The sequence below is a fragment of the Venatorbacter sp. C2-1 genome (assembly GCF_022832715.1).
Lineage (GTDB): Bacteria > Pseudomonadota > Gammaproteobacteria > Pseudomonadales > Oceanobacteraceae > Venatoribacter > Venatoribacter alkanivorans.
Genome location: NZ_CP094879.1, coordinates 2877134 through 2934804 on the forward strand (window position 1 = coordinate 2877134; position 57671 = coordinate 2934804).

General features: G+C 52.5%; 57 protein-coding genes and 1 riboswitch (2 of these 58 running past the window's edge). Of the genes, 22 read left to right on the plus strand and 35 right to left on the minus strand.

All coding sequences use genetic code 11. The features are described from left to right. Nucleotides 1-3918, minus strand: the 5' portion of a protein-coding gene (locus tag MT343_RS12855) for an alpha-2-macroglobulin family protein (protein WP_186435987.1). It extends 1113 nt beyond the left edge of the window; the window shows 3918 of its 5031 coding nt (coding positions 1-3918); the start codon lies at nt 3916-3918; its stop codon lies off the left edge, out of view. 180 nt (nt 3919-4098) lie between these two features. Next, nucleotides 4099-4491, minus strand: coding sequence for a thioesterase family protein (locus MT343_RS12860; RefSeq protein WP_145470046.1), 393 nt, complete (start codon nt 4489-4491; stop codon nt 4099-4101). Between the two features lie 115 nt (nt 4492-4606). Here MT343_RS12860 and MT343_RS12865 point away from each other — a divergent pair, with 115 nt between their 5' ends. From MT343_RS12865 to gloA, 3 genes are read left to right on the plus strand one after another with little or no spacing between them, the layout of a single operon-like run. Beyond that, on the plus strand, nt 4607-5848 hold the full coding sequence (locus MT343_RS12865; protein ID WP_145470045.1) for a GGDEF domain-containing protein: 1242 nt from the start codon (nt 4607-4609) through the stop codon (nt 5846-5848). 50 nt (nt 5849-5898) lie between these two features. Then, entirely contained in the window at nt 5899-6534 is a 636-nt protein-coding gene (gene nth / locus MT343_RS12870) for an endonuclease III (RefSeq protein ID WP_145470044.1), read from the plus strand. Nucleotides 6535-6543: 9 nt separating this feature from the next. Beyond that, a complete protein-coding gene (gene gloA, locus MT343_RS12875) occupies nt 6544-6945 on the plus strand; it encodes a lactoylglutathione lyase (RefSeq protein ID WP_145470043.1) in 402 nt (133 codons plus the stop codon). A 19-nt stretch (nt 6946-6964) separates the two neighbouring features. Here the strand turns inward: gloA and MT343_RS12880 are convergent, their stop codons facing one another. Beyond that, nucleotides 6965-7873, minus strand: coding sequence for a class I SAM-dependent methyltransferase (locus tag MT343_RS12880; RefSeq protein ID WP_243989397.1), 909 nt, complete (start codon nt 7871-7873; stop codon nt 6965-6967). 317 nt (nt 7874-8190) lie between these two features. Here MT343_RS12880 and MT343_RS12885 point away from each other — a divergent pair, with 317 nt between their 5' ends. Further along, nucleotides 8191-8400, plus strand: coding sequence for a cold-shock protein (locus tag MT343_RS12885; protein WP_145470041.1), 210 nt, complete (start codon nt 8191-8193; stop codon nt 8398-8400). Between the two features lie 166 nt (nt 8401-8566). Next, nucleotides 8567-9241 (plus strand): DUF1289 domain-containing protein, encoded by a 675-nt coding sequence (locus MT343_RS12890; protein ID WP_243989398.1) that lies wholly within the window; start codon nt 8567-8569, stop codon nt 9239-9241. Between the two features lie 22 nt (nt 9242-9263). On the opposite strand, the gene MT343_RS12895 is transcribed toward MT343_RS12890, so the two are convergent. After that, nucleotides 9264-10058 (minus strand): hydroxypyruvate isomerase family protein, encoded by a 795-nt coding sequence (locus MT343_RS12895; RefSeq protein ID WP_145470040.1) that lies wholly within the window; start codon nt 10056-10058, stop codon nt 9264-9266. Continuing rightward, the gene (locus tag MT343_RS12900) at nt 10055-10939 is read right to left on the minus strand and encodes an NAD(P)-dependent oxidoreductase (RefSeq protein ID WP_145470039.1); all 885 of its coding nucleotides are present in this window, start codon (nt 10937-10939) and stop codon (nt 10055-10057) included. Before MT343_RS12900 ends, MT343_RS12895 begins: the two co-directional genes overlap by 4 nt. 225 nt (nt 10940-11164) lie before the next feature. Here MT343_RS12900 and MT343_RS12905 point away from each other — a divergent pair, with 225 nt between their 5' ends. Next, entirely contained in the window at nt 11165-11992 is an 828-nt protein-coding gene (locus tag MT343_RS12905) for an HDOD domain-containing protein (RefSeq protein WP_145470038.1), read from the plus strand. 60 nt (nt 11993-12052) lie between these two features. Here the strand turns inward: MT343_RS12905 and MT343_RS12910 are convergent, their stop codons facing one another. The 10 genes from MT343_RS12910 to MT343_RS12955 all read right to left on the minus strand — a co-directional run bounded on the left by MT343_RS12910 (nt 12053) and on the right by MT343_RS12955 (nt 21365). Next, nucleotides 12053-13042, minus strand: coding sequence for an alpha-L-glutamate ligase-like protein (locus tag MT343_RS12910; protein WP_225690925.1), 990 nt, complete (start codon nt 13040-13042; stop codon nt 12053-12055). Nucleotide 13043: 1 nt separating this feature from the next. Next, nucleotides 13044-14588, minus strand: coding sequence for an inactive transglutaminase family protein (locus MT343_RS12915; protein WP_145470036.1), 1545 nt, complete (start codon nt 14586-14588; stop codon nt 13044-13046). 17 nt (nt 14589-14605) lie between these two features. Then, on the minus strand, nt 14606-15634 hold the full coding sequence (locus MT343_RS12920; RefSeq protein WP_145470035.1) for an ATP-dependent zinc protease family protein: 1029 nt from the start codon (nt 15632-15634) through the stop codon (nt 14606-14608). Nucleotides 15635-15863: 229 nt separating this feature from the next. After that, nucleotides 15864-16334, minus strand: a complete 471-nt coding sequence (gene bfr / locus MT343_RS12925) for a bacterioferritin (protein ID WP_145470034.1) — start codon at nt 16332-16334, stop codon at nt 15864-15866. A gap of 13 nt (nt 16335-16347) precedes the next feature. Beyond that, nucleotides 16348-16812, minus strand: coding sequence for a bacterioferritin (gene bfr / locus MT343_RS12930; protein WP_145470033.1), 465 nt, complete (start codon nt 16810-16812; stop codon nt 16348-16350). A gap of 167 nt (nt 16813-16979) precedes the next feature. Next, nucleotides 16980-17462 carry a DUF2947 domain-containing protein gene (locus MT343_RS12935; protein WP_145470032.1) on the minus strand — a complete coding sequence of 161 codons (483 nt, stop codon included), beginning with the start codon at nt 17460-17462 and terminating at the stop codon, nt 16980-16982. 99 nt (nt 17463-17561) lie between these two features. Beyond that, on the minus strand, nt 17562-18836 hold the full coding sequence (locus tag MT343_RS12940; RefSeq protein WP_145470031.1) for a sensor domain-containing diguanylate cyclase: 1275 nt from the start codon (nt 18834-18836) through the stop codon (nt 17562-17564). Nucleotides 18837-18978: 142 nt separating this feature from the next. Then, nucleotides 18979-20382 carry a threonine synthase gene (thrC, locus tag MT343_RS12945; protein WP_145470546.1) on the minus strand — a complete coding sequence of 468 codons (1404 nt, stop codon included), beginning with the start codon at nt 20380-20382 and terminating at the stop codon, nt 18979-18981. 123 nt (nt 20383-20505) lie between these two features. Beyond that, nucleotides 20506-21009, minus strand: a complete 504-nt coding sequence (locus MT343_RS12950) for a DUF3087 family protein (protein ID WP_145470030.1) — start codon at nt 21007-21009, stop codon at nt 20506-20508. 2 nt (nt 21010-21011) lie between these two features. Next, a complete protein-coding gene (locus MT343_RS12955; protein WP_145470029.1) occupies nt 21012-21365 on the minus strand; it encodes an ArsR/SmtB family transcription factor in 354 nt (117 codons plus the stop codon). Nucleotides 21366-21550: 185 nt separating this feature from the next. Here MT343_RS12955 and MT343_RS12960 point away from each other — a divergent pair, with 185 nt between their 5' ends. Further along, nucleotides 21551-22333 carry an SDR family NAD(P)-dependent oxidoreductase gene (locus MT343_RS12960; protein WP_145470028.1) on the plus strand — a complete coding sequence of 261 codons (783 nt, stop codon included), beginning with the start codon at nt 21551-21553 and terminating at the stop codon, nt 22331-22333. Here the strand turns inward: MT343_RS12960 and MT343_RS12965 are convergent. Beyond that, nucleotides 22330-22839, minus strand: a complete 510-nt coding sequence (locus MT343_RS12965; protein ID WP_145470027.1) for an NUDIX domain-containing protein — start codon at nt 22837-22839, stop codon at nt 22330-22332. The genes MT343_RS12960 and MT343_RS12965 overlap by 4 nt on opposite strands. Nucleotides 22840-23085: 246 nt before the next feature. Here MT343_RS12965 and MT343_RS12970 point away from each other — a divergent pair, with 246 nt between their 5' ends. The 5 genes from MT343_RS12970 to MT343_RS12990 all read left to right on the plus strand — a co-directional run bounded on the left by MT343_RS12970 (nt 23086) and on the right by MT343_RS12990 (nt 26576). Then, a complete protein-coding gene (locus tag MT343_RS12970; RefSeq protein WP_145470026.1) occupies nt 23086-23709 on the plus strand; it encodes a TetR/AcrR family transcriptional regulator in 624 nt (207 codons plus the stop codon). Between the two features lie 41 nt (nt 23710-23750). Beyond that, complete coding sequence (locus MT343_RS12975; RefSeq protein WP_145470025.1) at nt 23751-24878, plus strand: NADH:flavin oxidoreductase; 1128 nt, start codon at nt 23751-23753, stop codon at nt 24876-24878. A gap of 165 nt (nt 24879-25043) precedes the next feature. Further along, nucleotides 25044-25460, plus strand: coding sequence for a GFA family protein (locus tag MT343_RS12980; protein WP_145470024.1), 417 nt, complete (start codon nt 25044-25046; stop codon nt 25458-25460). Nucleotides 25461-25614: 154 nt separating this feature from the next. Beyond that, nucleotides 25615-26319 (plus strand): glycine-rich domain-containing protein, encoded by a 705-nt coding sequence (locus MT343_RS12985; RefSeq protein ID WP_145470023.1) that lies wholly within the window; start codon nt 25615-25617, stop codon nt 26317-26319. Nucleotides 26320-26363: 44 nt separating this feature from the next. Next, nucleotides 26364-26576, plus strand: coding sequence for a hypothetical protein (locus MT343_RS12990; protein WP_145470022.1), 213 nt, complete (start codon nt 26364-26366; stop codon nt 26574-26576). Here MT343_RS12990 and MT343_RS12995 read toward each other — a convergent pair. Further along, nucleotides 26527-27480, minus strand: a complete 954-nt coding sequence (locus MT343_RS12995) for a DMT family transporter (RefSeq protein WP_145470021.1) — start codon at nt 27478-27480, stop codon at nt 26527-26529. The genes MT343_RS12990 and MT343_RS12995 overlap by 50 nt on opposite strands. A 249-nt stretch (nt 27481-27729) precedes the next feature. After that, nucleotides 27730-27842: riboswitch (guanidine-I (ykkC/yxkD leader) on the plus strand. 76 nt (nt 27843-27918) lie between these two features. Here MT343_RS12995 and MT343_RS13000 point away from each other — a divergent pair. The 5 genes from MT343_RS13000 (at nt 27919) to uca (ending at nt 34872) form a co-directional block, all read left to right on the plus strand. Continuing rightward, the gene (locus MT343_RS13000) at nt 27919-28731 is read left to right on the plus strand and encodes an ABC transporter permease (RefSeq protein WP_145470020.1); all 813 of its coding nucleotides are present in this window, start codon (nt 27919-27921) and stop codon (nt 28729-28731) included. Nucleotides 28732-28777: 46 nt separating this feature from the next. Further along, nucleotides 28778-29629 carry an ABC transporter ATP-binding protein gene (locus tag MT343_RS13005; protein ID WP_145470019.1) on the plus strand — a complete coding sequence of 284 codons (852 nt, stop codon included), beginning with the start codon at nt 28778-28780 and terminating at the stop codon, nt 29627-29629. A 10-nt stretch (nt 29630-29639) separates the two neighbouring features. Further along, on the plus strand, nt 29640-30395 hold the full coding sequence (locus MT343_RS13010) for an urea amidolyase associated protein UAAP1 (protein ID WP_145470018.1): 756 nt from the start codon (nt 29640-29642) through the stop codon (nt 30393-30395). A gap of 11 nt (nt 30396-30406) precedes the next feature. Further along, nucleotides 30407-31042 carry an urea amidolyase associated protein UAAP2 gene (locus MT343_RS13015; protein ID WP_145470017.1) on the plus strand — a complete coding sequence of 212 codons (636 nt, stop codon included), beginning with the start codon at nt 30407-30409 and terminating at the stop codon, nt 31040-31042. A gap of 137 nt (nt 31043-31179) precedes the next feature. Next, on the plus strand, nt 31180-34872 hold the full coding sequence (gene uca / locus MT343_RS13020; protein ID WP_145470016.1) for an urea carboxylase: 3693 nt from the start codon (nt 31180-31182) through the stop codon (nt 34870-34872). A 222-nt stretch (nt 34873-35094) separates the two neighbouring features. Here uca and MT343_RS13025 read toward each other — a convergent pair whose 3' ends face one another. Continuing rightward, nucleotides 35095-35733, minus strand: a complete 639-nt coding sequence (locus tag MT343_RS13025) for a DUF1287 domain-containing protein (RefSeq protein ID WP_243989400.1) — start codon at nt 35731-35733, stop codon at nt 35095-35097. Nucleotides 35734-35954: 221 nt separating this feature from the next. On the opposite strand from MT343_RS13025, the gene MT343_RS13030 reads away from it, so the two are divergent. Further along, on the plus strand, nt 35955-36710 hold the full coding sequence (locus MT343_RS13030; protein WP_145470014.1) for an enoyl-CoA hydratase/isomerase family protein: 756 nt from the start codon (nt 35955-35957) through the stop codon (nt 36708-36710). A 167-nt stretch (nt 36711-36877) separates the two neighbouring features. Here MT343_RS13030 and MT343_RS13035 read toward each other — a convergent pair whose 3' ends face one another. From MT343_RS13035 to MT343_RS13045, 3 genes are read right to left on the minus strand one after another with little or no spacing between them, the layout of a single operon-like run. After that, entirely contained in the window at nt 36878-37249 is a 372-nt protein-coding gene (locus MT343_RS13035; RefSeq protein WP_145470013.1) for a DoxX-like family protein, read from the minus strand. Further along, nucleotides 37246-37713, minus strand: coding sequence for a DUF2269 family protein (locus tag MT343_RS13040; protein WP_145470012.1), 468 nt, complete (start codon nt 37711-37713; stop codon nt 37246-37248). Before MT343_RS13040 ends, MT343_RS13035 begins: the two co-directional genes overlap by 4 nt. Beyond that, complete coding sequence (locus MT343_RS13045; protein WP_145470011.1) at nt 37706-38824, minus strand: saccharopine dehydrogenase NADP-binding domain-containing protein; 1119 nt, start codon at nt 38822-38824, stop codon at nt 37706-37708. Before MT343_RS13045 ends, MT343_RS13040 begins: the two co-directional genes overlap by 8 nt. Before the next feature lie 307 nt (nt 38825-39131). Between MT343_RS13045 and MT343_RS13050 the strand changes: the two genes are divergently transcribed. Continuing rightward, on the plus strand, nt 39132-39614 hold the full coding sequence (locus MT343_RS13050) for a hypothetical protein (protein WP_145470010.1): 483 nt from the start codon (nt 39132-39134) through the stop codon (nt 39612-39614). Between the two features lie 478 nt (nt 39615-40092). Here MT343_RS13050 and MT343_RS13055 read toward each other — a convergent pair whose 3' ends face one another. Beyond that, on the minus strand, nt 40093-40893 hold the full coding sequence (locus tag MT343_RS13055) for a helix-turn-helix transcriptional regulator (protein WP_222428591.1): 801 nt from the start codon (nt 40891-40893) through the stop codon (nt 40093-40095). Nucleotides 40894-41092: 199 nt separating this feature from the next. On the opposite strand from MT343_RS13055, the gene MT343_RS13060 reads away from it, so the two are divergent. Both MT343_RS13060 and MT343_RS13065 read left to right on the plus strand, forming a co-directional pair. Next, nucleotides 41093-41554: a carboxymuconolactone decarboxylase family protein gene (locus MT343_RS13060; RefSeq protein WP_145470008.1), complete on the plus strand. Its 462-nt coding sequence runs from the start codon at nt 41093-41095 to the stop codon at nt 41552-41554. A gap of 407 nt (nt 41555-41961) precedes the next feature. Then, nucleotides 41962-42480 carry a DUF2867 domain-containing protein gene (locus MT343_RS13065; protein ID WP_145470007.1) on the plus strand — a complete coding sequence of 173 codons (519 nt, stop codon included), beginning with the start codon at nt 41962-41964 and terminating at the stop codon, nt 42478-42480. A 131-nt stretch (nt 42481-42611) separates the two neighbouring features. Here the strand turns inward: MT343_RS13065 and MT343_RS13070 are convergent, their stop codons facing one another. The 10 genes from MT343_RS13070 to MT343_RS13115 all read right to left on the minus strand — a co-directional run bounded on the left by MT343_RS13070 (nt 42612) and on the right by MT343_RS13115 (nt 54942). Continuing rightward, nucleotides 42612-43667, minus strand: a complete 1056-nt coding sequence (locus MT343_RS13070; RefSeq protein WP_145470006.1) for an adenosine deaminase — start codon at nt 43665-43667, stop codon at nt 42612-42614. Between the two features lie 14 nt (nt 43668-43681). Next, nucleotides 43682-44662 (minus strand): isopenicillin N synthase family dioxygenase, encoded by a 981-nt coding sequence (locus MT343_RS13075; protein WP_230330403.1) that lies wholly within the window; start codon nt 44660-44662, stop codon nt 43682-43684. Nucleotides 44663-44965: 303 nt separating this feature from the next. Beyond that, on the minus strand, nt 44966-46048 hold the full coding sequence (locus MT343_RS13080) for a BMP family ABC transporter substrate-binding protein (RefSeq protein ID WP_145470541.1): 1083 nt from the start codon (nt 46046-46048) through the stop codon (nt 44966-44968). Nucleotides 46049-46336: 288 nt separating this feature from the next. Then, the gene (locus tag MT343_RS13085) at nt 46337-47437 is read right to left on the minus strand and encodes a fatty acid desaturase family protein (protein WP_145470005.1); all 1101 of its coding nucleotides are present in this window, start codon (nt 47435-47437) and stop codon (nt 46337-46339) included. Nucleotides 47438-47445: 8 nt separating this feature from the next. Next, nucleotides 47446-48603, minus strand: a complete 1158-nt coding sequence (locus MT343_RS13090) for a ferredoxin reductase (RefSeq protein ID WP_145470004.1) — start codon at nt 48601-48603, stop codon at nt 47446-47448. 313 nt (nt 48604-48916) lie between these two features. Further along, nucleotides 48917-49996 carry a GGDEF domain-containing protein gene (locus MT343_RS13095; RefSeq protein ID WP_145470003.1) on the minus strand — a complete coding sequence of 360 codons (1080 nt, stop codon included), beginning with the start codon at nt 49994-49996 and terminating at the stop codon, nt 48917-48919. A gap of 315 nt (nt 49997-50311) precedes the next feature. Beyond that, on the minus strand, nt 50312-51910 hold the full coding sequence (locus MT343_RS13100) for an isocitrate lyase (RefSeq protein ID WP_145470002.1): 1599 nt from the start codon (nt 51908-51910) through the stop codon (nt 50312-50314). A 206-nt stretch (nt 51911-52116) separates the two neighbouring features. Then, nucleotides 52117-53064, minus strand: coding sequence for a sensor histidine kinase (locus MT343_RS13105; protein WP_145470001.1), 948 nt, complete (start codon nt 53062-53064; stop codon nt 52117-52119). After that, on the minus strand, nt 53064-53603 hold the full coding sequence (locus tag MT343_RS13110; protein WP_145470000.1) for a heme NO-binding domain-containing protein: 540 nt from the start codon (nt 53601-53603) through the stop codon (nt 53064-53066). Before MT343_RS13110 ends, MT343_RS13105 begins: the two co-directional genes overlap by 1 nt. Nucleotides 53604-53739: 136 nt before the next feature. Continuing rightward, nucleotides 53740-54942 (minus strand): NAD(P)/FAD-dependent oxidoreductase, encoded by a 1203-nt coding sequence (locus MT343_RS13115; protein ID WP_368666048.1) that lies wholly within the window; start codon nt 54940-54942, stop codon nt 53740-53742. 78 nt (nt 54943-55020) lie between these two features. On the opposite strand from MT343_RS13115, the gene MT343_RS13120 reads away from it, so the two are divergent. After that, nucleotides 55021-55827: a lysophospholipid acyltransferase family protein gene (locus tag MT343_RS13120; protein WP_186435986.1), complete on the plus strand. Its 807-nt coding sequence runs from the start codon at nt 55021-55023 to the stop codon at nt 55825-55827. A 21-nt stretch (nt 55828-55848) separates the two neighbouring features. On the opposite strand, the gene rnhB is transcribed toward MT343_RS13120, so the two are convergent. The 3 genes in view from rnhB to lpxA are tightly spaced (at most 2 nt apart) and all read right to left on the minus strand, a layout consistent with a single transcriptional unit that may run on beyond the window. Continuing rightward, nucleotides 55849-56487 (minus strand): ribonuclease HII, encoded by a 639-nt coding sequence (gene rnhB / locus MT343_RS13125; protein ID WP_145469998.1) that lies wholly within the window; start codon nt 56485-56487, stop codon nt 55849-55851. Beyond that, a complete protein-coding gene (lpxB, locus tag MT343_RS13130; protein WP_145469997.1) occupies nt 56487-57620 on the minus strand; it encodes a lipid-A-disaccharide synthase in 1134 nt (377 codons plus the stop codon). The genes rnhB and lpxB overlap by 1 nt, the downstream gene beginning before the upstream one ends. 2 nt (nt 57621-57622) lie before the next feature. Continuing rightward, a protein-coding gene (gene lpxA / locus MT343_RS13135) for an acyl-ACP--UDP-N-acetylglucosamine O-acyltransferase (RefSeq protein WP_145469996.1) crosses the window boundary here: on the minus strand, nt 57623-57671 show its 3' end. It continues 722 nt past the right edge of the window; 49 of the gene's 771 nt are visible here — the last part of the coding sequence; the start codon falls outside the window, past its right edge — the gene reads right to left on this strand; its stop codon occupies nt 57623-57625.

A 57671-nucleotide genomic window follows, 5' to 3' on the forward strand; every position in this document is an offset into this window, starting at 1 on the left:
GCCACGCAGATATTCCTGCAGACGGCTCAGGGTTTTACGCAGTACATCGGCATCAACACGTACACCTTCATCCTGTGCATCGGTGAGGAAATCACCGGCATAGGCGGTCAGCCAGTGCTGTTCATAATCATCATGGTTTGACCATAAGCCATAGCCGCCATGATTCATCTGGCGCTTAACAATACGATCCATACCACTATCCAGCGCGCTTTCACGCTTACGACCGCTACTGTTTTTCAGACCCAGATCCGACAGCTGGTCAGGCGTTGCATAAATCCACGGATAGGTGGAACTTAACGATTGCTCCAGACAGCCATACGGATAGCGCAGCAGATATTCGAGCTGGCTGCGCGGGTTTAAATTCACGCGGTTATTCACACTGAGCAATGCTTCCAGCGACTGCGGAATCCAGCCATCCATCTCGCTGCCGTCCAGCACCAGACGTTCGCCCGGCTGCAGTACCATCTGTTTCTTTTTGGTCAGCGCCGGATGGGCGGCACGGCTGTTGAGTTTCCAGCTCTGGGTCAGTGAGTAATCACCGGCACCGGTTAACTGCAGACCAATTTCAATCTGGCCGGCCGGAAATTCTGCACGCAGAGGTAATAACAGGGTTTGTTTTTCACCATCGGCCAGCGTCAGCTGCTGGGTTAATGGTGTATTATCACGCACAACTGCCGGGCCACTGAGGCTGAATTGCAGAGTCAGTGCCTGCTGTTCACCACTTAAATTGGTAACGTCCAGCGCTACGCTGGTTTCATCACCCACGGCGACAAAACGCGGCAACGACAGTTGTGTAACCACCGGCGCTGCGACCGTGACTTCCTGTTCCAGACTGCCGAAGCGTTCCTCATCAAAGGCCAGCGCCATTAAACGCAAACGGCCATTAAAATCGGGTAATTGCAGCGGAATGCGGGCAACGCCATTTTTCACCGCTACCTGACCGGAAAACAGCGATACGATCTGTACTTCGGCGCGGGCTTTTTTACCGCCACGGCTTAATTCCGGGGCATCACCACCAAAACGCTGAGTCGCCATGCGGTTGTTATTCAGACCAATTAAATGGCTGTACATATCGTACATATCCACCAGATAACGGCGTGGGCTGAAGAACCAGGTAAAAGGATCGGGGGTTTTAAAATCGGTGATCGACAGTACACCAACATCCACCGCCGCCAGGGTTACCCAGGCATTGTTTACCGCTGCGCCATTGCTGTCACTGATCTTCACTTCGGTGACTACACGCTGGTTCGGCGTCCACTTTTTCGGGGCATCGAGGGCAATATTCAGACGGCGTGGTTCACGATCCAGTTTCAGATGCATCAGCCCCACGGAACGGGTCGGGGTAATGCGCTGTTTGTTGTCGGCCGGCTGTAAATGCAGCGCGCTGATATAAATATCGTGACGGTTCCAGGATTCATCGACCGGAATATCCAGCGTGGCTCCCTCAGCCGGCGTCGTAACCCGGGCACTCCACAACAGCTGATTACTTTCAATCAGCACCAGGGTTTCACCGGCCGCTGGCGGTACAATTTTCAGTTGTGCGACATCACCGGCGGCATAAGCAGCTTTATCCAGCGCCAGTACAACTTTATCCGGGCGTGCGCCCTGTTCGGCATCCTGAGCATCTTCCCAATACCAGTACCAGTCTTCACCGGCATCAAAGGTCATGCTGCTGATTAAACCGGTGCTTTTATCGGTAATTTCCAGACGATAGCTGCCGAAGCTGACCGGCACTGATACTTTTTCGGTATTACCGGCAGTGATGCTGCGTGTCAGTGTCAGTTCATTAAATTCACGCTCGCTGGTTTCCACATACCAGCCGCGGTTGCTGGAATAGCGCCAGTGGTAACGGCGATTCTGATTTATTAACCGTACCTGCAGATTATCGGCCGCCAGTTTTTCACCTTTGGCGTTGGTTTTAACCAATTCAAATTCGGCCTGTGAATTACGTGCCGCACGGTCACCAAACAGCGGACGGATACCGACCAGCTCATTACCTGGCAATACGCGGGCAACATGGCGGCGCACCACCGGGCGACCGCCGGACTCGAACAGGCTGCCGGTAACGGTAACGGCCAGCGGCGATCTGGCACCGTCCCAGCGGGAATCGATTTGCAGAGTGATTTTGCCGTCTTTATCCAGAACCGCACCGTTTTCAATAAACTGCTGATTCCAGTCGGTTTCACGTACATTGCCAAAATGGAAATCCGGCCATTGTTCAAAAGGATGCGCCAGTGACGATACACGGATGCTGGCATCAAAACGGTTACCCGCCGCTGGTGCACCGTATAAATATTCACCCAGTACCGGAATATTCAGACGCTCACGGCTGGTGAAGTAACGGGTTGTGTTCTGCCCCGGATTAAAGGTCAGTTTCAGACGCTCAGGCATGAAGTCTTCGACTTTAAACTGATATACCACGCGGTTTTTACTCACGCCTTCAACTTCTAAACGCCAGTTACCGGTCTGGGCATCGGCCGATAACGGATATTCATACTGATAATAACCACCGGCAGCCGGCTGCCAGTTAATATCTTTTACTTTCTGACCATCCGGGCGGATGATGCGGCCTTTTAATGGCCGTGAATTAATACTCTTACCATCATCGTCACGCAACAAAGCGCTGAAGGTGGCAGTCTCGCCGCCACGGTAAATATCGCGCGGTGCATAAATAAAGAGTTCGGCACTGTTATACGGACGATCAGCCAGACGGAAATCGGACAGGTCGAGCGCCGGAGTATTTAAATGTACCAGACTGACGGATTCATCTTTACGCACCACCAGCACCTGGCCGTAATCAATTTTACGGCGTACGCTGACACGTCCTGCAGCACTGCTGCTTGCTTCGAAGGCAACACTGCCGTTGCTGTTTAACAGCTGAACCTGCGCGCCTTCGACCGGCTCCGGGCTGCCCAGGGTATTCAGATAAACATCAAAGCCGTTGCCGTAATTGCGGATATGCACACCGATATCGGTAACCATGAAATAGGTGACGGCAAGTTGGTTATCGTACTGTCCGGGACGGGCCATCACGGCCAGATAAACACCCGGTTCACGCAGCGCCGGAATATCCTGCAGCGGTAAATTAATCTGGCGGCGTTTGTTACGCTCGGCCGGCAGGGTGAAGCGGCCTTCGTGCACTAAATCGGAGAACTGTGGCAATTCATCCAAACGGTAATAACTTTCGCTCTGGCCACGGTTTTTCCAGTTAACCAGACGTACCAGCTTATCCGGATTAACCCGGTGAAAAGCCACATTGGCTTCGCTGACGTTTAAGGCATACAGCGGCAGACCGGTATGCAGATTTAACGGCAAGAAATGGCCATTACTGGCAAAAGCGAGGCTGGCACTCAGCGAACCGAATTTCACATCACCACGGCTGGGTTTGTGCAGGGTTTCACCATTAATCGCGCGGATACCGGCATCAACGGTTACCCAATAGCGGCTGTCCGGCTCAACACTTTCAAAATACGCGGTACGGCCATCATCGGATAACACCCAACCACCATTCACCGGCTCGCGTTTGCTGTTATCCAGTTCGCGTTCAACCAATAAATAGCCCTGAAAGTTTTTACTGCCATCCAGCGGCACAGAAAAGGTAATTCCTATGGCACTGCCATCGTCATAATTCTGCTCGCTGATATCTGCTACCTGTAAAGGTACGCCAGCGTACAGTTCGGCCGTTGTCAGCTTTTCGCCGGGAGCTTTAGCACCGGCCTGGGCTTTTGTCCCTGCCGGAGCGACAGATTCAGCCGGAATGGCGCTCGACGCCGGAGCCTCGGCTACCTGATCAAGTGACGGCTCACTGACTGCCGGAGCAGAACTGGCTGACGAGCTGCCGGAATCATTATCGCTGCACCCGGCAAGCAATAAAGCGGAGGAAATAATGGCGACAAGCGCCAGACGTGGGCTGATCATGATGTAGTCCTTAGAAGTACCCTTAACCGGGCCTGTAGTCCATTGTGCATTCGCTGCTGACAGCAGAGCCGCCATCCTGAAAACGACAGAAGCCGCTTTATTGATAAGCCGCGAAGTATATCCGAGGGGGAAGCCACCTTCACCTGAAAATTCTGCCGCAAAAGCGGTCTATGTCACACATTAACGTCGCCGTGCAGCTCCTTGCAGCAAGCGCTCTTCGGCTACGATGGCACGGCCATGGGTGCCCGCCCCGGCTATTCCTGCCGCATCTTCAAGGCGGACTTCGAATTCGTAAAAGTCGGCCGGTTTGCCCAGATACTCAGCGCTGACTTTCACACTCGCTCCGACTGGCGTCGGCGCTATATGGGTGACATTCACATGCACTCCGACCGAAAGTTCACCCGCAGCCAATAATGGCGTCATCAGCCGTGCCGCAGCCAGCTCCATTAGGGCAATCATTTTGGCTGTTGCCAGTACCTCAGGAAAACGGTCTTCTATTGTTGTGCACAATCCCTGCGCCGTATACGTCGCGGTAATATCCACTTCCAGCTCGTAACGGTCACCAATCTGCATAGGGGCTGCTCCGGAGGAAATAGGCGTTTTATCGCAGATTCGTTGCCATTCTCCAACACAATGTTGCAATTGCGGCCAGCACAGACGTCTATAGTTAGGGTCTGTCTTACTATTAATGACTTTGAGATTAACTTTGCCTTACCTCAGCTCTCTGCGTCCGGCAGCCCTGCCGTTTATTGTTCTGCTGGCAGCCTGGTTTTCTCTGCCTTATATGCCTCGCTGGCATGCCGACTACGCTCTGCTGCTGCAGGCACTGCCATATGGCTTGGGTGTATTGCTGCTTTTATTAACCCAGCTGTTTAATCAGGGCCGTATCGGCCAGATGGCCATCCTGACGCTGGTGACCTACGCACTGGTACAGCAACGCTTACAGGTTCAGCTGAGTGACGCTAACACTTACTGGGTATTTTTCTGGCTGTGCCTGCTGTGGCCAGTCAATGTGGCGCTGATCCGCTATTTACCCGAGCGGCGGCCACTGTCTCTTGGCGGTATGATATTCCCCGCTATCCTTGGCCTGCAGTTTCTGGTGCTGGCGGCACTGAGCATCAGCGACTGGTATAGCGCCAGCCTGAACTGGACGGCTGGCTTCCGTGAACAGGCCAGTGCCGGGCTGTTGCCACTGCCTGCGTGGATCAGTTTTACCCTTAGCGCCGCGCTGATTATCAACCGTCTGCCACAACAGAGCGATACACCACTGGCCCTGCTGGCGCTTTTGCTGTTGCATGGCTGGTTATTTTACCGGCTGGATGCGAGCCAGATTTCTGTGCTGGTCAGCAGCCTGTCGCTGCTTTTATTGTTTGCCACTTTGCTGATCAACAATCACCACCTGGCCTTTATTGACGAGCTCACCGGTCTGCCCGGTCGCCGGGCCCTGATGAATGACCTGAAACACCGTCATGGCCGCTACCTGCTGGTGATGGCGGATATCGATCATTTCAAACAATTCAATGATACCCATGGCCATGATGTCGGCGATGACGTACTGCGCCTGGTTGCCGCCCAACTGAATAAAACCAGCGGTGGCGGACGCGCTTACCGTTATGGCGGCGAAGAATTTACCCTGATATTTCCGTCATCTGAGCTGAGCGAATGCCTGCCTTTTATTGAGGCAACCCGCGAGCGCATCGCCAGCTATCCGCTGATTGTACGCAACCGTCAGCAACGCCCCGAGACCCAGCGTCAGGGCAAAAAACAGCGCGGCCAAAGCAATAACAGCAAAACCCTGAATGTCACCATGAGCTTTGGTGCCGCGCGGCGTAACAGCGGCGAAAGCATCGAGGAGTTAATGAAGCGCGCCGACAAAGCGCTGTACAAAGCCAAAGAAAATGGCCGCAACCGGGTGGAAAAGGCGAAATAGAACAGAATCAGCGTTATCATAGGCGCAGATTCTTTCTACCTGTTATCTGCATGAATAAAGAAAAACGCATCGAAATATTTTCCCGCCTGAAGGCCGAAAATCCGCACCCGGAAACGGAGCTGGAATACAGCACGCCCTTCGAACTGCTGATTGCCGTACTGCTGTCGGCTCAGGCAACCGACGTCAGCGTCAACAAGGCAACACGTAAACTCTACCCGGTAGCCAATACCCCTGAAAGTATCCGCGCGCTGGGGGAAGAAGGTTTAAAGCAATACATCAAGACCATCGGCCTGTTTAACAGCAAAGCCAAAAACGTCATCAGATTGTGCGAGATTCTGCTTGAACAACATGGCGGTGAAGTGCCGCAAACCCGTGAAGCACTGGAAGCCCTGCCCGGTGTCGGGCGCAAAACCGCCAATGTTGTGCTGAACACGGCCTTTGGTCAGCCAACCATTGCCGTCGATACCCATATTTTCCGCGTCTCTAATCGCACGAAAATTGCGCCGGGTAAAAATGTTGATGAAGTGGAACAGCGTCTTATGCGGGTCGTGCCAAAAGAGTTTCAGCTTGATGCCCACCACTGGCTGATTCTGCATGGCCGCTATGTCTGCGTGGCGCGCAAACCCAAATGCGGCGCCTGTATCATCGAAGACCTGTGCGAATTCAAACAAAAGACATCTGACTAGGAGCTTCCCATGCGACTGTTACACACCATGCTGCGCGTCGGCGATATGGACCGCGCCATTGAGTTTTACACCAAAGTGCTGGGCATGACCCTGCTGCGCAAGCACGACAACGAAGAATACCAGTACACCCTGGCCTTTATCGGTTATCAGCCGGAAAGCGAAGGCGCAGTGCTGGAGCTGACCTACAACTGGGGCACCAGCGAATACGATCTGGGCAGCGCTTACGGCCATATCGCCATCGAAGTGGATAACGCCGCCGAAGCCTGTGAACGCATCCGTAATAATGGTGGCAATGTCGTGCGTGAAGCCGGCCCGGTTAAAGGCGGCACCACAGTGATTGCCTTTGTTGAAGACCCGGACGGCTATAAGATTGAACTGATCGAGAAACGCGCCGACGCCCATAATTTCTGAGTGGCGACGGTTTTATAGCTCAGGGCTGGTAGCGGAAATGCAGTACCTTTAAGCCGCGCCCGGCCTGCGCTTCAATAAAGACCGGCGGATTGGCCAGCCGCTCCACCAGCACACAGTGCGGAGCATGCTGAGCCACTTCTGCCAGCAGAAAATCTTCGCCCAGATCCGGGGCATTCAGACACAGCAGGCAATCACCACCGGCAACCATCAGCTCCGGCAGACGCCGCAGCAGCTTGGCGTAGTCACGGCGGATATCGACACTGCCTTTCTGAAACGTCGGCGGATCGCAGATCAGCAAATCGTAAGGACCGTGCTTTTTCAGCCGTCCAAAAGATTTAAAGATATCCACCCCTTCAAACACCACGCGGCTCAGATCGTGGTCATTCAGACGATGATTTTCGCGGCCATGACTCAAGGCCGCGCGGCTCATATCCACATTCACCACTTTACTGGCACCACCGGCCAGCGCCGCCAGTGAGAAGCCACAGGTATAGGCAAACAGATTGAGTAGCCGCCGCCCATCACTGTGCCCCCGCACCCAGCGGCGGCCATTGGCCATATCCAGAAACAACCCGGTATTCTGCGAGCGGTTAAGGTGCAGCCAGTAGCTCAGACCATCCTCTTTAATTACCAGCTGTTCCGGTAGTTGGCCGCACAGCAGGGTAAAAGGCGCGTCAGGACGACAACGGTGCTGCACCACCACACTGAGCTGACCGGCATGATCGGGGCGGCAACGCTTAAGGCCTGCCAGCAACTGTTGTTCAAGCTCTGACAGCCAGGATTCGTCCACTTCGGCGTACAGGGTGACCAGTACCAGAGGCGCATACCAGTCAATATTAAGGTGCTCGAAGCCCGGCCAGGCATGCCCGCGGCCGTGGAAAAGTCGTTGTGCCTGATCGTCAGCAGGCCACTGAATATGCTGAAACACCGGGCTTTCCTGTGATTTTGGGCGCGCAAGTTTAGCAAAAGATCGCCACCTGCGCCTGTAACTGCCAGACAGTTGCAAATAGTTGCCAAACTGCCTTGCTAAGGCTTGGTAAGGGGGAATAAGTAAGATACTATAATCGCGCCTGTGCAGGTGTGCAGGTGTGTTGGCGAGTGCTCCATATTCGTAAGATATGCAAGATACTGGTCGATAGCGGCATTTATTGATTGTCTTCCCGGTTCGCCGGCCAGTATCGATGAAAATGCCAGAAGATATAGCAAGGCCGATCGTTGATTGGCGCATTACTCAGGAAATAAAGCATGGCAAATTTAGTTCAAGGCACCGTCAAGTGGTTCAATGACGAAAAAGGTTTCGGCTTCATCGAGCAGGAATCTGGCAAAGATGTATTCGTACATTTCAGTGCTATCAACGGCGGTGGTCGTAAGACTCTGCAAGAAGGCCAGAAAGTAACTATGGAAGTTACTCAAGGTCAGAAAGGCCCACAGGCGGAAAACGTAACTCCTCTGTAAGCCTTTCGCCTGATCTGACTTTCGGGTCAGATCAAGCATCTTCTGGCAGCCCACATACACTCCGGTGTCTGTGGGCTGTTTCATTTCTGCCTCCCCTGTTTTCCTGCCGCTCACGGTACAGAATTGGCCTGCCCAACGCTTTCCTGCGGCGCAGAACCTGTTAATCTTGGGTCATTATCAGCTGATTGTTACTCCGATGATTGATCAGGGCGAACTCTTTGACATTCCCAGTCCTTGCCGCCGTATCTGCGAACTGAACAACCGCGGCTACTGCAAAGGCTGCTTCCGCAGCCGTGACGAACGTCTCTACTGGAACCAGTTTACGACCTTCCAGAAGCAACTGGTGGTGAATCTGTGTGAAAAGCGCCGCCTTAAGGTGCTGAGCGCCAAACAACAAAGCGCTACCAGCAACGAAGAAGAAATTGTCATACCGCAGCTGGATATGTTTGCCCCGCAGCAGGATATGCCTGTTGCACCAGCAGATACTGCCAGTCCGGACACCGACATCCGCGCAAGCATTGCTGAACCGGAACACAGGGCGACTACCGAAAGCCATCCTTCCGTAGCCGAAGCCGAAGCCGAAAAGCGTGAGCATGACGTGAATGTCAGCCTGTTCGAAGAGCCCATAAGTACTGACACAGACACGCCTGCCAGCAGCGCAACAGAGAACGCTGCACTGCAACAGATAATCACGGCTCAAGACAGCAAAGAAGAGAAAGAAGAGAAAGAAGAGAAAGAAGAGAAAGAAGAGAAAGAAGAGAAAGAAGAGAAGAAACCACGCGCCCGGTCACAGACCAGAACGCGCAAAGCCGATGATTCTCAGCTGGATATGTTCAGCTGAGCCAGCTCATTCTGTCAGCTATCTATGAACAGAGGGCGACATTCACCGCCAGATCACGCTTCCACTGCATGGTCATCGAGGTTGCCCGTGTTGGCTTATATTCAGCGCCAACCCAGCCTTTATAACCCGAGGTTTCGATACAGCGGAAAATAGCAGGAAAATCCAGCGTGCCACTGCCTGGCTCGCCGCGTTTCGGGATATCGGCAAACTGAATATGACCAATTTTCGCGGCATGCAGATTAATAAAATCGCAGACGTTATGCCCCATCAGCGCCATATGATAAATATCAAACTGCGCTTTAATCGCCGGATGATTCAACTCGGCGATAATATCCAGCATCTGCTGGCCTGATGAAATAAGAAAGCCCGGCATATCGCGGGTATTGATTGCTTCAAAGGTGGTGGTGATACCAAAAGGCGCCAGGCTTTCAGCGGTTTTCAGCAGATTCTTTTTAAATGTATCGAGGTAAAAAACCCGTTTATTTTCGTCGTTACAACGCCCCGGCAGGACATTCACACACGAGACTTTTAATGCCCGCGCGTAGTACAGGCATTCAACCATCGCGGCTGCGTATTCGGCGGTTTTTCCCGGTACAGCAGCCAGCCCCTCACCGCCTTCCATTAAATCGCCGGCCGGTACATTAATCAGGACGCAGCGCAGATTATTTTCGCTCAGCGCCTGCTGAATGTGTTCTATCGGTGTGTTGTAAGGAAACTGGATTTCCACCGCCCCGAAGCCATCATGGTGCGCTGCGGCAAAACGCTGCAAAAATGGCAGCTCAGTGTACATCAGGGACAGATTTGCGGTGAGTTTCACCCTTGTTTCTCCGTATACATAGTCACCAGAGTGCAGGGATCCTTTTCTGCGTTACCCTGGCTTGCGTGCAGACGCATCAGCTCTGCACCCAGTCCGGCCATTGGAATGGCACTTTTCATTATTCTGGCCAGATCATTGGCCATATCCAGATCTTTTAACAGCGTCTTTACGTGCCACTTCACAGGGTCAAAATCGCGTTCTGCCATACGCGGGCCGGTCAGCTGCAGAGGCACTGAATCGGCAAATCCGCCTTTAAGAGCCGCCGGAATCTGTGCCGCATCGACGCCGGATTTTTCCGCCAGCGCCATCACTTCAGCCATGACCAGTACATTGCAGCTTACCAGCATCTGATTACAGATCTTGGTCACCTGTCCCGCTCCCACAGGCCCCATACGGGTAACCCGCTGCGATAGCGGTGCCAGCAACGGGCGCAGCATGTCTATCAGCGTTTCGTCACCACCGGCCATAATCGCCAGAGTGCCCTGTTCCGCCCCGGCCACGCCACCGGAAACCGGCGCATCAACCCAGCGCATGCCGCAGGCCGCTTCCAGACGCTCGGCCATCTGCCGGGTCGCCGCCGGATCAATACTGGAGAAATCAATCAGCACCTGGCCGGTACGACCATGAGCTGCAATACCATCAGCCGCGAAAACAACAGATTCAACCGCCGCGGTATCGGTTACGCAGAGCATCACTACATCGCTTGCTGCCACAAGCTCAGCAACAGAAGCTGCAACCTGCGCTCCCGCCTGAAGCAGAGCAGTGGTTTTATCAGGGTTACGGTTCCAGACCATAAGCGGATACCCAGCAGCCAATAAACGCTGACTCATGGGTACCCCCATCAACCCCATGCCAATAAAACCGATTCGTTGTTGCTGCATAACCTGTTCTCCCGAAGTCATCCAATAATATCAAAGACTTAGCGTTGCTGTATGTGGATTTATTGGCGCTTTCCGCCTTTTATGTGACATTTTTTACTGTCCGGAGCAGCAGTATTTTCCCACCAGGACAGATTCAGAAAATTACAATAAAGAATCACCACAGATTACCCGTTCCGGATTCCTCGCCTATGCTTTATTGCAGTGAAACCCAAAGGAAGTATAACTATGAGCATGGCTAACATTTTCGCTGAGTCCCAGACACTGCCCCATATTCCACGCGTCGTGCAGGAATTAATTGAAAGTTTCCGCGACGAAGAAGTTAACGTTGATGACATCAGCAATAAAGTGGCACTGGATCAGGCACTCACCGCAAAGGTTCTGCGTCTGGCCAATTCCGCCCATTATGGTGTGTCACGCACAGTTTCCAATCCCCACGATGCCATTATGCTGCTCGGCTTTAACACTCTGCGTACCATGGTACTGGCCTCTGGCGTCACTGGCGCTTTCAAGGCACCGGAAGGCTTTGATCAGAAAAAATTCTGGCGTGATTCTTTTGCTATTGGCGCGTTATCCAAGTGGATTGCCGGCTATGTTAAAGATTGCGACCGGGAAACTGCCTTTACCTGCGGCATGTTGCACTCCATCGGCACCTTGCTGATGCACATGGTCATTCCTGATGAACTCAAAAGCATTGATGATGCTGAAACGCTGGGCGCAACACGCAATACACTGGAAACCAGCCTGCTGGGCTACAACTATGCGGATGTTGGCGCAGAGCTGGCCAAACGCTGGAAATTCCCGGAAGAAATGCAGCAAGCCATACTGCAGCAACATAATCCCGACAGTGACCAGCCTTATTCTCAGCTGGCGGGCGTAATTTACATCGCTAAATATCTGAAAGATGCTCACGAAAAAAACTGGACTGACGAGCAGATTATTGAACAGTTCCCTCTGGCCGTTGCTGAAGTGATTGGCATGGATACGACCCGGGCTTATGCGGATGTGGCGAAAACCACCTCACTGGAATCCGGCCTAGACAGCCTGCTGGAATAAACGCGGTCAGCGCAAAAGAAACAATAAATAAAAAGGCCCGGTTGGGCCTTTTTATTTATTTTATGTTTCTGATAATTCAGCTGAACCCACCTGTTGCAACGGATCTGCCGCAAACCACTGGCGGCTTAGCTCTACCCTCTCCGCTGCCGGCCGGAAAATATCAGCATCGGACAGAGCATCAATTTTGCGTAAGCGTGGTAACAGACCACAACCGTTAGCAACCTGAATGGTCAGTCCCGGACGGGCATTTAACTCAAGCAACATCGGACCGTAACGACGGTCAAGAACCATATCGGTACCCAGATACCCCAGACCCGTCTCCTCATAACAGCGCGCTGCCAATTCCAGCAGTTGCCCCCATTGCGGGATAACCAGCTCTGATAATTCCCGTCCGGTATCAGGGTGACGCTCAACACTTAAACCATCCTGCACCGCATTTAACGGCCGCCCGGTAGCAATATCCAATCCGACACCAACCGCTCCCTGATGCAGGTTTGCTTTGCCATCAGAACTGCGGGTAGAAAGACGCATCATCGCCATCACCGGATAACCACGGCAAACAATCACACGAATATCCGGCACACCTTCAAACGAATAACCACCAAGCTTGGGATCAAATTCGATCAGTTCTTCAATAATGGCAATATCCGGACTGCCGCCCAGACTGTACAGGCCAGACAGAATATTCGATACGTGACGCTGTAATTCCGCCAGGGTCACCAGAGTTCCGCTGTTTTTGACGTACTGCTCATCATCATACCGGCTGAGCACCAGAATGCCTTTGCCACCACTGCCTTTCGCCGGCTTAATGGCAAAACCCGGAACATCACGCAACAGATCAGCAAGCAAAGAAACATCATGCTGGCTCTGAATAGTACCGATTAATGCCGGCGTGGTTATTCCTGCTTTTTGTGCCAGTAATTTGGTCTTCAGTTTATTATCAACCAGAGGATATAAACGGCGTGGGTTATAGCGGCTGATATAGCTGATATTACGCCGGTTCATGCCCAGAATTCCGCGCCGTTCAAGACGCCATGGTAAGGTAAACACGTTAGTTCCCAAACGCCTTGAAGCGTTTCAGCTCCAACAGACGATAGCCGGTGTAAGAACCGATCAGCAGTACCAGTGCCAGAACAATGAACTGAATGCCAATAAAGTTGAATGTTAAATGCCGCACCCAGGGGTCACTCATCGCCCAGTAAGCCAGCACAGCAGTCAACAGACTGCCACCGCCCTGCACCATTACCTCACGGCCACCTTCTTCCTCCCACAGAATCGACATCCGTTCGATGGTCCAGGACAGAATAATCATCGGGAAAAAGGTAATTTTCAGACCTTCAGTCAGCCCCAGTTTATAAGACAGAACACTGAAAATACTGATAATGGCAATCACGGTAATAATCACAGCGGTAATCCGCGCCACCAATAATAAATTCAGACGGGATAAATAACCGCGGATAAATAATCCGGTGGCAACCACCAGTAAAAAACCGACCAGACCGGTAACCAGAGAAGTCTGAATAAATGCCAGAGCAATCAATACCGGCATAAAGGTACCCGATGTACGGATACCAATAATAATACGCAGAACACAGACAATCAGCGCACCGATAGGAATCAGCAGAATGGTTTTAAACATCGCCTGCTCTTCCACCGGCAGACTGTGAATCGAGAAATTCAGGAAATCATGCTGACTGGAGAGATTTTCAGCAATATTTGCGTAAGTGGACTCTTCCCGTTTCAGCATTGAGAAACGGATACTGGAATCGGTACCGCCGGTAACATCAAGAACCGGAGCCCCGCGCTGCTCCCACAATAATAACGGCGTATCAGCAGCCAACAATACCGAGGCGCTGCTCTTCTCGCCTGGCAACTCAAATATCTGGCTGTCGTTGCCATTCCACACCCGTAACAAAGGCGTCAGACTCTGGCGGCGACGGCCATCCTGCAGGTTAAGACCATACACTACCGATGCCGGCACACGTGCTTTATGCAGCATTTCTACCCACAGTTCCGGCAGCTGATCGGCATAGTGGGTACGAAGTAATTCAATATGCTGTGCGGTTTCATCTTCACGGAAACGCTTTAATAATTCCCGCGTCAGGCTGTAGTTATCGGCCGAGGTGGCATAAGCCGCAGCCAGCACTTCACTGACGGCGCTGGCATAAGGCTCCGGCCAGCTGACCGGATCGATTGCCGGTGGCGGCAGATCGGCACCGGACTGCATCTGGCTGACCAGAATTTCGGCACGATAAAACAGTTCCTGTTTCCCTTTGGCACCACGCACGGTCCACTCGGCACGGGGTTCATCACTGTCCATAAAATTCAGACCATAACCTGGTGATGCACCGGCTTCTTTTAATACAGTAAAGCCATCCTGTGCCGACGGACGGGCCATCGATACTTTGACCGGCCCACCATGCGCATTAAATTCGACCTTGGCTTCCACCGACCAGATGGTCTGGGTTTCGCCATACACCAGCGGTACTTCATACATCCAGTGACGATGCAATGTCAGTACGATACCGACCACCAGTAAAAAACCAACCAGCAGAAAAAAAGGCGCGCGGGAAAATGACAGGGATCGGATGTTCATAATATTGGCATCGCAGGCTACGGTGTGTTGGGAGCCGGTTCAGCGTTCACCGGAGGTTCTGCAGTGGCCGGCTTGCTGCCATCCACAGCATCTGCCGCCGGGGCTGAAGTACTGTTTTCAGGAACGCCTTTTATCGGCGTTTTAACATCCGGCTCCGCTGCTTTCTTTTTCAATTCAGCCGGTTCGCTTGTTGCGGGAGCGGTAGCCGCGGGCGGCGATTTTTTGGCCGGAGCAGCAGGCGGTGCTGTTACCGTTGGCGTTTTTGCTGATGGTACAGGCGCTTTTGTCACCGGTGCAGTATCCGGTACAAATTTGGCGTGCAGGAAGCGACGACCAACATCAATCAGGGTTACGTCACGTAAAAACTCACGGCCCAGCAAAATGGGATAGGTCATCTGTGAACGGTCAGTGAGGGTAAACTCGGTATCCTGCTGCAGCGCTGAACCAAGATTTACGGTCAGGGAGACCACCGGCCGGCGGTCTACTTCATCGCTGGAAGCCTGACGGATCAGCACATGACGCACCAGCGGTGCTTCGATCTCAATCGGTTCAGCCTCATCATCGTGCTGCAGCCAGAAACGCACCCAACGCTTACCATTGCGTTCAAAACGCACAACATTCACCGCACTCAGTGATGAAGTTGCCGCACCACTGTCAATTCGCGCCTGATAATGATGGCCTGGCGGAGACAGGTAAATCCATTCGCTGGCACCAATAATGGTTTTGCCATCCATCAGGGTCGCCGGAGCTTCCCGTGGTGGGCACTCAGCACCGGAAAAAGTCGGCGATGCGGCCGTCAGCGCCTGCAGTTGTTTATTCATACGGACCAGCTGTAAACGCTGACGACGAAGTTTGTCATCCAGCGCAGCAACGTCTGTACAGGCCGCAGCAGCAGGCGCCGGTTGAGCAACCGGCATCTTCTGATCCAGCAGTTGTTCAATGTCTGCTAATGTCAGTTCACGGTGTTCCCGGCCTGGCCAAACAGAACAACCCGAAGTGATCAGGGCAATACAAGCTATGAGGAAAAACGATGCCCGAGGGGGCATAACAACCTCCACCAACAGAGAAATGCGTGCGGCATTTAACCACAGAAAGCGGGGGAATCTGAACACAGGTACAACCTTTTACCGCGTTATTTACAGTGATACTGATTTATCCCCGGTTCAGAGCCAGGGCTCCTGCAGCAACAGATCAGGCGCATACGGCGGGGTTCGACCGGCACATAACAAAAAAGCTCCCGATGGGAGCTTTTTTGTGAGCAACAGGCTGTTCCGGTCAGGACATCTGCGACTGCAGATAGTTAGGCAGGCCGATTTTGTCGATCAGACCCAGCTGCTGTTCCAGCCAATGAGTGTGATCGTTTTCGGTATCATCCAGCAGCACCTGCAACATATCACGGGTCTGATAGTCCCGAACCTGTTCACACAGGGCCATGACTTCCCGCAGATCGACGATAACCTTGTACTCCAGATCAAGATCGCTCTTCAGCATTGCCGGTACGTCTTTACCGATATTCAGCGGCACCCGGGTTACCATATCAGGTGTCCCGCCCAGAAACAGAATGCGCTCAATGAGCTTTGAAGCGTGGCCCTTTTCATCTTCGAACTCGTGATCAATGCGCTCGTACAGCTTTTTCAGTCCCCAGTCATCGTACATACGGGAATGGATAAAGTACTGATCCATGGCGCTTAATTCACCGGCTAATAACTCGTTTAATTTGGCAATAACCTGTGCGTTACCTTTCATATCCGGCCTCCTCTTACATCATGGACTGTTGATAGTTTTCGATGCCAACCTGGGCAATCAGAGATTGCTGGGTTTCCAGCCAGTCGAGGTATTCTTCTTCGTATTCCTGAATCTCTTCCAGCAGTTCGCGGCTAACGTAATCTTTAACCGATTCACAATAGGCAATGGCTTCTTTGAGGACTTCCAGCTGCTCGACAATCTGATCCAGATCGCACTGCAACATTTCGGCGGTATTTTCGCCAATACGCAGACGATTCAGCTTCTGCAGATTAGGCAGACCTTCGAGAAATAAAATGCGTTCAATCAGTTTGTCGGCCTGTTTCATATCCTTGATGGATTTTTTGTAAGCCTTTTCATCCAGCTCAGAAAAACCCCAGTTTTTAAACATGCGGGCATGGAGAAAATACTGATTAATCGATGTGAGTTCGATGCTGAGAATCTGATTCAGATACTCGTTTACTTTGACGTCACCCTTCATGGCCGCGCTCCTTAAAAACTGAATAAACCAGTCTATGAATTAGCGCCGGGCTGCGCAAGCTTTAGGGCACTGAATGATTCAGAGGTGCCCTGGCACTAAGAAGACAATATAAATGACTTCGATTATTACCTGCATTGATAACAAGCGAACGGACGGCCACTGTGAGCTCAGTGGTCCGCCGGTTTGGTGCCGATATGGAAGCTGCCATCGGAGTGAAACTGTATAACCTGCGAGCGTTTTTTCCCTAACAGAAAAGGTTCGTCGTCGTAGAATAAAAAATTCTTCCAGTAACGGCGGAATATTTTCCAGCTGGTCTGCACCACATGCTCGGAGTGATAGCAGAAATACACCACCGTATTGTCGTCCCAGCTTAAATGCGCAGCAATCAACTCAGGTAATTCATTGCTGTCACTGTCCCAGCATGTCTGCCAGTCGCCCTGCTCTGCCCAGACGCCATTACGTGCCGGCCAGTCATCACCAAGAAAGTGGCTGGCATGGGTCGCTTCTTTACTGATGTTCTGGCGCCAGAACTGCAAGGCGGCCACGGCAGTCAGCGGTTTGATATGTTCCAGATCTTCTGCAGCCACGGGCAACTCCCGATGGCGGAAAATCCAGCCTTGTTTGTAATCTGGCCAGGCAAGGTAGTTCATACAGACTCACAGCGAAAAAGAGCCATAAGGGTAACATTTTCAACGGCAACTGCGGAATTGATCCGCGGGTATTATCGCATGACCACTGAGCGGAGGGGCTCAGCCAATAATGCGGTTACGGCCCAGCGATTTGGCACGGTACAGCGCTTTATCGGCACTCTGCACCAGATTTTTGATACTTTTTCCATGCTCAGGACAAGCCGCCAGACCCGCACTGACCGTCAGCGGGATACGGCGGCCAGATGCTTTAAGGCTGGCATTTTCCAGTTGCTGGCGCAGCTCTTCACACACACTCAGACCAGCCGCAAGACTGGTATCCGGCATCAGCAACAGAAACTCCTCGCCTCCCCAGCGCATCAGAGTGTCACTCGCCCGCAGCCGTGAACGGAAGGTGTCAGATGCCAGTCGCAGTGCCCTGTCACCCACCTGATGTCCAAACTGGTCGTTGATGTTTTTAAAGGTATCCAGATCCAGTAAAGCAATCGTGAGCACGGTACGTTGCCGGATCGCCAGCTGTAACTGCTGTTCAAAGACCGCATAACCGGCACGGCGATTCAGCAGGCCGGTCAGTTCATCAATGGTCGCCAGTTCCCGCAACCGGACTTCCAGCTTTTTGTATTCATCAATATTGTGCACCATGCCCACCACCCGCAGTGCCCGGCCATTATCATCGCGGGCACAGACATAACCGCGGTCATGTACCCAGATATAGTCGCCGTTGCGGGTTCTCAGACGGTATTCAATATCGTAAATATCCTGTTTGCCGGAGACGTATTCTTCGGTTTCGGCCAGAATGTGTTCGGCATCCTCCGGATGCAGACTGTCTTTCCAGGTAAACAAGGTGTGCTGCACTTCGTAAGGGCCGTAACCCAGCATACGTTTGAGCTGAGGGGCATAAAACACGTCGTTGGTGGCCAGATCCCAGTCCCAGATACCGTCCGAGGCTTCATTGAGTACAAACTGCATGATCGGCTCAAGATCATGCAGTGTTTTCTCGATTGCCTTACGCTGGGTAATATCGCGTACCGAAGACAACAGATATTCCGTACCATCCCAAACCACCACATGGCTGGAAACCTCTACCGGAAATTCGCTGCCATCTGAGCGGATATGGCGGCCGGAAAAGACATAGTCAGGGTCTGAGCGGATTGCCTGCACCACCAGCTGCCAGTGAGCAGAATCGCGGATATCCCGCTGCTGATCAAAGACCGTGCGCTGCACCAGCCGCTCACGGCTGAGCTTCTGCTGGCGGCATGCTTCGTCATTCACTGCCACTATTTCTGCAGTCTGCGGATTGACGATGTAGATGGCTTCTTTCAGCTGGTCGAATGCCTGCAGATAACTGAGCAGCTCCGGACCATATTCATGGGTCATATCAATACCTGTTCAGGCGGTATTTCCGGCAGGACAATCCAAACCTTTGTCTCAAAGAATAGACCAATTGTGCCTCTGTACAGGAATGCCAGATATAAAAAAGGCCACTCAAGAGTGGCCTTCAGCAGCACCGTTTAAGGTATCAGTCCTTAAAGGTGTTTTTTGCGATAAAGCTTTGTACCGTTGCCAGATCAGCAGGCAGCACATTCAGACGCTCTTCACGTTCCATCAGATCGGTCAGATGATGCGGCAGTTTTGGCATATCGAAACCGGCACGCAGTACCGCTTCTTCAAACTTAACCGGATGCGCAGTTCCCAGAGTGATCATCGGAATGTTCTGGTTACGACGGCACTCGCGCGCTGCTTTCACGCCGATGGCGGTGTGCGGATCAAGCAGATATCCGGTTTCACCGAAGACTTCCTGCATAGTGGCGACAGTCATATCTTCACTGACGGCATAGCTGTCGAACAGCTCACGGGCTTTGGCCAGCTTATCTTCGTCCAGAGACACCACATCTTTTTTAGCGTTCATGCGTGCCATCAGATCCGCCAGTTTGGCACCGTCACGGTCATACAGATCGAACAGCAGACGCTCAAAGTTGCTGGATACCGCGATATCCATCGACGGCGTGATGGTGTGCTGCAGCGGGTGTACTTCGTACTGATTCTTGCTCATCAGACGATGCAGAACATCGTTGCTGTTGGTGGCGATGATCAGCTGTTCAACCGGCAGACCCATTTTCTTCGCCATGTAACCGGCGAAAATATCACCGAAGTTACCGGTTGGAACGGAATACGCCATCGGACGCAGCGGGCCACCCAGGTTCAGTGCGGAATAGAAGTAGTAAACGATCTGCGCCATGATGCGCGCCCAGTTGATGCTGTTTACGGCCACCAGTTTGCGCTCACCACGCAGGAACTGCTGGTCGCCAAAGCTGGCTTTAACCATTTCCTGCGCCTGATCGAAGTTACCTTCGATGGCGATATTGAAGATGTTGTCACCTTTAACCGTGGTCATCTGGCGACGCTGAACTTCAGACACCTTGCCGTGCGGATGCAGAATAAAGATGTCGACATTACGACAGGCTTTGGTGCCTTCAATCGCGGCAGAACCGGTATCGCCAGAGGTGGCCCCCATGATCACCACTTTCTCGTGGCGGCGTTCCAGCACGTAATCCAGCAGGCGACCCAGCAATTGCAGAGCGAAGTCTTTGAATGCCAGCGTCGGGCCGTGGAACAGTTCCAGTACGTATTCGTTGTGGTCAATCTGCTGCAGCGGAGCAACCGCTTTATGACCGAAGCCTGAATACACCTCATTCAGCATTTTCTGCAATGCGGCGGAATCCACACAGCCTTCCACGAACGGGGAAATCACCTTATGTGCCAGTTCGGTGTACGGCAGGTCACGCCAGGATTCGATCTCTTCGAGGGAGAATTGCGGTACGTCTTTCGGCACATATAAGCCGCCGTCGGTGGCCAGGCCGGTCAGCAGTACGTCTTCAAAGGTCAGTTCCGGCGCATTACCGCGGGTAGAAATGTATTTCATCATGGGCGAAAGCCTGCGTGTCTTCCAAAGGTATGAAAAGGGGTGTGTAAAAAATGCGCGTAGTTTACATGGTTAAGGCCGCCGCTGCATCTTGCCTGCGGCCTGTTTACCGACAACGGCCGGCTACAGCTGCTCAAGCAGCTCCGGGCGGTAATCATCCACGCTCGGCGTCAGTCCCAGTCGCTCAATCTGCTTCTCCAGCTGGGCAATCTGAGTGTTCAGTTCATCCATGGTCAGCGTGTTGTCTTCCAGCTGGTGCAGATGCTTTGAACCGTGTAGGAAATAGTACTGAATGGTCACCGCCAGCGGGTTATCAGCCTCCAGCGCCGCATTCAGCTTTGCACTGGCCCGGTAAATCCGGTTCAGCGCCTGCTTCAGGCGCCAGACGTACATTACCTCAGTCAGCGCAGGATGATCTTTAAAGCGGTTAATCAGCGCCGCAATCACTATGGCGGCGGTTGCCACACCCGCCGCATTGAGCCAGAAATTGGACTCCGCACCGCCCCACAGGGCGATATATAACGTTGAAAACCCCAGCGACAGAACCAGCAGCGTCGCGACCAGTGCCGCCTGAAAACGGTTCAGATGTTTTTTAAAGCGGGCCTTATCAATATTCTCAAGTTTCATGCTTACTCCTGCGACGACAGCGGACGAAAGAAATCGCCCAGCTCGCGGTATACATCTTCGTTTAAAAAACAGGACACATATTTGCCCTGTTTTTCGACCCGGATCAGCCCGGCATCAACCAGCGCTTTTACGTGATGAGAGACGGTCGGCGCGCCAATGCTGAGCTTACTGATAAAGTCAGCGACACCACAGCCAGCTGCCGGGGCCGGTAAGCCGGTGCGGCTGTGCTCTGTTAAGGGCTGTTCCGCCTGATGATGACGCACAACCTCCAGATACATCTGCAAACGGTTGGGATGAGCCAGTGCTTTAAAGGCATCGGCCAGCAGGTTCACCCCTTTATCGGTCAGTCGGCACATAGATTCACTGTGAACATCCGGAAAGTGGGCGGCAGTGTACTTCAGCCTCCGTCGTTTTAACACGATGGCAGGATAACACTTTGACAATTATCAAACTGTTTCTTAGCATCCGGTCAGTTCGACAATCGTCAAACTATAAACAGCCGCAAAACAAAAATAACCGTATCAGCCAACGGAGTTCTGCCATGCGCACCTTCCATAACAAAACCGCTCTGATTACCGGTGCCTCCAGTGGCATTGGCGAATCCTTTGCCCGCCAGCTGGCCGCTGCCGGTTGCCATCTGATTCTGGTGGCACGGCGCGAAGACAAATTACTGGCGTTAAAACAGGAGCTGGAGCACAGCGCCGGCATCCGCGTACAGGTGATCAGCCAGGATCTGGCTCAGCCCGGCTCGGCCACAGAGCTGTTTAATAAAACCCAGGCACTGCAGCTGCCCGTCGACCTGCTGATTAATAACGCCGGTTTTGCCCAGCATGGCTATCTGCTGGACGTGCCGATGCCGGTTCACAGTCAGATGATCCAGCTGATGGTCACCACCCTGACCGAGCTGACCTGGCTGTTCGCCGCCGATATGAAACAACGCGGCGGCGGCCATATTCTGCTGGTGTCATCCCTGCTGGGCTTCTTACCCGGCCCGCAGTTTGCCAGCTACGCCGGCAGCAAAGCCTATGTACTCAACTTTGCCGAATCGCTGGCGCGGGAACTGCGCCCGCACAAAATTCACATCAGCGCTCTCTGCCCCGGCGGTACGGCCACCGAGTTTATGGATGTATCCGGACAGAAGATTGAAGGCCTGCGCACCCTCGCCATTATGAGCAGCGATTCAGTCGCACGCGCCGGTCTGAAAGGCGTGATAAAAGGCAGGGCCAGCGTTGTCCCCGGGCTGCTGTATAAAGCCTCGGTGTTTGGCATCCGCTTTATTCCGCGACAGCTGCAGGCCATTTTCGGCGAAGCGGCAACGCGCTAAGCGTTGCTGTTCTGCTGATCCAGCCATGCCTGAACGGCAGGGCCTGTGCCTATGGGCCAGGCCTTCAGCTTATTAATCGCAATGTGCTTATAGGCAGCCAGCTCGCTGGTATCCATCACGATTTCCCCTTCGGCGTGCACCTCATACACCAGCAACAGCTGGTTGGCCTGAGCGAAGGGGTAATGACCCAGAAAACGGACGGCGGTACTGCTGAGCCCCAACTCTTCTTTAATCTCGCGCACAATACCCTGCTCCGGCGTTTCACCAGACTCCACAAAACCACTGACCAGCGCCAGCATCCCCTCCGGCCAACCGACATTATTCACCAGCAGTACATGCTCTTGCGTCTCTGGCTGCGGCCGGTGCAAAACGATTGCCGCAACCACCGGAACCGGGTTATTCCAGTGGATAAACCCACAGCCGATGCGCATGCAGATCAGGCGCTGATCCACCTTCCCGGGTTGCAGCTCAGCCGCACAATGCGGGCAATAACGAAATTCCGGCATTCTGTTTTCTCCTGAAACATCAATGTAACGCTGCGATGAAATGCTGAAACGAAACGCTGCAAAACTGGCGCCGCGCACATCCCACCTTTCCCCAGTTATAACTGCTTAAACCTGACAGCAACATGAACCGTTGCAAAAAGCAGTGGCTATCTGCCGACTTCTGGCACAAATGCCTCCTGCAAGCCTACCTACCAGTAGGTAGGCTAATCACAGTCGATACTAACAAACGCCCAGAGCGATGCCGCGATGACCACAAAATCCGCCAATGCCCGCCAGACCCGCCAGCAGCTGATTGATGTTGGCGCCGACCTGCTCTGCCGCCGTGGTTATACCGGCTTCAGCTATCAGGATCTGGCGCGCGAACTGGGCATCAGCAAACCCAGCGTGCATCACCACTTCGCACAGAAAGCCGACCTTGGCCTGGCACTGTGTGACTGGACCGAACAATGGCTGCGTGACGGTTTCGCGCACTTTGATCAGCATGGGCACAACGCACCGGACAAACTGCAGCGTTATCTGCGCGCCGCGGCCAAACACACCTTTAACGAACATAAGCAGTGCCCGCTCAGCGCCCTGCACAGCGATCTGGCGCAACTGCCGGATGCCATGCGCGCACGCCTGAGTGACCTCAGCCGGCTCGAAGTGGATTGGGTTGCTGCGGTGTTCAGCCAGGGGCTGGCAAACGGCGAGCTGCAGGCTCCGGCCACCGCCAGTGCGCAGGAACTGGCGCAGTTATTTATTTTTGCCTGCAAAGGCGCGCTGTATTACGCCCGCCTGTTAGGGCGCGAACACTTTGAGCAGAGTATGTCATTGCTGCTGCAACAATGGCTGCCGGATGCACAACCGGCGCATTCAAGCACAACCTTTTAACCATTTCCGAAACAGTAAAAACAGCCAACAGGAATACCGATATGAGCAATGTCCACGGCGCCGTCAGCGCCCTGTTTGAACCCATCACCCTCGGCCCGCTGCAACTGAGCAACCGTATTGTTATGGCTCCGATGACCCGCACCTACTCGCCGGGCAACGTTCCCAATGAACTGGTCGCGGCCTACTACGCCCGCCGTGCCGAAAATGAAGTGGGTCTGATCATCACCGAAGGCACCTGTGTCGGCCATAAAGCCGCTAACGGCTATCCGCGCGTTCCTTTTATTTATGGTGAAGACGCACTGGCCGGCTGGAAAAAAGTGGTCGATGCAGTACACGCCAAAGGTGGCAAAATCGCTCCACAGCTGTGGCACGTGGGCGCCATCCGTAAAGAAGGCGTGGAGCCTGATCCGTCAGTACCGGGTTACAGCCCGTCCGGTCTGGTCAAAGCCGGTAAAGAAAATGGCGTAGCCATGAGCAAAGAAGATATTCAGGAAGTGATTGAAGCCTTCGCTCAGGCGGCTGAAGATTCCAAACGCATTGGCTTTGATGCGGTGGAAGTACACGGCGCCCACGGTTATTTAATCGACCAGTTCTTCTGGGAAGGCTCTAACCAGCGTACTGACGAATACGGCGGTGATCTGGTTGCCCGTACCCGTTTCGCCTGCGAAATTGTCTCTGCCATCCGCGACCGTGTTGGCCCGGATTTCCCGATTATTTTCCGTTTCTCCCAGTGGAAACAGCAGGATTACAGCGCCCGTCTGTGTGAAACCCCGGAAGAACTGGAAGCCTTCCTCAAGCCACTGGTCGAAGCCGGTGTCGATATTTTCCATTGCTCAACCCGCCGTTTCTGGGAAAAAGAATTCGCAGGTTCCGACCTGAATCTGGCCGGCTGGACCAAAAAAATCACCGGTAAGCCGGTGATTACCGTCGGTTCTGTTGGCCTGAATGCCAGCTTTATTGATGAAGACAAACGCGACATGGTTGACGCCTCCGGTGTTGCCACCGCCTCCATCGATGAACTTGGCCAGCGCATGGCGGCCGGTGAGTTTGAACTGGTTGCCGTTGGCCGTGCACTGCTGCAGGACCCTGAGTGGGTACTGAAAGTAAAAGCAGGCCGCTATGACGAACTGGAAGACTACGATAAAAAATCGTTAATGCAGCTGGTGTAAGTACCACGCAGATAACACAGAACGGGCCTGATCAGGGCCCGTTTTTATTTCTGTCCGTTAATCCGGGCAATAAAAACGCGTTTATATTTTCCCGCCAGCAACAGAGTAGGCATTTCCGCAACCATCTGGCATGCTGCTGTTTTTATCCATCCGGATTACCGCAATATGCCTGCTTCTCATACCAGCTGCCTCTGTGGTGCAGTAAAAATAACCGCAACCAATATCAACCCTAAATTTACGGTATGCCACTGCCAATCCTGCCGCACCTGGGGAGGCGCGCCTTTCTTTGCTGTTCAGTGTGGTACAGAGGTTACGTTCGAAGGCGAAGACAATGTGAAAATGTACCAGTCATCCGCCTGGGCATCTCGCGGATTCTGCAGCGAATGCGGCACTCACTTGTTTTATAAATTAAAAGAAAGCGGTGAATACAACATGCCCGTTGGCCTGTTTCCAAAGCTGGAAGGGTTGAAAATGGTGATGCAATATTTCAGTGATGCCCGGCCTGATTACTACTGTTTTTCAAATGAAACTCAGGAAATGACAACCGCTGAAATCATGGCGTTTTTTGCTGAAAAAATGTAACCGCACCACCAGTAACCAGCTCAGCAGCAAGCCGCCCCCTGCGCCATCCTGCGCGTTGCTGACACAGCCAACCATCAGGCAGTGTCAGCATTGACCAGCGGCCGAAGCCCCGGCATAGTTCAGCCAACTTTTCAGGCTGTACGCAGGACGCTTTATGAACTGGATATTCAACAACCTCTTCAGCATTATTCTGGCCATTATTATTATCAGCCTGGGCTGGAAACTATGGCGTAAAATCGCCATTAAATTGCGTGCCCGGCATATACAGAATTATGCCTTTCCCGGCACCTTAAAACGCAAGGTGGCACAGCGCTACCCCCATCTGGACGAAGCTCAGCTGGCGCTGGTGATCGACGGATTACGTGAATATTTTCAGATCTGTAATATCGCCGGACGCAAACCCGTTGCCATGCCCTCGCAGGTGGTCGACCTCGCCTGGCATGAATTTATTCTGTTCACCCGCAAATATCAGGAATTCTGCCGTTCCGCTTTTGGCCGTTTTCTGCACCACACACCGGCCGAAGCCATGAGCACGCCAACCACCGCCGCCAACGGCATTAAACGCGCCTGGCGTATTGCCTGCGCCCGGGAATGGCTGTCAGCCAAACAGCCCAGCAAACTGCCGTTACTGTTTGCGCTTGATGCCCAGCTGGATATTGATGACGGATTTTTTTACCAGCTCAACTGTCAGATGGCAGCAACAGGCCCAAACAAGAAAACACAACACGACACAACGCCTTACTGTGCCAGCCATATTGGCTGCGCTTCCGGTTGCTCCGGCAGTGGCGGCTGCAGCGGCAGTTGCTCATCGGGCTCCGACAGTGGCTGCAGCTGCAGCAGCGGCTGTGGAGGAGATTAAACGAGAGTGATCAAACACTCACAATCACAACAAAGGATTCAAGCATGTTAACGGATACAACCGGGCTGTTTTTATCGCTGATTTTTGGCTCAATCGGTTTTGGTTATTTTATTTACGGTAAGCGCCAAAGCCATAAAATCGCACTGTGGAGTGGCGTTGCCCTGATGATTTACCCCTACTTTGTATCTAATCACTACGCCATGGTGATCACCGGAATTGGCCTGATGCTGGTGCCCAGATTTTTACGTCTGGACTAACCCCGGCATTCATACTGTCCAGCAATGCTGCGCTCATAATGCAGACGCAACCCAGCCAGCCCCATAAACTTAACTGTGCTTCTCCCAGCCACCAGGCCGTTAATACCGCGGTGACCAGTTCCATAATAATAATCAGCGACGAGCGGCTGGCAGGTAAATGACTGACGCCCCATTGCGACCCGAAAGACACCGCCAGAAGCCAGGTTGCACCGTACAGCATGGCCAGCAAAACGGCATTTTCCGATACCTGCAACAACTGATCGGAATTCTGTGTATCCGTCTGCCAAAGCCAGCTCAGCAACATAAAAAATGCGGCCCCCAGCAACATACTTTCTGCTTTTAATACCAGCGCAACCAGCTGCCCTTTACGGAATAAAATATTATTCGCTGCATAGGTAAAACCGGCAATCAGCCCCAGAGTATCGCCTGTTCCCCAGGGCGTTTTCAGTAAGGCCGCCTGCCAGTCGCTACCCGGCTGAATACCCGCCACCAGCACCACCCCCAACAAAGCCAGCATAATCATCAGCGCTTTGCCGGCACTGACGGTCTCATGCAGAAATAATCGTCCAAGCAAGGTGCTCCACACAGGTAACAGATAAAACAGCACCATGACCCGCACCACATTACCTTCCAGCAGCGCCAGCGAAAAACTGGCATTGGCCAGACCACCCACCAGAAATATTCCTGCTAACAACGCTTTATTCTGCTGCCAGTGCGCCAGCACCCTGTGCCACTGACGCCACAGGATCACCGCGGTCAGAACACTGGCCACGCTGTACGCCAGTAGCAGCAGTAATGAATGACTGATTCCGGCGTTTTCAATAGCGTTCAGTGGTATCCAGGCACTGCCCCAGAGAACCGACGCCAGAAACAGCACCGCCGCAGGATTCAGAAATTCACGCATACACACTCCCCGAAGCACCAAAACAAAACATGCGGATAAAAACTGCCCTTAAATGCGGCATAATTTTCTGTTTCAGATTTATTGATATGTTTCTCGCCCGACAATTTAGGGCATTTCTGTATGCCCTGTGCGCAAAAAACATTCATTTCCGTACTTTGTAAGAATTGGCACACCATTCGCAAATACCGTTGAGATGCGAAAACAATGGGGTGTTCTGCATCGCTCGCGGAATTGCTACACTGAGTTCCGTTAATAGGTCGCTAGGGTTCCGGTTTGTGTTGTTAAACATGAACGACTGGTCCGAGAGCAACCGACCTCAGCCGCGTGCGGGGGTTACACGGAGGGATAAAAGCCCGGGAGATCACTGGAACATTCGCTCAGGCCAGCCTGTGCAATGCCCCTTGTATCCGCTCCGTTAACCCGAACAGGAGTGCGCTTATGCGCCGGCTGATTAATCAGAGAATTTCCCGCCCACTGGCTTTTTTTCTGGGCGCCCTGCCCTTCATTATCGCCATCCTGCTCTATATGGCAGCCTCAACCGAGCGCCTGAGCGACAATCCGAACGACAAATTACTGCCCGCCTTCAGCACCATGGGCGACACGCTGCTGCGCATGGCGACCGAAGAAAATAAACGCAGCGGCGATATTCTGCTCTGGGTCGATACCCTCGCTAGCCTTGAACGCCTGGCCATGGGCGTTGGCATCAGTGCAACTATTGCTCTGTTATTTGGTTTAACGCTGGGCGCCCTGCCACTGCTGCGCGCGAATTTATCGCCCTTTACCACCGCCATCTCGATGGTGCCGCCCATGGCCCTACTACCGGTACTGTTTATTGTTTTCGGTCTCGGTGAAGTATCGAAAGTGGTGCTGATTGTGATTGGCATCACGCCATATTTAATCCGCGAATTACAAAGCCGTGTGTCGGAACTGCCGACCGAACAGTGGATTAAGGCCCAGACGCTGGGCGCCAACAGCTGGCAATTAATGCTGCGCATGGTGCTGCCGCAAATGCTGCCACGCCTGGTCGACGCGCTGCGCCTGTCGATGGGTGCTGCCTGGTTATTTTTAATTGCCGCCGAGGCAATCGCCTCGACCGAAGGACTTGGTTACCGGATTTTTCTGGTACGCCGCTATATGGCAATGGACGTCATCCTACCTTATGTGGTGTGGATCAGCCTGCTGGCTATTATTTCTGATCAGTTACTGAAACAACTGAACCGAAAATTATTCCCCTGGTATCAGCCGCAATAAATGCACTGATTTTTCAGACGCAGGATAACCACAAGGTGGAATCTGTATGAGTTTTATCGAATTTAAAAAAGCCAGCAAAACCTACGGCGATCAGCCGGTGCTGGACAATATCAATCTGAGCGTTAAAAAAGGCGAATTTGTGACCATGGTCGGAGCATCCGGCTGCGGCAAATCGACCTTTCTGAAAATGCTCTCCGGTCAGGAAAGCGCCAGCAAAGGTCAGTGCCTGCTGGATGGTCAGCCATTAACCGACGAACCCAGTGTCGACCGCGGAATCGTGTTCCAGAAATACTCGGTATTCCCTCATCTGAGCGTGCTGGACAACGTCATTCTCGGGCTGGAATTTGCCCAGAGTAAATTGCTGGCCCGCCTGTTTGGTAAAGCCCGCGCTCAGGCCAGAGAAAAAGCCATGGACCTGTTGCAGCGGGTAGGACTGCACAGCGCCGCCAATAAGTATCCACATGAACTGTCCGGCGGTATGCAGCAGCGTCTGGCCATTGCTCAGGCATTAATTAAAGAGCCAAAAATCCTGTTACTGGACGAACCCTTCGGTGCCCTTGATCCGGGTATCCGTGCCGATATGCACCAGTTAATTCTGGATTTATGGCAGCAGACCGGCACCACTATTTTTATGGTCACCCACGATATTGGTGAGGGTTTTTATCTCGGCAGCCGATTACTGGTATTCGATAAAGTCCGCCACGACCCTATGGCTCCCAATGCCTGGGGGGCGACCATTACCTACGATTTAAAACTGAACCAGGCCAATCATGGCCAGCTGGCTAAAAGCGGCGACAGCGCTCAGGAACATTCTTTATACAACGATATTCAGCACTCAGTTCATGCCACAGCCCGTGTGCAGGACGAGGCAGGTATAAATACCGAAATAGGTGCCTGAAGGAGAAACCATGACTCAGTTAAGCAACAAACATCAGCAATTTTATCAGGGCGAGGCCGTTTATCAGGATACTCTGGGAGGCGGCTGCCACTGGTCGATGCGGGTAAAAAAAGGCACAGTCATCACCTTTACCGACCTGCACGGCGGCGCCAATCTTGGTCTGTTAATGTTTAACCCATACGACCTGCTGGAAAAGTACAACGCACCGGATACCTTAAAATGCCAGCATACCTTTAAGCTGACTCAGGGCCACTGTCTGTATTCCGACATGGGCCGTATTTTTGCCTCTGTCGTGGCCGATGACTGCGGCTGGCACGACACAGTCTGCGGCAATATTAATAAAGCCATGGTGGCAGAAAAATGGGGCATTAAAACCTACCAGGAAGCCCGTAATGGCTGGACACAGAATGGCTATGACAGCTTTCTGGTGGAGTTCGCCAAATACGGTCTGTCACGCAAAGACATGGCTGCCAACCTTAATCTGTTCAGCCAGGTTCAGACCGATGATCTGGGTAATATGCTCTATATCGGCGACGCGTCAAAGGCCGGCAATGCCATCACCTTACGTTTCGAAATGGACACCCTGCTGATCATGCACACCTGTCCGCACCCGTTAAACAATGCCGCCGAATATCCTGTGCGGCCGGTGCATTACCATCTGGGCAGAGCCGCCGCCGTTGCCGGTGATGATGAGTGTAAAAATCACTGCGCAGAAAATCAGCGCGGTTTTCACAACAATTTTCTCTATAACTTCTGCGAAGCCTGAGGAGCCGTACCATGATTAAAGCAAGCACACTGCAGCCCCAGGATGCCAGTTTCCGCCAGACAGTACTGGCCGGCGATTATTTTATTCACCGCATTGCCGCCGGACAGACCCTGCGTATTCTCGATCTGGAAGGTAATCAGGCCGCCGATACCCTGTTTTATAACGCCGATGATCCGAGCGAACGCTACAGCGCCACCGATACCATCCGCGCCCAGGGTAATGTATACCTGACAGCAGGCTCGGTATTAATGACCAACGAAAACCGCCCGCTGCTGGAAATTGTCGCCGATACCTGTGGCCGGCATGACACCTTAGGCGGTGCCTGCGCCACCGAATCCAATACCGTGCGCTACAGTCTGGAAAAAAAGTGCATGCACGCCTGCCGTGACAGCTGGATGCTGGCCATTAACGAGCATGAAGAATACGGGCTGGATAAAGCCGATATTACCCACAATATTAATTTCTTTATGAATGTACCGGTCACCGCTGAAGGCGGGCTGACCTTTGCCGATGGCATTTCCGATGCCGGAAAATATGTCGAGCTGAAAGCCCTGATGAACACCATCGTGCTGATATCCAACTGCCCGCAGCTGAACAACCCCTGCAATGCCTATAACCCGACACCGATTGAAGTGATTGTCTGGTAAACCTGCCTGCCGATCAGAAAATTCATATTTCAAGCAGCCGGACGACCGGCAGGCTTCAGTATTTATGCAGGACGACCTGCCTCTTGTGCAACAACATATGTGAAGTGACACAAGACATTTAAGAATGAGGCAAGACCATGTTTAAAAAAGTCTTAATCGCCAACCGTGGCGCTATTGCCAGCCGTATTATCCGCACCCTGAAAAAAATGAATATTCAGGCGGTTGCGGTTTACCATCAGGCCGACCAGCATTCGTTGCATGTCCAGCAGGCCGATGAGGCTTACTGCTTGGGTGATGGCACGGTCGCGGATACCTACCTGAATCAGGAAAAAATTCTGCAGATTGCCAAAGACTGCGGTGCTGAAGCCATTCACCCCGGTTATGGATTTTTAAGCGAAAATACCGGTTTCTCCCATGCCTGTGATCAGACCGGCGTGATCTTTCTTGGCCCCACCGCCGCACAAATGGATGCCTTTGGTTTAAAACATTCAGCGCGCGCACTGGCACAGGACAATAAGGTTCCGCTGCTGCCGGGTACCGAACTGCTGACCGATATTCACAGCGCCATCATTGAGGCCGGGCGTATTGGTTATCCGGTGATGCTCAAAAGCACCGCCGGTGGTGGCGGTATTGGTATGCAGCTGTGTTACAGCGAGGCCGAACTGCAACAGGCGTTTGCCTCAGTTAAACGTTTAAGCGCCAATAACTTTGCCAACGATGGCGTATTTATCGAAAAATTTGTCGAAAAAGCCCGCCATATCGAAGTACAGATTTTTGGTGACGGTAAGGGCCAGGTACTGGCATTGGGTGAGCGCGACTGCTCCATTCAGCGCCGCAATCAGAAAGTGCTGGAAGAAACACCGGCACCGGGTTTGACCGCCCAGCAGCGGGAGGCATTACACACCACGGCAGCGCGTCTGGGCCGCTCGGTTAATTACCGCAGTGCCGGTACAGTCGAATTTATTTACGATGCAGATTCCGGCGAATTTTATTTCCTCGAAGTGAATACCCGCTTACAGGTTGAGCACGGCGTTACCGAAGAAGTCTACGGTATTGATCTGGTGGAATGGATGGTGCGCCTCGGTGCCGGTGAAACGCTGCCACTGACAGAACATTTCACACCCAAAGGCCACAGCATTCAGGCACGGATTTATGCCGAAGATCCGGCACAGGATTTTCAGCCCTGCGCCGGATTATTAAGCAATGTGCGCTGGCCACAACACCTCTTATTGCAATCTCAGTCTGATAAGGCCTCAGGCTGGCCATCACTGCGTATTGATACCTGGGTAGAAAGCGGCTCAGAAGTACCGGCTCTGTTCGATCCTATGCTGGCCAAAGTGATTGCCACCGCCGCCAACCGCGATCAGGCGCTGGCAACCCTGGCGGAGGCGCTGGCCGACACAGAATTGTACGGACTGGAATGCAACCGCCGTTATCTGCTCGATATTCTTAAGGATAAGCGCGTACAAGCCGGTGACGTGTACACCCAGTTATTAAAAACACTGCAACACCAGCCCACCAGCGTGCAGGTATTAACCGCCGGTACACAAACCACCCTTCAGGATTTACCCGCGCGCATTGGCTATTGGGATATTGGCGTGCCACCGTCAGGCCCGTTCGATGGCTATTCTTTTGCTCTCGGTAACCGTTTACTCGGCAATGCAGAGCAGGCCGCGGGTCTGGAAATTACGTTAAAAGGCCCGGTGCTTAAATTTAACGCACCAACAAGGATATTACTGGCCGGTGCCACCACCAGCGCCAGCCTGACCCGAGCGGGCCTACCCCCTGGCAGCCTGAGCCACAACAGTACAACCAGAAATATTGAATTCTGGCAGGTCATTGATATTAATGCCGGCGATATTCTCGACTGCGGCATCGTTGGCAATGCTGGTGCACGGGCTTATTGTTTAATTGCCGGTGGTTTTAACTGTCCGGATTATCTGGGCTCAAAATCCACCTTTACTCTTGGTCAGTTTGGCGGCCATAACGGTCGCGCATTATTACCGGGCGATGTGCTGCATTTTTCCGCAGATAATAAAGCAGAATCTGCAACTCTTAACGATCCGGCTTTGCTGCCCGCGATTGCCAACGAGTGGGAGTTACGGGTTATTTATGGCCCTCACGGTGCGCCGGAATTTTTCACCGACAGCGATATTGAGCGCTTCTTTGCCCACACCTGGGAAGTGCACTACAACTCCAGCCGTACCGGTGTACGCCTGATTGGCCCCAAACCGGAATGGGCACGGGAAGATGGTGGTGAAGCCGGGTTACACCCATCCAATATCCACGACAATGCCTACGCCATTGGTACCGTCGATTTTACCGGTGATATGCCGGTGATTTTAGGGCCGGACGGCCCGAGTCTGGGCGGCTTTGTCTGCCCGGCCACGGTGATCACCGCGGATTTATGGAAACTCGGTCAGTTAAAAGCCGGCGATAAAATCCGCTTTCTGCCGGTCAGCCAGCAGACCGCGGTGGCCTTAAACCGCGCGCAGCAAAACAGCCTGACAACATTGAGGGCAGAGAATTGTGCGGTTGAGCGCTGGTTACCGGACAGCCCGATTGTGCACAGTATTGCTTATACCGGTCAGGCAGACTCACACCCGACCGGTGTCGTTTATCGCCCCAGCGGTGATCAGTACTTACTGGTGGAATACGGCCCGCTGCAGCTGGATATCCGCCTGCGCTTCCGCGTTCATGCCTTAATGCAGTATTTAAACACACAGAATATTACCGGCCTGTGGGAACTGACACCGGGCATCCGCTCGCTGCAGCTGCACTACGATTCCAGCCGCTTAAGTCAGCAGGAATTACTGCAGATATTAATTGCCGCCGAAGATCAGCTGGGCGACTTGCAGGATGCCGAAGTGCCGTCGCGCATTGTTCACCTGCCACTGTCGTGGAACGACGAAGCCTGCCAGCTGGCGGTGAATAAATACATGCAATCGGTACGGGCCGATGCGCCCTGGTGTCCGGATAATATTGAGTTTATCCGCCGTATCAATGGCCTGAATTCCATTGATGAAGTGAAAGACATTGTCTTTAACGCCAGTTATCTGGTGATGGGCTTAGGCGATGTGTATTTAGGTGCTCCGGTGGCAACACCCATGGACCCGCGTCACCGTCTGGTCACCACCAAATATAATCCGGCGCGCACCTGGACGGCAGAAAACTCCGTCGGTATCGGCGGTGCTTATATGTGTATTTACGGTATGGAAGGTCCGGGCGGTTATCAGTTTGTTGGCCGCACCCTGCAGATGTGGAACCGCTATAAAACCACCCGCGAATTTACCCAGCCCTGGCTGCTGCGCTTTTTCGATCAGGTACGTTTTTACGAGGTCAGCCACGACGAACTGATGACGATCCGCCAGCAGTTTCCCCATGGCCAGTATCCAATAAAAATCGAAGAAACCCGCTTTAACCTGGCGGAATACGAACGCTTTTTGCAGGAACAGGGCACAGGTATTTCAGCCTTCCAGCAGGAACGGCAAAAAGCTTTTCAGGCAGAACTTGAGGAATGGAAAGCCTCAGGAAAATTCCATTACGACAGCGAACCTTCGGTGCTGGAAGAAAGCGATGAGCGCCCGCTGGCAGAGGGTGAATTCAGCATCGACAGCCATGTATCCGGCAACGTCTGGCAATGTCTGGTTAAACCCGGCGATCAGGTCAGCGCCGGTCAGCCTCTGGTGGTGCTGGAATCCATGAAGATGGAAATTGAAGTCAGCAGCCATCAGAGCGGTACCGTGGTGGAAGTGCTGCGCACAACCGGCCAGAGCGTCAGTCCGGGCAAAGCGCTGGTCATTCTGCAAACAGCCGGTAACGGGGAGTAATCACTCCCCACTTCTCTGTGGCAGGTACTGGTAATGCCCTGATCATTCTGCAAACAGCCGGTAACGGGGAGTAATTACTCCCCACTTTTCTGTGGCAGGTACTGGTAATGCCCTGGTCATTTTGCAAACAGCCGGTAACGGAGAGTAATTACTCCCCACTTTTCTGTGGCAGGTAATGGTAATGCCCTGATCATTCTGCAAACAGCCGGTAACGGAGAGTAATCACTCCCCACTTTTCTGTGGCAGGTACTGGTAATGCCCGGTAATCCGGTAACGGAATAACATATCCTCCAGCACCGGACCGGCGCCGATGTTATGCACGATTAACGGCCTGCCGGAGCCTGACGCATAGCGATCGCTGACCACGCCAATATGCGGCAGATTGCCCGGCAGCATCCAGGTCACCAGATCCCCCGGCTGATAATCGGCCGGGTTATCACTGACGGCTAATGTCTGGCCATTACGCTGAAAAAACGCCTGTAAATTCGGCACCCGGCGATGGTCAATATTGGTATCGGTACGGGTCATACCCCAGATACGGCGCGATGGGTAAGCGGCAAAATCAGCCACCATATCTTCGTGCACCCGTTGCTGTAAATCGACACCCAGAGCGCGGTAGCTGCGAATCACCACATCGGTGCATACGCCAATGTCTGGCGCCACATCACCATTGGGATAGGCAATTTTCTGGTAAGCGCCGTCATAGCGCACCTGCTGCGTCGTACGCTGCAATGCCGCGGCCACCAGCTCCTGACGGAAAGCCGCAGTATTGCCCTCCCCGGCATAAACCTGCACTGTGGCCAGTATAAAGACCAGCAGCGTTGCGCCGGGCAACCATTTCAATGTCTGCATCCTGTTCATAACCTGAGATTCCTTTCGTTAATGGTCGCGGATATCTGAGCATCATAAGGCATAACCCTAGCCTTACCCGCATCAGGATTGACCAGAATTCCCGCCGTTAGTGCCAACAGCAATAAACGCCAGACCTCGGTTTCAACCAGTAATCTGTGCATATTGATCATTGCTCTGTTATTCCGGGTTTGCCATCATGCCCGCCATACTGAACCGATGAGATCTTCCCTATGTATCAGGACATTACCTACAGTCTGGAAAACGGCATTGCCGTGATTACTCTGAACCGCCCGAAGGTACTGAACGCCATCCGCGTACAGACTTACAAAGATGTTATCGCCGCCCTGCTCGACAGCGATGCCAACGATGAGGTTAAAGTCATCGTGATGACCGGTGCCGAAGGCCGTTTTACCGCCGGTAACGATCTGGCCGACCTGCTGCCAGGCGGCGATCTGCCTGCAGTTCAGGAAGGTGTAGCCGGCATTTTTGATGCCTTCGCCGGTCTGCAAAAGCCCCTGATTATGGCGCAGGAAGGTGTGGCCATCGGTATTGGCGCCAACATGCTGCTGCATGCCGATATCGCTTACGCCGGTAACAGCATCCGTTACAGCCTGCCATTTGCCAAAATCGGTGTCACTTCTGAAGGAGCCTGCTCGGTACTGCTGTCTGAAGCCATTGGTCCTAAGCGTGCGGCAGAACTGCTGTACACCGGCCGTTTCTTCTCCGCCGCCGAAGCCGAAAAATGGGGCCTGTTAACCGCCGCTGTGGAAGACGGTAAAGCACTGGAAACAGCGATGGCCACCGCCAACGAATTACTGAAAAACTCTCAGGATTCGATCCGCGCCATTAAAAAACTGGGTCGCGCCGAAGGCCACCGTGAGCGTGTTAATAAAGCCGTTAAACTGGAGATGGAATTATTCTCCGGCCTGCTGGGCACACCAGAAACTCAGGCGCGTATTAATCACGTGCTGAAAGGCGGTAAATAAGTTCAGTACTTTTAAAACACCGCTGAATAAATAATTCAGCGGTGTTTTAGGGCCTGTTTAAGACGTTCAATAAAAAACCGCCGGTTGCGAACAACCGGCGGTTTTTTATTTTAAGCTCCGGTTTAAGCGCAGCACAGGATCTGAATAAAGCGCCGTCCTGACCGCGATCAGGATATTGATTTTCCTGGCATCAGAATCCAGATAAGTACCATAATCGGCAGGTTTTTAACCACCGGCGCAAACGGATGCCACCAGAATTCAGGAGCAATAACCGACAGCAGTACGCTATAAACCGCAATAGTGATCAGCTGTATCTGAAAACACAGACGTTGCGCCCAGGGCAGTAACAGCCATAGTCCTAAAAGCGCATCCACAATACTGCCACCATAAAGCAGCCAGGGAGCCAGAGCATCGGCTACGCCACCCTGCTGTAAGATCACCAGACCAACATCCTGCGCCGTCGCGACCGACACCAGCGCCGTAATAAGCCAAAGCAGGCTCAGCGTCCAGCGACCGAACGTTTGCTGTAATGCCGTCATATTACCGCCAGAGGCTTGGCCACCATCAACCAGAAAAGCACCAGCATTGCAGCGAATGCCGGTATTCCCAATACAATCCAGAGTCGCATCAGACGTTTAAAGCGGGCGCTTAAAAAACCATTTTCCATACAGGCTTCGCGGTGTAACTGATACTGAATCCAGACCACCGGCAGCCAGCAACAACCAATCAATATAAACAGCCCGGCGACCGTCAGAAACCACGGCGAGGTAAAACTGACATTCAGCAGAGACATCAACCACACACCGGAGATCAGCTGCACTAAAACCGCCGGAGCGGTAAACAACCAATCCGCCAGAATAACGATCCGGCTGACATTACGGATTGTTTCCTGACTGCGGCTGAGAACCGCCATTAACATAAAAAAAGCAATGCCACTGCCGGTGCCCATTAATACGACCGCCGAGAGAATGTGCAGCGTTTTCAGCAGAAAATAATCAGTCACCCTGCTCCTCCCTGATCACCAGCCCTAAGCTCTGTGCATAAGGATAAAACTCCGCCAGCGAAAATTCACCGCTGCAGGCTCTGGCACCGGGATTCACCTGCCCTGCCAGCAACTGTCTGGCGATGATGATGGTCGACAATGTGGGGATAAAAGGGCCAATACCATCATAAGCCTCCAGACGCCAACGAAGCCTGCTGGCTGCACCCTGCATATTCAGCCCGGCGATATCAATCTGCATCGCACCATCAGCACTGCCCAGTTTACTGAACCAATGGCTCATCCGATAAATCAGAGCCGTTGCCGGTGCCCAGTTTTTAATCAGGCGCAGACGCGCCAGTGAAGCCATCACCAGCATCGAAAAATGCAGAAACGTCAGCTCAAGACTGGCCTGAAAACGTACCCGCTCAGTAACCGCAAACTGCGCCGGGAACAGTTCCAGATCGGGCACATCCACATTCGCCAGCCAACGCCATCCCAACCTTGGGCCAAAATATTTACGCCGGGAATTCATCCAGCCATACACCGTACGTACACGTCCCTGTTCAAACACAGAGAAAGGACGGCCAGTGTACGACAAAATGCCACGCAGCGTTGCTTCACCGCGTTCAGCCTGATTACCCGGTGCGATAGCAATATCAATGCTGTCGATCTGCCGGAAGTCTGATTGATAATGTTCAATAACCGCCGACGACAGCCCCGGTACCGAGCTGGCACCACTGATGATCTGCACTCCGGCGTCTTCAGCCTGTTTATTAAGTAAGGTTATATCGCAGACAAAACGACGGTCATCGGCAAGATCCAGATAATGCGCACCAACAGCAATACAGGCTTCGGCAACACGATAATTCTGCCCCTGAAAAGGACCACCGGTATGAATAACCAGAAACGGCGTTAAATCCTGCAGCTGTACGCGGAAATCGGCCGCGTTGATATCCAGCGCAACGGCCTGTAATTCTGCTTTGGCTGACGGCTGCAACTGAGCAACCAGGGCACGGGCTTTGTCAGAATGACGCCCACTGCACAGTAAACGGATACCGCTGTCCTGCGCCAGAGTCTCACAAATGCGCTTACCGAAGTTTCCATAACCGCCCAATACAACGACTGTTTTCATCCTGATGACTGGTGCCTCGCTCCTGGTTTCTGATAGCAGACGCAGTATAACGGAGTGCCGGAGCGGGTAACCATGCTGTACTACACACTCTCCGCTGTTTTTCCCCGTTGTGCGCAGTGGCAGATCTGCAGATACCCAGCCATCTCTGCTAATCACTCTTTCTGGCATTGATTGAACCCGGCAACCTCAGTACCCTCACTTTCAATACCCCCAGTGATAAGGCTGGGATACCGGTATCAGAAATCGCTTTAAATATTCAGGATTTTTTCTGCCGGGCGTAAAAAGAACACAGCGTTCAGGGAGTATTATGAGAAAAATACGCACGATACTGACAGTCATGATCATTGCATTTATGTTTGCACCACTCTCTCAATGCACGAGGACGATCGTACTGACACCCAATGGCGGAGGTGAGGGGGTCAACGAACTGAGTCGCGAAAGGGTGACAGAAACCTACGTTGTCTACGATAAAATTATGTCGCAGATTTCGACCGATCTCATTGAAGCATTCCTGTTAATTACTACCTTTTTTGCACCGCTGTTCATTAACCTGCTCAACCCCGTGTCTTACCGGATGAAGCTGTTGAACAACATCGCACAGTTAGCAGCAGGTGGATGGTTACTTTATTTCAGTGTTGTCGTTGTTTTTTTATTGGGCGATGCCCTGCTCTTTGGTTATCTGTTCTGCACGGTCGTCGCCAGCCTGAATCTTGTGAACCTTTATGCCCTGTTCAGTCTCATTAAAAACCGCACAACACAGCAGCACAGTGCCGATATTCCGCCTCACTGAACAAAAGCACCTTGATCTGAACTTTTTCAGTAAGCCGGAGCCGGCGCTGAATTATTAAGAGGTGCCTAGGGCCTGTCGACACTAATTAAACAGGCCTGTTATTGGCTAAAAATATCTCAAACAAGGCGCTGAGAGTGTGGCCTAACGGGTTAAGCGAACGAACAGCAACGCAGGATGAGGGATTTTTAGCCATAACCCTTCGGGCTGTGGCCAGTTTTCCTCATTAACTTCGTCGTTCGTCATTCATTTAGCCCGCTAATATCACTCCTCTCTCCTTGTTCTGAGAAAAGCTGGCTCTCAGCAGGCCGGATTTACTTAGTGTCGACAGGCCCTAGGATAACCCGTTTTAACGCTGGCGGTTAAACTGCCGCGAGCCGTGCAAAAATGCCGGTTAAATAACCCGCGCTTTTATTTTTACCGCACTAGGGCCTGTTAACACTAATTAAACAGGCCCTAAACCCGCTGTTTCTCGCCCGGCTTACTCCAAACGATCGCGCTGCTTCAGTCGCTGCCGGTACTGCCCGGGGGTAAGGCCCACCACCTGTTTAAAATCATGAATAAAATGTGCCTGATCGAAATAGCCGGCGTTATAGGCCGTTCCGGTCAGATCGGCTGGCGCTGTTTTCAGTAATTCCCGTGCGTGCTGAACGCGACGGATACGGGCCAGCTGTTTCGGTGTCAGACCGACCCATTGCCGGAATAATCGCTCAACCTGACGCTCTCCCAGTGCCATATGCTGGGCCAGATCGGCGGTAGAAAACTGCCCGCTGTCTGGCAATGAAGGCAACAACGCCACCAGAGGATTTTTTGCCTGAATCTGCACATCCAGCTGACGCAGCAGCCAGAGTTCAATCTGTTGCAAACGTTCATTGACCGCATCCACTTCCCATACCTGCTGCCAGCTTGCTTCCAAAGGCAGATCGGTAACCGGTAACAGACAACCATTCAGCTCGGCCAGCGGCAGCTGAAAAAATGCATGTGCCGCACCAGGATAAAAGCGCACGCCAATAGCATCGACCTGACCGCTCAGTGTCAGGGTACCCGTACGTTGCGCAGGACCAATTAACAGACAGGGGCTGAGATAAGGCTGGCCATTGAAAATCAGCGGATCAGCAAAATTAAACACCACACCCGAACCCCCTTCGGGGTGCAGAAATTCATCGGCCAGTGCCGACTGCCCCACATGACAGCGGATATGCCAATAACACTGTACCAGCGGCTGTAATGCCGTTGTTGGCCGGAAAAACCGGAATCCAAGATGAGTAAGATGCTGTGTCATTGCCATACCCGTGCAGCGGTTCTGCCGCTGCATTGCAGACGGCGGTTATCGCCAGTCTAACAAACCTCCCAAGCGCCTCACAGCACCGTAAAAGCCTTGCGCATGTCGTATTTTTACAATTACTGCCGTGAGCTGGCCGTTACTCTGCACAGGTATTTCAACCTCATCACGATTAACCAAATGCAATAAGGAGAACCTTATGACTCAGCGTCTTAACTACTATCAGGCGGCCCCTGCCGCCATGAAACCTTTGCTGGCCGGTGAGCAATATCTGAAAGAATGCGGACTGGAAAAATCTCTGCTGGAACTGGTGAAACTGCGGGTTTCGCAGTTGAACGGCTGTGCCTATTGTCTGGATATGCACAGTAAAGATGCCCGCGCAGCTGGCGAGAGCGAACAGCGTCTGTATACGCTCAGCGCCTGGCGTGAAGCACCCTTTTTCAGTCCGCGCGAACAGGCGGCGCTGGCCTGGGCAGAAGCCCTGACGCTGTTGTCTCAACAGCATCCGGCAGAGCAGCTTCTGGATGATGTACGGAAATCCTTTAGCGATGCAGAGCTTACCAGCCTGACGCTGGCCATCTGCAATATCAACAGCTGGAACCGCTTTGCCGTGGGATTTGGTGCTGATGTGGGCTCTTACCAGCCGGGTGACTTTGACTGAGGCTGCCAGCTCAGAGCGCTGACCGCCTATCCGGGCTGGCCATTCAGGGCCAGCTCATCACCGGCTTCCGGCTGGATCATTTGCTGCGCCAGCGGAGCCAGCCACAGTGACAGCATCGTCGTCGCTGAATTCCGGCAACGTCAGTATACGGAGCAACAGACCTCCCCAGCAGAATCCTTTATTCAGGTCACATAAGGAGCCTCTGTCCGCACTAGTAATGCGGGGTCTGAACAACGGGGGCTGAACAACAGCCGCTTATTACCGGAAATACCAGAGCCTGTTAACTCTAAGTAAATCCGGCCTGTTTAATTAGTGTTAACAGGCCCCAGGCTTTAATCTGAATGTCTGCTGGGTGCTGAATACGGACATTTATCAGCAATCATTACTCCTTTAAGAGGTTATATTCGATGCCTGCTCTGTCTTCCGTTCCTGAACATTCTTTCCTTGCCAGCTGCCAGACTTCCGGAGCCTTTACCGATTGCTACACCATCACAGTGCCTGGAAATTTGGGGTTAGCTGAATTTATAGAAGCCTTTTATACGACGCGGCTGTTTAAAACCGAACGCTGGCTGCTGGCTAAAATATTGGCTTGCCCATCCAGTGACAGCCAGGTGCGGGATCTGGCCTATAGTGCAGCCAAGCGCTTTTCAGCATGGCGTGTGGAACAGAGATCGGATCGTGAAATTTTGCTGGCCTTTGGTCAGACGCGCTCATGGCTTTATGTTGAACCCCTTGCTGAGATATTAAAGAACGGAGAGGCACCTGCAACCCGCTTATACTTTGGCTCTGCAGTATTCCCGGCACGCGCCGGAGGGAAATTCGGTTTTCTGTTTCATGCCCTGGGAGGCTTTCATCATATATATTCCAGATGCTTACTGGCTGCAGCAGCCAAACGGCTAACAGTCACCGGGAGCCATTCCTGCTGATTATTGATAAACACGTTTCTCTCGCCGGCACGGAGCTGTCCCCGCTCATAAAAAAAACGCACTCCGTTTCCGGTATGCGGTTTCTTTTTTATCGTGGTTGGCAAGTAAAGCCGCGGGCGGGTATAAAAACCTCAGGCAGCAATCACCTGTTCCAGCTTTTCCAGCAATAAGGTTTTTTGTTCTACCGCAATAAAGCTGGCCTGAATGCTGTTGGCGGCCAGTTGTGCTGCCTGACCGCGGGTCATACCCAGATGATCAGCCAGAGCCTGATAATTGGCGAGCAGATAACCACCAAAAAATGCCGGATCATCGGCATTAACGGTAACGCAAAGACCACGTTGCAGTAATTGCAGAATCGGGTGCTCGCTCATGTGCTGATACACCTTTAAGCGGGTATTCGACAACGGGCAAACGGTTAATGGAATCCCTTCGGCTGCAAGGCGTGTCATCATCGCTTCGCTGTCAGTGCAGCGCACCCCATGGTCAATACGCTCTACATTTAATACGTCGAGAGCACCTTCGATATAGGCAATCGGGCCTTCTTCACCGGCGTGGGCCACACGATGCAAACCGAGCTCAGCGGCGGCGGCAAACACCTTGGCAAATTTCTCCGGCGGGTTACCCAGTTCGGAAGAGTCGAGCCCGACACCAATAAATAAATGCAGATAAGGGATGGCCTGCTCAAGAGTGACAAAAGCCGCTTCTTCGCTCAGGTGACGCAGAAAACACAGAATCAGGCCGCTGCTGATGCCAAGTTGCTCCTGGCCATCCGCCAACGCGCGGCTGATGCCGTCCAGCACGGTTTCCATGGCAATGCCGCGCTCGGTATGTGTCTGCGGGTCAAAGAAGGGTTCTATATGCACCACGCCCTCGTCATGGCAGCGTTGCAGATAAGCCCAGGTTAAATCGTAAAAATCCTGCTCGGTACGCAGTACGTCAGCACATTGGTAGTAAATATCGAGAAAAGACTGCAGATTGGTAAAGTTGTATGCTTGGCGGATCTGATCCACATCCTGATACGGCAGTTGAATGCCATTACGGGCAGCCAGCTCAAACATCAGTTCCGGCTCCAGCGAACCTTCCAGATGCAGGTGCAGTTCGGTTTTTGGCAAGGCCCGTAAAAAGGCTTCGTCGGCCAGCTCAGTTGCTGCCCGTGTATTCTGCAGGATGTGTTCAAATCCGCTCATGTTGATCTCCTTGATTAGCCTTTGTTCTGGGTACGGTAGGCATAGGTGGCAGCAAAGCGCGATAAAATCCACTCGCCACTGGTAATTAAAGGATAGCGTGCATCACGCTCGGCGGTAATACAGCTGGGAATACAGCTTACCGGTGTGTCGTAACGAGGTTCGACAAAGAACGGCATGGAATAACGATGCACACCGGGGGCCAGGTTGCGTACACGATGCTCGGTGGAGCGGTAATAATCGTTGGTCCAGCGCTGCATTAAATCACCGATATTCACCACCAGCGCATCTTTAACCGGCGGCGCCGCAACCCATTCATCGCGGGCGTTACGTACCTCCAGACCACCGACATCATCCTGCAACAGTAGGGTCAGGCAGCCGTAATCGGTATGCGCGCCGGCGGCCTTGGCATCGGCATCCACCACCTGGTCGGCCGGACGTGGCGGGTAATGGATCATGCGCAGCACGGAAATATGCTGATCATCAAAATACTGATTAAAAAAGTCATCGGGTAACTGCAGTGCAATCGCCATGGCTTTTAACAGGCGACGGGCAACACTCATCAGCAATCCGTAATGCTGATTCATCTGCTGCTGAAAACCGGGCAATACACCGTATTGATTCGGGCCGTAAAGCTGTGGACATGCCTTTACAACCGGATGCTCAGGATGGATATCGAGCGCCATATCGAAGGTTTCTTTCCAGTCGCTTGGCTTGCCCGGATCCAGCTGTTCAGCACCGGCACTACCCCAACCACGGTGGTTGCTGCTGTTGGCAATCAGTATCTGCTGTTTGAGCTCTTCCGGCTGGGCAAAAAATGTTTTTGCCAGGGCAAACATACTCTCAAGCTGGGCTGAGGAAATACCGTGTCCCTGAAGATAGAAAAACCCGATCTCACGGCAGGCCTGATCGATTTTGTCCACGACCGGTCGCCAGTCTTCACGGTTGTCGCTGAACAGTGGGGAAATATCAATGAGGGGAACATTATTCATCGTCATAGTTCGTGCCTTTTTTATTAAAAATAAGCACCTGGCGGCCAACAAGAGTCTTGCGAACATCCGTACCCGGCAGGTGTCTTTTTACGCTGTGGATAGTTATCTGGCGCAAAAAGAAGTCCGGTATTCACTCTTACCAAGAGGGTATTTTGGAACCGCGTTTATGCTGCGATGCCTTGCGGCACAACCGATAAAGGCGTTTCCCTTCTTACCAAGAGAATGGCGTCTTGGGCTCTTATGGTCTGGCTTCCATGCAGGCAGAGCGGCCGTAGCCGCCCTGCCGGAACAATGACACGTAGGTCAGTATTATTTCGGGATAGTAGCGTCAATGCCTTCGATAAACCAGTTTACACCGGCCAGTTCTTCGTCGGTCAGGGTGTGGCCGGCTTCGATCACCAGCTTACCTTCATTGCTCTTCATCGGGCCGGTAAATGGCTTCAGCTTACCGGATTTGATGTCATCATGCGCTTTTGTCACCGCGGTTTTTACATCAGCGGGCAGGTTGTCATTCACAGAGGCAACCACCAGCATGTCTTCAGCAAAACCACCCCAGAAATCTTCCGGTTTCCAGGTGCCATCCATAATTTCCTGAATGGTTTTGATGTAATGCGGAGCCCAGTCATCACGGATAGAGAACATGTGTGCATTCGGTGCAAACTTGCTCATATCAGATGCCTGACCAATGGCTTTTACGCCACGCTTTTCAGCGGCCATCAATGGTGCTGGTGAATCGGTATGCTGAATCAGCACGTCAACGCCCTGGTCGATCAGAGCATTGGCGGCTTCGCTTTCTTTAACCGGGTCATACCAGGTGCTTACCCACATGATTTTGATTTTTACATCCGGATTAACGGATTTAGCCGCCATATATACGGAGTTGATATCGCGGATAACTTCCGGAATCGGGAAAGAAGCAATGTAACCAATGGTGTTGGTTTTGGTCATCATGCCGGCAGCGATACCGGAAACATAGCGACCTTCATAAGTACGCAGTACATAGGTAGAGAGGTTTTTGGCGCGCTTGTAACCGGTTGCGTGCTCAAAGAATACTTTTGGAAAACGCTTGGCGACTTTTTCAGTCGGGTTCATAAAACCGAAGGAGGTGGTGAAAATCAGATCATGACCGCTCTGCGCCATCTGACGGATCACACGCTCGGCATCAGCGCCTTCAGGTACTTTCTCAACAAAGGTGGTTTCGATTTTGTCGCCGAAGAATTTCTGCGCTTCCATACGACCACGGTCATGCTCATAAGACCAGCCATAATCACCCACCGGGCCAACGTACACGAAGCCAACTTTCATCGGATCTTCGGCCATTGCGCCAGTGCTAAGACCCAGCGCCAGAGCCGCAGACGTTACCCAGCGTTGCCAGTTCTTGTGTTTCTTCATCATGGTTTTGCTCCAAAGGTAGTACCTGCATGCAGGCTGTTAAAAACAGATTCATTGCCAATTTAGCAATAACTTGGCCAACTGGTCAGGAATAACAGAAATATGAATAAAACCGCCACATTATGCCAGAGTTGCAGGGCAAGATTGGCCCATAAAGATGGAAACCAGCAAAAATCCGCACTAAAAAACAGCCGTGATGCACCGTCTGCGCACCAAGACGGATCATGCAGATACAAAAACGGGGAAGCCGTTAGCGGCTTCCCCGTCAGAACCCGAACGCAGATGCGCTCAGTGGTTGGTCAGTGGTTCCTGCCCCGCTTTATCCGGGAAGGAATAACGCAACACGCGTTTAACCACCGTCAGGTACTGATGAGCAAACGAACCGGTGTTATAAGGAATGCCATGCGTCTTACACACCTGCTCTACCTTTTGCGCCATCGCAGGATAATGACGTGCCGGAATATCCGGAAACAGATGATGTTCAATCTGACAGCTTAAATGGCCGGTCAGAATATGAAACCAGCGCGCACCTTCAAGGTTGGACGAACCCAGAATCTGGCGGTAGTACCATTGACCGCGGGTTTCGTTCTTACATTCCTCTTCACTGAAGGTTTGCGCGTCTTCAGTAAAATGTCCGCAAAAAATAATGGTCGAGGTCCACAGATTGCGGATCAGGTTTGCACACAGGTTGCCCAGCAATACCGACCAGAAAACCGGAAAGCACAATAACGGCCAGAAAATATAATCTTTAAAAACCTGCTTGCCGATTTTACTGAAAAAAGCCGATTTTAATTCACTGCGGCTGATCGGCAGATGGCTCTCTTTACGCCGTTTGCCAAAGAAAATACGTTCAGCAGCTAACTCGTGATACGCCACGCCCCATTGAAATAACAGGCTCAGATTCAGGTAAGTAAAAAACTGCCAGAGGTTTTTCTTACGCCATGGAATATCGTCACTCAGGCGCAGCAGACCATAACCGTAGTCACGGTCTTTACCGATGATATTGGTATAGGTGTGGTGCTCGTGGTTGTGATAACGCTTCCAGGAATCACCGTCGCCGACAATATCCCACTCAAAATTGCGCGAATTAATGTGTGGGTCATTCATCCAGTCGTACTGACCGTGCATCACGTTATGACCAATTTCCATATTGTCGAGAATTTTAGCCAGCGCCAGCATAAGAACCCCGGCAACCCAGAATAACGGGTGTATAAAACCGAGCACAATCACCAGCCGGGAGCTTAAATCCAACCCCCGCTGAAAACGGATAACACGACGAATATAATCGGCATCGGCCTGGCCAACTTTGCTCAGGGTTTCATCACGGATGGCATTAATTTCCTGTTCAAAACTTAACAGGGTTTCTGCTGATGGAATACTTGTTGTCATTATTGGCCTCACAAATCCAGAATCAGGTCGCTGGCGGCAACCGAGATGCACAGCTGAATATCTTCGCTGCCGGTATCGGAATAGGTACCGGTTTTGGTGTTAAACACCACCCCGCTTTCCTTTTTGCAGATGCACTGATGGCAGACGCCAATACGGCAACCACTAACGGGTTTAAGTCCGGCCTGTTCTGCGACATCAAGGAGTGTCTGTGCCGGTTCAGCGGCAACGTCGGCATTAATTGCCGAACGTTTAAAGGCCACCAGCGTGTCACTGGCATTGGCACGCTGCATATCAATGGGTGCCGCACCAAAATATTCAAAACGGATCTGCGCCGGATCAACCGCAAGCTCACTCAGTACGGCACGCGCGGCCTGAATCATCGGCGTCGGGCCACAAATCATAATGTCGCGGGCGGAGAAGTCCGGGCAATATTCACGGATATGCTCTGCACTGATAAAACCATGATCTTCGTTGTTCAGCAGTGTCAGACTGAACTGCGGCATATCCAGCAGCAGACGGTCGAATTCTTCACGGAACAGAAAGTGCTGTGCATGGCGGGCAAAATACAGCAACTGCACCGGGCGCGCAGAGCCCTGACGCTGCAGTTGCTGCAACAGCGAACGGAAAGGTGTGATGCCACTGCCACCGGCAATCAGCAGCAAGGGAGCACTGCCCTCGCTCGCAATAAAATCCCCCTGTGCCGCTGACAGAGTTACCAGTCCACCACCGGCAAAATGCTGGCGTAACCAGGGCGTTATACGTCCCTGATCCTGTACGCGGATGGTCAGCTCAATCAGTCCGGTACGGGCAAAATAGGCGGGAGAAGATGAAATGCTGAAGATCCGGCTGACCCGGCGGCCATCCTGTTCTGCGCTGATTTCAACGTATTGTCCGGCCTGAAAACCCGCCCAGCCTTTAGCCGGACGCAGCACCAGTGAATACACATCCTCAAGCTCCGTACGTACTTCGAGTACGCGGGCACGCCAGCCAGCGGTACTCCAGTGAGGCAGAAAAAGCTGGATCAGCGGTTCGAAATAAGCAGAAAAATGGTCGTGCTGGGTCAGGCTGGATGCCAGCCAGCGGCGCAGCCCCACACCTGTTGCTGCAGCAAGCGGAGCTGGCCCGGAGGAGCGCGGTGAGAGCGCCGGGTCGGTCATGGTCGTCATAATGCACCTGATTCAATGTGGACACATCTGCGTGTGTTTGGTTATCAGCGCGTGTTTTAACGACTCATCCGACTAAAGTCCAACAGCGAAAATCCAGCACAAAGTCAGCTCTTTTTCAGCAGATTCAATGCATACAAGCCGAGTAAGTGCTCCCTAACCCACAATCAACCATCAGGCTTAGCCGCGCTTGCTGGACTGACTCTCAGCTCAGAGAAAACACACCGACTCTTTAAGAATTAATGAGCCCAAGGAATTAATATTATGAAAATGGCCAGATAATCGCGACCATAAAGAGGTAATCCGCACATCAGAATTACAGCGTTGCCTGCAATACCGGAGACGATGCATTTTCTCCCGCAACAGAATCGCCCTGCAGCGCCTGCCCCTGACTGACCACGCGGTTCCGGCCGGAATGCTTGGCCAGATACAATCGCTGATCGGCCATGCTGTAGAGGTGAACAAAATCCTTTCCGTCATCACCGAGGGTGGCAACTCCGGCACTCAGCGTCGGTGTGACCGGCAGACCCGCCACCAGCGGATGCTGTTCCGCCAGGCCAGTGCGTAAAACGTCGGCAACAACATGTGCTTCTTCCCGCCCACTCCCGGGCAGCAGGATGCAGAATTCTTCGCCACCGAGGCGAAAGGCCGAATCCCGGCGACGGATATTCCGCTGAATATGAGACGCGACAGCCACCAGAACCTGATCGCCTGTGTCATGGCCGTAATGGTCGTTAATTTTCTTAAAATAATCGAGGTCGATCAGCAGCAGACTGAGCGGCTGTCGCTGGACTTCGGCCTGCTGACGCTCACGGTTAAAGATTTCAGTCAGACGCAGACGGTTATATAAACCGGTCAGAGCATCTATGGATGCCAGCTTCAGCAGGATTCTTTGCGAACGTTCGCGGCTTGACTCATAAATATGAGAGAAGGCCCACAAGGCAGCGGCACACACCATCACATTCGCCAGTACAACCGTATTAATCACTTCCGGGTTACTGTGGAAGCGCCAGATATAAACGATGGCTGCCAGCGTCATAAAAAGGCAGGCCATAGCAAAGCCGCGCCACAAACCGAGCAACAGATAAGAAACAATCGGAATCAGCAGTACCCAGACAAACATACCGTAGCTGATACGTGGGTCAGATAATGCAAACAGGATGATGGAGAAAAACGGGATCAGGTACAGAAAAGACCACAGCCGCAGGGCTTTCAAAGCATCGACATTACGCCATAACCACAACGAGGCGATGCTCATCGCCAGCTCAACCCAGGCCAGCCCGACCAGTCCGCGCTGAATATTAATAAGGAAGTACAGGATGCCAGCACCGCTGACCATTAACAGCAAAACCTTAAAAATCACACGCTGGTGAAGGGATTCCGGGGTAACCGCCATGATGTTTCCTGTCAGGGCCTGCCACCACGTAAGAAGAAGACGGGAACGGCAAGGCGATAAGGCATGACCAGACAACTGCAGAGCCACAGCTATTGGTAAATATACGCCACTGATATTGATATTAACGAGTAATACCTACCGAGACGATGGATCTTCTGTGAGTTTTGGTAACGCCTAAAGGCAACATGCCGTTGCAGAATGTTACAGCCTGCAGTATGCCCCTCCCTTTCCCCGGCAGCGGATAACAGCCATAAAAAAAGCGACCCGAAGGTCGCTTTTTCTGAACACTAACGTGTCAACATTTTCTAAGAGATCTTAGATGTTGTTGAACTGGTTAGAAGTGTTCTTAGCACCGCCTGCTTTCAGTGCGTAATCACCAGAGAAGTACTCTTTGTGATCATCACCGATGTCAGAACCGGACATGTTCTGGTGCTTAACGCAAGCGATACCCTGACGGATTTCCTTACGCTGTACGCCAGCAACATAACCCAGCATACCGGCTTCGCCGAAGTATTCTTTAGCCAGGTTATCCACAGACAGAGCAGTGGTGTGGTAAGTAGGCAGAGTGATCAGGTGATGGAAGATGTTCGCTTCACGTGAAGATTCAGCCTGGAAGTTCTGGATACGCTTGTCAGCTTCTGCAGCCAGCTCAGACGCATCGTAGTCAGCAGACATCAGCTTGCTACGGTCGTAAGCAGAAACGTCTTTACCTTCAGCAACCCATGCATCATAGGTCTGCTGACGGAAGCTCAGAGTCCAGTTGAAAGATGGAGAGTTGTTGTAAACCAGTTTCGCATCTGGGTGAACTTTACGAACGTCGTTCATCATGTCACGGATTTCGTGAACAGTTGGGATCGCAGTTTCGATCCACAGCAGGTCAGCACCAGCGTTGATAGCGTGGATACAGTCGAATACGCAACGCTCATGGCCAGTACCTTCACGGAACTGGAACAGACCAGAAGCCAGACGCTTAGGACGAACCAGTTTGCCATCACGGCTGATCAGTACGTCACCAGCTTTGGTTTCTTCAGGAGTTACTTCTTCAACGTCCAGGAAGGAGTTGTAGATGTCGCCTTCGTCACCTGGCTCGTTCACAACAGCGATCTGCTTGGTCAGGCCAGCACCTTCGGAGTCGGTACGTGCAACGATGATACCGTCGTCAACACCCATTTCCAGGAAAGCGTAACGCAGAGCGCGGATTTTAGAGTGGAAATCAGCGTGTGGAACAGTAACTTTACCGTCCTGGTGACCACACTGCTTCTCATCAGCAACCTGGTTTTCGATCTGCAGTGCACAAGCACCCGCTTCGATCATTTTCTTAGCCAGCAGGTAGGTAGCTTCTTCGTTACCGAAACCAGCGTCGATGTCAGCGATGATAGGTACGATGTGAGTTTCGTAGTTATCGATCTTAGCTTCGACTTCTTTGGCTTTAGCTTCGTCGCCAGCAGCGCGTGCAGCGTCCAGTTCACGGAACAGGCCACCCAGTTCACGTGCATCAGCCTGACGCAGGAACTTGTACAGTTCTTCGATCAGGTCAGCAACAACAGTCTTCTCGTGCATAGACTGGTCAGGCAGTGGACCGAAGTCAGAACGCAGAGCAGCAACCATCCAGCCAGACAGGTACAGGTATTTACGTTCGGTAGTACCGAAGTGCTTCTTGATGGAGATCAGTTTCTGCTGACCTACGAAACCGTGCCAGCAACCCAGAGACTGAGTGTATTTGGTTTTGTCTGCATCGAATGCAGCCATGTCACGACGCATGATAGCGGCAGTGTACTTAGCGATATCCAGACCGGTTTTGAATTTGTTCTGCAGACGCATACGGGCTACAGATTCTGGCTTGATAGCAGACCACTGAGCACCGTTCTGTTCGATCAGCGCCTGAGCGGTTTTGGTTTCAGCTTGGTATGACATGAATCAGTCCTTCAAGTTGGTGGGTGACGTTCGTCCTGACAGTCACAATGACTGCGGGCGATACGTTAAATGCAGGCGAATAGTAGTGATTTCATCCCCATAATTGAAATCAATACCATGTATACCTGATATTTCTTATATGAATGAAGGAGTCAAACAAGAGAGGTCAGCCCGACAAGGCTGAGCAGATACGCGGGAAGTCCCGGCTAATCGGTCTTAACAGGCAGTCTGACGGTAAAGGTCGAGCCCTCGCCGGGTTTACTTTTTACCAGTATTTCGCCGCCGTGCTCCTGCACCATGCCATGGGAAATCGACAATCCCAGGCCCGTGCCCTCCCCAACCGGCTTGGTGGTAAAAAACGGGGTAAACAGGTAGCGCATGTTCTCTTCGCTGATGCCGTGGCCGTTATCGCTGACCGCAACCTCAATCCAGCCATCCACCAGCCGGCTGCTGATACGGATCAGACCATTTTCCGGTACGGCCTGATTGGCATTGGCGATCAGGTTGGTAAACACCTGATTGAGCTTGCCAAAATAGCCCTGAATAACCGGTAGCTCACCATAATCAACATCGACCTGCGCATGGTACTTGGTCTGATTATTAAGAATATTCAGCGCCCCACGCAGGCAGTCATTCACATCCACCGGCGCTTTTTCACCATCGTCCTGGCGGATAAAGGATTTCAGATCGGCCACAATCTGCTTTACCCGCTCCAGCCCTTCAATGGTTTCCAGTGCCAGACTCTGATAATCACTGAGCAGGTAGGCAATATCATATTGTAATAAGGCATTACGCCAGCCATCACGCAGAGATTCGGCAGTGTCGCCTTTAGCGATGATACCGTCCATATGATGCAGAAAACGTTGTATATCCTGCAGACCTTCCACCAGACTGGAAAAATTGCTGTAGATATAGCCCAGTGGATTATTAATTTCATGGGCGACCCCGGCGGCCAGGACGCCAAGCGAAGCCATTTTTTCTGATTGCACAACAATCTGCTGCTGCTCCTGCAAATTGCGGTTTACTTCTTTCAGCTGTTCATTGGTCAGAAAGAGTTCACGCGAACGGTCTTCCAACAATTGCTCCGCTTGTTTACGCAGCTGTTTCTCCCGCAGGTAGGCTTTTTCGTAATCCATCTCAGACATCGCGACCATTACCTCTCCAGCTTAATGTGCAGACTGCAACAATCTGCGCCCCGGTGCATACAAGGATCGTGCTGCAGCTGATATTTCTCGCCAAAATGCTCGGCACTGCCGGCGATCAGGCCTTCTGCCAGCCGGCAAAGCTTACGCGGAGAGCGATAATTCATCGTGACTTCGTCACTGCTGCCACCTTCATAGGTGAAACTGGGCAGGGCCGCATCCGGATAGAGTTTCCTCACCTCGACATGCACGATGCGGTCAACCGATATCAGGAAATCAATCAGGCCACTGGCGTTATCGAAAAATCCCGGAAAGCGCTTGTAGAACTCTTTCACCATAAACTCACCAAAGCTGAACACCAGCTCATCGGCAGGTTTACCCGTTACCTCGCTGGCTGCAGCAACCAGTTTCAGTAACTCCTCGTCCGGATAGGTCTGGGTTGAGATATACAGCCCATCAGCACCGGCCTTATCGAGTAGCGCATTCCAGCCAGCAAGGCCGAACTGCTCCTCGACCATGTCACGCAGGATGTCAAAAACCACACCTTTCATCGGAAGTCTTCCCGTAACAGACCAGTTTGACTTCAGTTTAGCCAATCAATCTCCGGTCACTCAGATCTACCTTCCGGCTGTCAGAAGAAAAGTATCTTAATAATGTGGTTTTAAGACCGTCTTGTACGCGAATGCATCAGACAAACTCAGCGGCTGCCACTGCACTTGACCAGGCCCACTGGAAGTTAAACCCGCCCAGATGACCGGTGACATCCACCACTTCGCCAATAAAGAACAAGCCCGGGAAGCGTTGCGCTTCCATGGTTTTGGATGACAACTCAGCGGTATCAACTCCGCCCAGTGCCACCTCGGCGGTGCGGTAACCTTCGGTTCCGGCCGGTTTAACCTGCCACTGATGCAGCCCCTGAGCAATGGCATCCATATCGGCACCGGACAGCTGAGCCAGCGTGCTTTGTTGCCAGACAGAGGATGCCAGCCAGTACTCGGCAAACTTCTGTGTGGTCAGCTCCGCCAGCCAGTTTTTCAGCGTCAGCTTTGGCCGCTCATGCTGCAACTGGCGCAGCAGCGCTGCCACATCCTGTTCAGGCAGCAGATTAATCATCAGGCTCAGACTCGGCTGCCAGTACGACGAGATCTGCAGCATCGCCGGTCCGCTGAGCCCGCGGTGGGTAAACAGCATATCGTCGCGGAAAACCTGGCCCGCGCACTCCACCTCAATATTAAGTGCCGTGCCGGACAATGCCTCACTCAGCTGCTTGTTATGATCGGTCAGGGTAAAAGGCACCAGACCCGCCCGCGGCGGATATACCTTAAGACCAAACTGCTGCGCCAGTTCATAGCCAAAGCCTGTCGCTCCCAACGTTGGAATTGACGGCCCGCCGGTGGCAACCACCAGCGACTCACAGCCAAGCAAGCGACTGCCCGCCTTCATCTGATAACGACAGCCTGACTGATCGCTCTGAGCAATATCACTGGCTGCGGTGTCCAGCCAGATCTGCACGCCCTGCTGCTCACACTCGCTGAGCAGCATATTGAGGACGTCCGATGCTTTGTTATCGCAGAACAGCTGGCCGTCTTTCTTTTCGTGATAGGCAATACCATGGGATTCCACCAACGCAATAAAATCCCATTGGGTATAACGTTTCAGCGCCGACTTACAGAAATGCGGGTTATGGCTGAGGTATTTATCAGGGGCGACAAAGTAATTGGTAAAATTACAACGCCCACCACCCGACATCAGAATTTTCTTACCCGCTTTATTGGCATGATCAACAATCAGTACCGAACGGCCACGGGCAGCCGCTTGTGCAGCGCACATTAATCCGGCGGCACCGGCGCCAATGACGATAACATCAAATTTCTGTAGCATTTCGGTCATAAAATTATTCAACGCGCCGCGGTCTGTGGACAGGGCGCTATTATGCCACCGAATCCAATAATAAAGAGTAGTTGCGCTATGGAGTTGTTTGATCGTCAGGGCTTACTGCAGGCCACCGGCCTGACACCGCGTAAACTGGAATTTCTGCTGCGCCTGCTGAAAGGTCCGACACTGAACCGTATCTACAATCAGCTGGACGAAAAACAGGGCATCGATATGATTGAAAATGCCCTGCACCACCTGAAAATCCATCTGGATTACGACCCTGCAGCCCTTGATGCGGCCATTCCTGCAGAAGGGCCTTTTGTTACCGTGTCCAACCACCCTTTTGGCTTTCTTGATGGCGTTATTCTGCTGTTGGTAATTGGCCGGAAGCGCCCCGAATTCCGTGCGGTTGCTAATTTTTTACTGAGCTATTTTGCACCGATATCCGACCTGTTTATCACCGTGAACCCATTTGAAAATTCAGGCCCGAAAGGCATGGGCGGTATGCGTAAATCTCTGGCTCAGCTGGAACGTGGTGAAGGGCTGGGGCTGTTCCCCGCCGGGGAAGTGTCAACCTGGTATAAAGGCCAATCCGGTGTTTATGACCGCCCCTGGTCAATTTCCAGTATGCGTCTGATCCGCAAAGCCGAAGTGCCGGTCATCCCGATTTACTTTCATGGTCATAACAGCCGCAGTTTTCATATGCTGGGAAAAGTGCACCCTGCGCTGCGCACGCTGCGGATTCCGGCAGAATTCCTGAAGAAACAAAACTCAACGATTCAGATGGGAATTGGTGAACGGATAGAATGGCAGGAACTGGCACAGCTGGAAAGCAATGAGGCCATGCGCGATCTTCTGCGTCGCCGCACTTACGAACAGGCGATTAAATTCCGCCGTTAAGTGCGCATTAAATCCGTTTGTTCAGTCCTGCAGCAGGGCTTTTACCGGTGCATAACTGCGCCGGTGAATTTCGCAGGGACCAAGCGCCTGTAAGGCTTCCATATGCGCGGCGGTGCCATAACCTTTGTGTTTGGCAAAACCGTACCCCGGATACTGTTTATCCAGTTCCAGCATTTCCCGGTCGCGCTGAACTTTAGCCAGTACCGAGGCTGCAGAAATCGCCGTTACCAGACTGTCGCCTTTAATGATAGTGGTTACTTCGAGCGGGGTTTGCGGCGCTTTATTACCGTCCACCAGCGCGTGCTGGCAAGGCAATTTAAGGCCGTCAATCGCGCGGCTCATTGCCAGCATACGCGCATTAAGAATATTCAGCCGGTCAATCTCTTCTACCGTGGCACGGGCAATACAATAATCGAGCGCTTTTTCACGGATTTCATCGAATAATTTTTCACGCTTTTTTTCCGTGAGTTTTTTCGAATCGTTCAGCCCTTCGATCGGATTTTCCGGATCAAGAATGACAGCCGCAGCCATAACGTCACCGCATAAAGGGCCGGCGCCGGCTTCATCCACACCGCAATAAGGAATGCCCTGCTCGAACAGGGATGCTTCGATTTCGGTCTGAAAAGCAGTGGCTTTTTCAGTCGTGATAGCGTCAGTCATTATCGCTGCAGCAAAGCGCTGATCGCATCCGCCGCTTCATCATCGGCATTACGCTTCAGCTGACGGTGAATAAACAGAAAGGTTTCATGCAGCTGATGCATGGCATCAGAATCTTCCAGACGCACCAGCAGTGCTTCAGACAGATTTTCAGACGTAGCATCGTGCTGAATAAACTCCGGTACTAATTCGCGTCCGGCCAGTAAATTAGGCAGCGAAATATAAGGCTGAGTGACCAGCTTTTTCAGAATTTTATACGTCAGTGGCGCCACGATATAACTCACCACCATTGGCTTTTTCAGCAGCATGGCTTCGAGAGTCGCTGTACCGGACGCCAGTAAAATAGTATCGGCAGCGGCCATACAGGTATGCGACTGACCCAGCACCACTTTAACCGGCAGGCTGGCCGGATAGGCGGCGAGCATCGCTTCAATCTGATTGCGGCGCTCGACCGAGGCTGCCGGAATAATAAATTGCAGGTCGTTGCGCTTCAGCAACATGCGTTCGGCAGTCTGCAGAAACAAAGCTCCCAAGCGTTCGACCTCACCACTGCGACTGCCGGGCATCAGACAAACCACCGGACGTTTGCTATCCAGTCCAAGCGTTTCCCGGGCCGGAGCGACCGGTGTTTCAAACGGGATTTTATCTGCCAGATGATGGCCGACAAATTTCACCGGCACCTGATGTTCTTCATAGAACCGGGCTTCAAACGGAAACAGCGTCAGCATCAGATCGACGGCTTTGGCTATTTTAAACACGCGCTTTTCCCGCCAGGCCCAGACCGAAGGACTGACGTAATGCGCGGTTTTAATACCCGCTGCACGTAATTTCTGTTCCAGAGTGAGATTAAAATCCGGGGCATCGATGCCGATAAAGACATCCGGTGGATTTTTCTTCCAGTATTTGACCAGATCACGGCGGACCTTCAGCAGCTCGAATAAGCGCCCGAGTACCTCCACCAGCCCCATTACCGCCAGACGTTCCATCGGTACAAAACTGTGGAAACCATGAGCCTGCATCAACGGGCCGCCGATACCTTCAAACTGGGCATCGGGGTAGCGGGCTTTAAGAGATTTAATCAGGCCTGCGCCGAGCATATCGCCCGACGTCTCACCGGCAACAATAGCAATACGCATAATTATCGGATAATGCCCCGTGACGCAGCCTGCAGACTGTCAACCAATAAG

Excerpts from the sequence above, each read along its gene's own strand:
- MT343_RS13050 (WP_145470010.1), top strand. The coding sequence starts at position 39,132 with ATGAGAAAAATACGCACGATACTGACAGTCATGATCATTGCATTTATG.
- MT343_RS12960 (WP_145470028.1), top strand. The coding sequence starts at position 21,551 with ATGCGCACCTTCCATAACAAAACCGCTCTGATTACCGGTGCCTCCAGT.
- MT343_RS12935 (WP_145470032.1), bottom strand. The coding sequence starts at position 17,462 with ATGAACTACCTTGCCTGGCCAGATTACAAACAAGGCTGGATTTTCCGC.
- MT343_RS13115 (WP_368666048.1), bottom strand. The coding sequence starts at position 54,942 with ATGACCGAAATGCTACAGAAATTTGATGTTATCGTCATTGGCGCCGGT.
- rnhB (WP_145469998.1), bottom strand. The coding sequence starts at position 56,487 with ATGACTGACGCTATCACGACTGAAAAAGCCACTGCTTTTCAGACCGAA.
- MT343_RS13065 (WP_145470007.1), top strand. The coding sequence starts at position 41,962 with ATGCCTGCTCTGTCTTCCGTTCCTGAACATTCTTTCCTTGCCAGCTGC.
- MT343_RS12970 (WP_145470026.1), top strand. The coding sequence starts at position 23,086 with ATGACCACAAAATCCGCCAATGCCCGCCAGACCCGCCAGCAGCTGATT.
- MT343_RS13105 (WP_145470001.1), bottom strand. The coding sequence starts at position 53,064 with ATGGTCGCGATGTCTGAGATGGATTACGAAAAAGCCTACCTGCGGGAG.
- MT343_RS13010 (WP_145470018.1), top strand. The coding sequence starts at position 29,640 with ATGACTCAGTTAAGCAACAAACATCAGCAATTTTATCAGGGCGAGGCC.
- MT343_RS12900 (WP_145470039.1), bottom strand. The coding sequence starts at position 10,939 with ATGCAGCAACAACGAATCGGTTTTATTGGCATGGGGTTGATGGGGGTA.
- MT343_RS12885 (WP_145470041.1), top strand. The coding sequence starts at position 8,191 with ATGGCAAATTTAGTTCAAGGCACCGTCAAGTGGTTCAATGACGAAAAA.
- MT343_RS12905 (WP_145470038.1), top strand. The coding sequence starts at position 11,165 with ATGAGCATGGCTAACATTTTCGCTGAGTCCCAGACACTGCCCCATATT.
- MT343_RS13025 (WP_243989400.1), bottom strand. The coding sequence starts at position 35,733 with ATGAACAGGATGCAGACATTGAAATGGTTGCCCGGCGCAACGCTGCTG.
- thrC (WP_145470546.1), bottom strand. The coding sequence starts at position 20,382 with ATGAAATACATTTCTACCCGCGGTAATGCGCCGGAACTGACCTTTGAA.
- MT343_RS13035 (WP_145470013.1), bottom strand. The coding sequence starts at position 37,249 with ATGACGGCATTACAGCAAACGTTCGGTCGCTGGACGCTGAGCCTGCTT.
- MT343_RS12955 (WP_145470029.1), bottom strand. The coding sequence starts at position 21,365 with ATGTGCCGACTGACCGATAAAGGGGTGAACCTGCTGGCCGATGCCTTT.
- MT343_RS12860 (WP_145470046.1), bottom strand. The coding sequence starts at position 4,491 with ATGCAGATTGGTGACCGTTACGAGCTGGAAGTGGATATTACCGCGACG.
- MT343_RS12985 (WP_145470023.1), top strand. The coding sequence starts at position 25,615 with ATGAACTGGATATTCAACAACCTCTTCAGCATTATTCTGGCCATTATT.
- MT343_RS13060 (WP_145470008.1), top strand. The coding sequence starts at position 41,093 with ATGACTCAGCGTCTTAACTACTATCAGGCGGCCCCTGCCGCCATGAAA.
- MT343_RS12950 (WP_145470030.1), bottom strand. The coding sequence starts at position 21,009 with ATGAAACTTGAGAATATTGATAAGGCCCGCTTTAAAAAACATCTGAAC.
- MT343_RS12920 (WP_145470035.1), bottom strand. The coding sequence starts at position 15,634 with ATGCCCCCTCGGGCATCGTTTTTCCTCATAGCTTGTATTGCCCTGATC.
- MT343_RS13100 (WP_145470002.1), bottom strand. The coding sequence starts at position 51,910 with ATGTCATACCAAGCTGAAACCAAAACCGCTCAGGCGCTGATCGAACAG.
- MT343_RS13075 (WP_230330403.1), bottom strand. The coding sequence starts at position 44,662 with ATGACGATGAATAATGTTCCCCTCATTGATATTTCCCCACTGTTCAGC.
- MT343_RS13070 (WP_145470006.1), bottom strand. The coding sequence starts at position 43,667 with ATGAGCGGATTTGAACACATCCTGCAGAATACACGGGCAGCAACTGAG.
- MT343_RS13005 (WP_145470019.1), top strand. The coding sequence starts at position 28,778 with ATGAGTTTTATCGAATTTAAAAAAGCCAGCAAAACCTACGGCGATCAG.
- MT343_RS13080 (WP_145470541.1), bottom strand. The coding sequence starts at position 46,048 with ATGAAGAAACACAAGAACTGGCAACGCTGGGTAACGTCTGCGGCTCTG.
- MT343_RS12980 (WP_145470024.1), top strand. The coding sequence starts at position 25,044 with ATGCCTGCTTCTCATACCAGCTGCCTCTGTGGTGCAGTAAAAATAACC.
- gloA (WP_145470043.1), top strand. The coding sequence starts at position 6,544 with ATGCGACTGTTACACACCATGCTGCGCGTCGGCGATATGGACCGCGCC.
- MT343_RS12975 (WP_145470025.1), top strand. The coding sequence starts at position 23,751 with ATGAGCAATGTCCACGGCGCCGTCAGCGCCCTGTTTGAACCCATCACC.
- MT343_RS13000 (WP_145470020.1), top strand. The coding sequence starts at position 27,919 with ATGCGCCGGCTGATTAATCAGAGAATTTCCCGCCCACTGGCTTTTTTT.
- MT343_RS13095 (WP_145470003.1), bottom strand. The coding sequence starts at position 49,996 with ATGGCGGTTACCCCGGAATCCCTTCACCAGCGTGTGATTTTTAAGGTT.
- MT343_RS13090 (WP_145470004.1), bottom strand. The coding sequence starts at position 48,603 with ATGACGACCATGACCGACCCGGCGCTCTCACCGCGCTCCTCCGGGCCA.
- MT343_RS12990 (WP_145470022.1), top strand. The coding sequence starts at position 26,364 with ATGTTAACGGATACAACCGGGCTGTTTTTATCGCTGATTTTTGGCTCA.
- nth (WP_145470044.1), top strand. The coding sequence starts at position 5,899 with ATGAATAAAGAAAAACGCATCGAAATATTTTCCCGCCTGAAGGCCGAA.
- bfr (WP_145470033.1), bottom strand. The coding sequence starts at position 16,812 with ATGAAGGGTGACGTCAAAGTAAACGAGTATCTGAATCAGATTCTCAGC.
- MT343_RS12940 (WP_145470031.1), bottom strand. The coding sequence starts at position 18,836 with ATGACCCATGAATATGGTCCGGAGCTGCTCAGTTATCTGCAGGCATTC.
- MT343_RS13045 (WP_145470011.1), bottom strand. The coding sequence starts at position 38,824 with ATGAAAACAGTCGTTGTATTGGGCGGTTATGGAAACTTCGGTAAGCGC.
- MT343_RS13120 (WP_186435986.1), top strand. The coding sequence starts at position 55,021 with ATGGAGTTGTTTGATCGTCAGGGCTTACTGCAGGCCACCGGCCTGACA.
- lpxB (WP_145469997.1), bottom strand. The coding sequence starts at position 57,620 with ATGCGTATTGCTATTGTTGCCGGTGAGACGTCGGGCGATATGCTCGGC.
- MT343_RS12915 (WP_145470036.1), bottom strand. The coding sequence starts at position 14,588 with ATGAACATCCGATCCCTGTCATTTTCCCGCGCGCCTTTTTTTCTGCTG.
- MT343_RS13085 (WP_145470005.1), bottom strand. The coding sequence starts at position 47,437 with ATGACAACAAGTATTCCATCAGCAGAAACCCTGTTAAGTTTTGAACAG.
- MT343_RS13030 (WP_145470014.1), top strand. The coding sequence starts at position 35,955 with ATGTATCAGGACATTACCTACAGTCTGGAAAACGGCATTGCCGTGATT.
- bfr (WP_145470034.1), bottom strand. The coding sequence starts at position 16,334 with ATGAAAGGTAACGCACAGGTTATTGCCAAATTAAACGAGTTATTAGCC.
- MT343_RS12865 (WP_145470045.1), top strand. The coding sequence starts at position 4,607 with ATGACTTTGAGATTAACTTTGCCTTACCTCAGCTCTCTGCGTCCGGCA.
- MT343_RS12965 (WP_145470027.1), bottom strand. The coding sequence starts at position 22,839 with ATGCCGGAATTTCGTTATTGCCCGCATTGTGCGGCTGAGCTGCAACCC.
- MT343_RS13015 (WP_145470017.1), top strand. The coding sequence starts at position 30,407 with ATGATTAAAGCAAGCACACTGCAGCCCCAGGATGCCAGTTTCCGCCAG.
- MT343_RS13110 (WP_145470000.1), bottom strand. The coding sequence starts at position 53,603 with ATGAAAGGTGTGGTTTTTGACATCCTGCGTGACATGGTCGAGGAGCAG.
- uca (WP_145470016.1), top strand. The coding sequence starts at position 31,180 with ATGTTTAAAAAAGTCTTAATCGCCAACCGTGGCGCTATTGCCAGCCGT.
- MT343_RS12995 (WP_145470021.1), bottom strand. The coding sequence starts at position 27,480 with ATGCGTGAATTTCTGAATCCTGCGGCGGTGCTGTTTCTGGCGTCGGTT.
- MT343_RS13055 (WP_222428591.1), bottom strand. The coding sequence starts at position 40,893 with ATGACACAGCATCTTACTCATCTTGGATTCCGGTTTTTCCGGCCAACA.